This window comes from Actinomyces sp. oral taxon 181 (assembly GCF_018370895.1).
Classification (GTDB): Bacteria; Actinomycetota; Actinomycetes; order Actinomycetales; family Actinomycetaceae; genus Pauljensenia.
In genome coordinates, this window is sequence record NZ_JAGYZL010000007.1 from 1 (window position 1) to 57,451 (window position 57,451).

The 57,451-nt window shown below is 56.3% G+C and carries 50 protein-coding genes, 6 tRNA genes and 3 pseudogenes (1 of these 59 cut by a window edge); 9 read left to right on the plus strand and 50 right to left on the minus strand.

Annotation, left to right across the window (positions count from 1 at the left end; translation table 11 throughout):
- Positions 1-221: 221 nt before the first annotated feature.
- Positions 222-494, minus strand: a pseudogene (locus KHW85_RS04345) (ABC transporter permease); the annotation flags it as partial.
- Positions 495-550: 56 nt separating this feature from the next.
- On the minus strand, positions 551-1,993 hold the full coding sequence (locus KHW85_RS04350) for a glycoside-pentoside-hexuronide (GPH):cation symporter (protein ID WP_291458942.1): 1,443 nt from the start codon (positions 1,991-1,993) through the stop codon (positions 551-553).
- 188 nt (positions 1,994-2,181) lie between these two features.
- On the opposite strand from KHW85_RS04350, the gene KHW85_RS04355 reads away from it, so the two are divergent.
- Positions 2,182-5,217, plus strand: coding sequence for a glycoside hydrolase family 2 TIM barrel-domain containing protein (locus KHW85_RS04355; protein ID WP_291458943.1), 3,036 nt, complete (start codon positions 2,182-2,184; stop codon positions 5,215-5,217).
- Between the two features lie 10 nt (positions 5,218-5,227).
- Here the strand turns inward: KHW85_RS04355 and KHW85_RS04360 are convergent, their stop codons facing one another.
- From KHW85_RS04360 to KHW85_RS04390, 7 genes are all read right to left on the minus strand, one after another.
- Entirely contained in the window at positions 5,228-6,253 is a 1,026-nt protein-coding gene (locus tag KHW85_RS04360) for a LacI family DNA-binding transcriptional regulator (protein WP_291459013.1), read from the minus strand.
- A 289-nt stretch (positions 6,254-6,542) separates the two neighbouring features.
- Positions 6,543-6,899, minus strand: coding sequence for a chorismate mutase (locus KHW85_RS04365; RefSeq protein WP_291458944.1), 357 nt, complete (start codon positions 6,897-6,899; stop codon positions 6,543-6,545).
- A gap of 48 nt (positions 6,900-6,947) precedes the next feature.
- Entirely contained in the window at positions 6,948-8,204 is a 1,257-nt protein-coding gene (gene clpX / locus KHW85_RS04370; RefSeq protein WP_291458945.1) for an ATP-dependent Clp protease ATP-binding subunit ClpX, read from the minus strand.
- 195 nt (positions 8,205-8,399) lie between these two features.
- Positions 8,400-9,047 carry an ATP-dependent Clp protease proteolytic subunit gene (locus tag KHW85_RS04375; RefSeq protein ID WP_009409081.1) on the minus strand — a complete coding sequence of 216 codons (648 nt, stop codon included), beginning with the start codon at positions 9,045-9,047 and terminating at the stop codon, positions 8,400-8,402.
- On the minus strand, positions 9,047-9,655 hold the full coding sequence (locus tag KHW85_RS04380; protein WP_156335274.1) for an ATP-dependent Clp protease proteolytic subunit: 609 nt from the start codon (positions 9,653-9,655) through the stop codon (positions 9,047-9,049). The genes KHW85_RS04375 and KHW85_RS04380 overlap by 1 nt, the downstream gene beginning before the upstream one ends.
- 232 nt (positions 9,656-9,887) lie before the next feature.
- Positions 9,888-11,234 carry a trigger factor gene (tig, locus tag KHW85_RS04385; protein ID WP_291458946.1) on the minus strand — a complete coding sequence of 449 codons (1,347 nt, stop codon included), beginning with the start codon at positions 11,232-11,234 and terminating at the stop codon, positions 9,888-9,890.
- Between the two features lie 198 nt (positions 11,235-11,432).
- Positions 11,433-11,506: transfer RNA gene (locus tag KHW85_RS04390), tRNA-Pro, on the minus strand.
- A gap of 87 nt (positions 11,507-11,593) precedes the next feature.
- Between KHW85_RS04390 and KHW85_RS04395 the strand changes: the two genes are divergently transcribed.
- Positions 11,594-11,664, plus strand: a tRNA-Gly gene (locus KHW85_RS04395).
- A 227-nt stretch (positions 11,665-11,891) separates the two neighbouring features.
- Here the strand turns inward: KHW85_RS04395 and KHW85_RS04400 are convergent.
- From KHW85_RS04400 to KHW85_RS04420, 5 genes and pseudogenes are all read right to left on the minus strand, one after another.
- Positions 11,892-12,005 (minus strand): annotated as a pseudogene (locus KHW85_RS04400) (terminase); the annotation flags it as partial.
- A 621-nt stretch (positions 12,006-12,626) separates the two neighbouring features.
- Positions 12,627-13,670: an NAD(P)-dependent alcohol dehydrogenase gene (locus KHW85_RS04405; RefSeq protein ID WP_291458947.1), complete on the minus strand. Its 1,044-nt coding sequence runs from the start codon at positions 13,668-13,670 to the stop codon at positions 12,627-12,629.
- Positions 13,671-13,818: 148 nt separating this feature from the next.
- Positions 13,819-13,891 (minus strand) — tRNA-His (locus KHW85_RS04410).
- 152 nt (positions 13,892-14,043) lie between these two features.
- Complete coding sequence (locus tag KHW85_RS04415) at positions 14,044-14,961, minus strand: glutathione synthetase (RefSeq protein ID WP_178704784.1); 918 nt, start codon at positions 14,959-14,961, stop codon at positions 14,044-14,046.
- A 9-nt stretch (positions 14,962-14,970) separates the two neighbouring features.
- Entirely contained in the window at positions 14,971-16,107 is a 1,137-nt protein-coding gene (locus tag KHW85_RS04420; protein WP_291458948.1) for a D-alanine--D-alanine ligase family protein, read from the minus strand.
- Between the two features lie 189 nt (positions 16,108-16,296).
- Between KHW85_RS04420 and KHW85_RS04425 the strand changes: the two genes are divergently transcribed.
- Positions 16,297-16,917 carry a hypothetical protein gene (locus tag KHW85_RS04425; protein ID WP_291458949.1) on the plus strand — a complete coding sequence of 207 codons (621 nt, stop codon included), beginning with the start codon at positions 16,297-16,299 and terminating at the stop codon, positions 16,915-16,917.
- A gap of 12 nt (positions 16,918-16,929) precedes the next feature.
- Here KHW85_RS04425 and KHW85_RS04430 read toward each other — a convergent pair whose 3' ends face one another.
- The 5 genes from KHW85_RS04430 to leuC form a co-directional block, all read right to left on the minus strand.
- Positions 16,930-17,652: a lysophospholipid acyltransferase family protein gene (locus KHW85_RS04430; protein ID WP_291458950.1), complete on the minus strand. Its 723-nt coding sequence runs from the start codon at positions 17,650-17,652 to the stop codon at positions 16,930-16,932.
- A gap of 88 nt (positions 17,653-17,740) precedes the next feature.
- Complete coding sequence (locus tag KHW85_RS04435; protein WP_291458951.1) at positions 17,741-18,745, minus strand: diacylglycerol kinase family protein; 1,005 nt, start codon at positions 18,743-18,745, stop codon at positions 17,741-17,743.
- Between the two features lie 23 nt (positions 18,746-18,768).
- On the minus strand, positions 18,769-20,091 hold the full coding sequence (gene murA / locus KHW85_RS04440) for a UDP-N-acetylglucosamine 1-carboxyvinyltransferase (RefSeq protein ID WP_291458952.1): 1,323 nt from the start codon (positions 20,089-20,091) through the stop codon (positions 18,769-18,771).
- 93 nt (positions 20,092-20,184) lie between these two features.
- A complete protein-coding gene (gene leuD / locus KHW85_RS04445; RefSeq protein WP_291458953.1) occupies positions 20,185-20,829 on the minus strand; it encodes a 3-isopropylmalate dehydratase small subunit in 645 nt (214 codons plus the stop codon).
- 32 nt (positions 20,830-20,861) lie between these two features.
- Entirely contained in the window at positions 20,862-22,268 is a 1,407-nt protein-coding gene (gene leuC / locus KHW85_RS04450; protein WP_291458954.1) for a 3-isopropylmalate dehydratase large subunit, read from the minus strand.
- Between the two features lie 95 nt (positions 22,269-22,363).
- Between leuC and KHW85_RS04455 the strand changes: the two genes are divergently transcribed.
- Positions 22,364-23,104, plus strand: a complete 741-nt coding sequence (locus KHW85_RS04455; RefSeq protein ID WP_009409067.1) for an IclR family transcriptional regulator — start codon at positions 22,364-22,366, stop codon at positions 23,102-23,104.
- Here KHW85_RS04455 and KHW85_RS04460 read toward each other — a convergent pair.
- The 5 genes from KHW85_RS04460 to gltX form a co-directional block, all read right to left on the minus strand.
- Entirely contained in the window at positions 23,101-24,240 is a 1,140-nt protein-coding gene (locus KHW85_RS04460) for a glycosyltransferase family 4 protein (protein WP_291458955.1), read from the minus strand. The two genes, KHW85_RS04455 and KHW85_RS04460, sit on opposite strands and share 4 nt — an antisense overlap.
- 75 nt (positions 24,241-24,315) lie before the next feature.
- Positions 24,316-24,388, minus strand: a tRNA-Glu gene (locus KHW85_RS04465).
- A gap of 53 nt (positions 24,389-24,441) precedes the next feature.
- A tRNA-Glu gene (locus KHW85_RS04470) sits at positions 24,442-24,514 on the minus strand.
- 26 nt (positions 24,515-24,540) lie between these two features.
- Positions 24,541-24,615, minus strand: a tRNA-Gln gene (locus tag KHW85_RS04475).
- A gap of 142 nt (positions 24,616-24,757) precedes the next feature.
- A complete protein-coding gene (gene gltX / locus KHW85_RS04480; RefSeq protein WP_291458956.1) occupies positions 24,758-26,266 on the minus strand; it encodes a glutamate--tRNA ligase in 1,509 nt (502 codons plus the stop codon).
- 212 nt (positions 26,267-26,478) lie between these two features.
- On the opposite strand from gltX, the gene KHW85_RS04485 reads away from it, so the two are divergent.
- A complete protein-coding gene (locus KHW85_RS04485) occupies positions 26,479-27,642 on the plus strand; it encodes an aminotransferase class I/II-fold pyridoxal phosphate-dependent enzyme (protein WP_291458957.1) in 1,164 nt (387 codons plus the stop codon).
- A 27-nt stretch (positions 27,643-27,669) separates the two neighbouring features.
- On the opposite strand, the gene KHW85_RS04490 is transcribed toward KHW85_RS04485, so the two are convergent.
- The 14 genes from KHW85_RS04490 to KHW85_RS04555 form a co-directional block, all read right to left on the minus strand.
- Positions 27,670-28,473: a purine-nucleoside phosphorylase gene (locus KHW85_RS04490; protein WP_291458958.1), complete on the minus strand. Its 804-nt coding sequence runs from the start codon at positions 28,471-28,473 to the stop codon at positions 27,670-27,672.
- A gap of 19 nt (positions 28,474-28,492) precedes the next feature.
- Positions 28,493-29,956: a cytosine permease gene (locus KHW85_RS04495; protein ID WP_291458959.1), complete on the minus strand. Its 1,464-nt coding sequence runs from the start codon at positions 29,954-29,956 to the stop codon at positions 28,493-28,495.
- Positions 29,957-30,182: 226 nt separating this feature from the next.
- The gene (locus KHW85_RS04500) at positions 30,183-30,728 is read right to left on the minus strand and encodes a hypothetical protein (protein ID WP_291458960.1); all 546 of its coding nucleotides are present in this window, start codon (positions 30,726-30,728) and stop codon (positions 30,183-30,185) included.
- 1,225 nt (positions 30,729-31,953) lie between these two features.
- On the minus strand, positions 31,954-32,499 hold the full coding sequence (locus tag KHW85_RS04505; RefSeq protein ID WP_291458961.1) for a hypothetical protein: 546 nt from the start codon (positions 32,497-32,499) through the stop codon (positions 31,954-31,956).
- Positions 32,489-34,057, minus strand: coding sequence for a TNT domain-containing protein (locus tag KHW85_RS04510; RefSeq protein WP_291458962.1), 1,569 nt, complete (start codon positions 34,055-34,057; stop codon positions 32,489-32,491). Before KHW85_RS04510 ends, KHW85_RS04505 begins: the two co-directional genes overlap by 11 nt.
- A gap of 17 nt (positions 34,058-34,074) precedes the next feature.
- On the minus strand, positions 34,075-34,536 hold the full coding sequence (locus KHW85_RS04515) for a YbaB/EbfC family nucleoid-associated protein (RefSeq protein WP_291458963.1): 462 nt from the start codon (positions 34,534-34,536) through the stop codon (positions 34,075-34,077).
- 132 nt (positions 34,537-34,668) lie between these two features.
- Positions 34,669-35,193, minus strand: coding sequence for a hypothetical protein (locus tag KHW85_RS04520; protein ID WP_291458964.1), 525 nt, complete (start codon positions 35,191-35,193; stop codon positions 34,669-34,671).
- On the minus strand, positions 35,190-35,618 hold the full coding sequence (locus KHW85_RS04525; RefSeq protein ID WP_291458965.1) for a glycohydrolase toxin TNT-related protein: 429 nt from the start codon (positions 35,616-35,618) through the stop codon (positions 35,190-35,192). The genes KHW85_RS04520 and KHW85_RS04525 overlap by 4 nt, the downstream gene beginning before the upstream one ends.
- A gap of 61 nt (positions 35,619-35,679) precedes the next feature.
- Positions 35,680-36,123 (minus strand): hypothetical protein, encoded by a 444-nt coding sequence (locus KHW85_RS04530; protein ID WP_291458966.1) that lies wholly within the window; start codon positions 36,121-36,123, stop codon positions 35,680-35,682.
- A 73-nt stretch (positions 36,124-36,196) separates the two neighbouring features.
- Positions 36,197-36,415: a hypothetical protein gene (locus KHW85_RS04535; RefSeq protein WP_291458967.1), complete on the minus strand. Its 219-nt coding sequence runs from the start codon at positions 36,413-36,415 to the stop codon at positions 36,197-36,199.
- On the minus strand, positions 36,415-36,744 hold the full coding sequence (locus KHW85_RS04540; RefSeq protein ID WP_291458968.1) for a hypothetical protein: 330 nt from the start codon (positions 36,742-36,744) through the stop codon (positions 36,415-36,417). The genes KHW85_RS04535 and KHW85_RS04540 overlap by 1 nt, the downstream gene beginning before the upstream one ends.
- A 20-nt stretch (positions 36,745-36,764) precedes the next feature.
- A complete protein-coding gene (locus KHW85_RS04545; protein WP_291458969.1) occupies positions 36,765-37,247 on the minus strand; it encodes a hypothetical protein in 483 nt (160 codons plus the stop codon).
- 78 nt (positions 37,248-37,325) lie between these two features.
- Positions 37,326-38,093: a fumarylacetoacetate hydrolase family protein gene (locus KHW85_RS04550; protein ID WP_156335256.1), complete on the minus strand. Its 768-nt coding sequence runs from the start codon at positions 38,091-38,093 to the stop codon at positions 37,326-37,328.
- A 27-nt stretch (positions 38,094-38,120) separates the two neighbouring features.
- The gene (locus KHW85_RS04555) at positions 38,121-39,599 is read right to left on the minus strand and encodes an alanine/glycine:cation symporter family protein (RefSeq protein WP_291457305.1); all 1,479 of its coding nucleotides are present in this window, start codon (positions 39,597-39,599) and stop codon (positions 38,121-38,123) included.
- Between the two features lie 130 nt (positions 39,600-39,729).
- On the opposite strand from KHW85_RS04555, the gene KHW85_RS04560 reads away from it, so the two are divergent.
- A complete protein-coding gene (locus KHW85_RS04560; protein WP_291458970.1) occupies positions 39,730-42,492 on the plus strand; it encodes a DUF3516 domain-containing protein in 2,763 nt (920 codons plus the stop codon).
- 76 nt (positions 42,493-42,568) lie between these two features.
- Here the strand turns inward: KHW85_RS04560 and KHW85_RS04565 are convergent, their stop codons facing one another.
- From KHW85_RS04565 to KHW85_RS04580, 4 genes are all read right to left on the minus strand, one after another.
- Positions 42,569-43,000, minus strand: a complete 432-nt coding sequence (locus KHW85_RS04565) for a VOC family protein (protein WP_291458971.1) — start codon at positions 42,998-43,000, stop codon at positions 42,569-42,571.
- Positions 43,001-43,028: 28 nt separating this feature from the next.
- A complete protein-coding gene (locus KHW85_RS04570) occupies positions 43,029-43,307 on the minus strand; it encodes a type II toxin-antitoxin system RelB/DinJ family antitoxin (RefSeq protein WP_291458972.1) in 279 nt (92 codons plus the stop codon).
- 176 nt (positions 43,308-43,483) lie between these two features.
- Positions 43,484-43,996, minus strand: coding sequence for a Cys-tRNA(Pro) deacylase (gene ybaK, locus KHW85_RS04575; protein WP_009409047.1), 513 nt, complete (start codon positions 43,994-43,996; stop codon positions 43,484-43,486).
- Between the two features lie 23 nt (positions 43,997-44,019).
- A complete protein-coding gene (locus tag KHW85_RS04580; protein ID WP_291458973.1) occupies positions 44,020-44,406 on the minus strand; it encodes a YccF domain-containing protein in 387 nt (128 codons plus the stop codon).
- 130 nt (positions 44,407-44,536) lie between these two features.
- Here KHW85_RS04580 and KHW85_RS04585 point away from each other — a divergent pair, with 130 nt between their 5' ends.
- Complete coding sequence (locus KHW85_RS04585) at positions 44,537-45,247, plus strand: YggS family pyridoxal phosphate-dependent enzyme (RefSeq protein WP_291458974.1); 711 nt, start codon at positions 44,537-44,539, stop codon at positions 45,245-45,247.
- Here KHW85_RS04585 and KHW85_RS04590 read toward each other — a convergent pair.
- The 5 genes from KHW85_RS04590 to cydC all read right to left on the minus strand — a co-directional run bounded on the left by KHW85_RS04590 (position 45,230) and on the right by cydC (position 51,706).
- On the minus strand, positions 45,230-45,919 hold the full coding sequence (locus KHW85_RS04590; protein WP_291458975.1) for a Pr6Pr family membrane protein: 690 nt from the start codon (positions 45,917-45,919) through the stop codon (positions 45,230-45,232). The two genes, KHW85_RS04585 and KHW85_RS04590, sit on opposite strands and share 18 nt — an antisense overlap.
- A 19-nt stretch (positions 45,920-45,938) precedes the next feature.
- Positions 45,939-47,786: a dihydroxy-acid dehydratase gene (ilvD, locus tag KHW85_RS04595; protein ID WP_291458976.1), complete on the minus strand. Its 1,848-nt coding sequence runs from the start codon at positions 47,784-47,786 to the stop codon at positions 45,939-45,941.
- Positions 47,787-47,858: 72 nt separating this feature from the next.
- A complete protein-coding gene (locus KHW85_RS04600; protein WP_291458977.1) occupies positions 47,859-48,539 on the minus strand; it encodes a DedA family protein in 681 nt (226 codons plus the stop codon).
- Between the two features lie 68 nt (positions 48,540-48,607).
- On the minus strand, positions 48,608-49,798 hold the full coding sequence (gene manA, locus KHW85_RS04605; protein WP_291458978.1) for a mannose-6-phosphate isomerase, class I: 1,191 nt from the start codon (positions 49,796-49,798) through the stop codon (positions 48,608-48,610).
- Positions 49,799-49,900: 102 nt separating this feature from the next.
- Entirely contained in the window at positions 49,901-51,706 is a 1,806-nt protein-coding gene (gene cydC / locus KHW85_RS04610; protein WP_291458979.1) for a thiol reductant ABC exporter subunit CydC, read from the minus strand.
- 38 nt (positions 51,707-51,744) lie between these two features.
- Between cydC and KHW85_RS08270 the strand changes: the two genes are divergently transcribed.
- The gene (locus tag KHW85_RS08270; RefSeq protein WP_366494741.1) at positions 51,745-51,933 is read left to right on the plus strand and encodes a hypothetical protein; all 189 of its coding nucleotides are present in this window, start codon (positions 51,745-51,747) and stop codon (positions 51,931-51,933) included.
- On the opposite strand, the pseudogene KHW85_RS04615 reads toward KHW85_RS08270, so the two are convergent.
- The 3 genes and pseudogenes from KHW85_RS04615 to KHW85_RS04625 form a co-directional block, all read right to left on the minus strand.
- Positions 51,862-53,370 (minus strand): annotated as a pseudogene (locus KHW85_RS04615) (ABC transporter ATP-binding protein); the annotation flags it as partial. The gene KHW85_RS08270 and the pseudogene KHW85_RS04615 sit on opposite strands and share 72 nt — an antisense overlap.
- 234 nt (positions 53,371-53,604) lie before the next feature.
- Positions 53,605-54,756, minus strand: coding sequence for a branched-chain amino acid aminotransferase (locus KHW85_RS04620; protein WP_291458981.1), 1,152 nt, complete (start codon positions 54,754-54,756; stop codon positions 53,605-53,607).
- Positions 54,757-54,892: 136 nt separating this feature from the next.
- Positions 54,893-55,951 carry a 3-isopropylmalate dehydrogenase gene (locus KHW85_RS04625; protein ID WP_048714375.1) on the minus strand — a complete coding sequence of 353 codons (1,059 nt, stop codon included), beginning with the start codon at positions 55,949-55,951 and terminating at the stop codon, positions 54,893-54,895.
- 487 nt (positions 55,952-56,438) lie between these two features.
- Between KHW85_RS04625 and KHW85_RS04630 the strand changes: the two genes are divergently transcribed.
- A protein-coding gene (locus KHW85_RS04630; protein ID WP_291458982.1) for a hypothetical protein crosses the window boundary here: on the plus strand, positions 56,439-57,451 show its 5' portion. Its footprint extends 79 nt past the window's final position; the window shows 1,013 of its 1,092 coding nt (coding positions 1-1,013); its start codon is at positions 56,439-56,441; its stop codon lies off the right edge, out of view.

Below are 57,451 nucleotides of genomic sequence, written 5' to 3' on the forward strand. Positions count from 1 at the left end.
TGCAGAATCGATTCGAAAGATCCACGTCCTCACAAGCGATTTCACCGAGGCGAATGGACTCCTCACCCCTTCACTCAAGGTCAAGCGAAAGGCTGTGCTTGAACGCTACGCCAACGTTATTGACGACATCTACGGAGGTCCCGTTCAAAACGGCTAAGCAAGACTAGCCGCAAAGAAAAACCCGGTACATCGCTCACCACGACGATGCACCGGGTTTTCTTTTATTGCGAGGCCAATGCAGCAGTTGGCGGTGTATGTGCCGCCCGTAGGGCCGGGTAGAGACCTGCAATTGCTCCAATGACCAATGGAGCCCCGAGGCCAGCGGCGATGACGTACCACGCGATAGTGACGGGCCATCCGTATGCGAGACACATTCCCCATGTGACCGCCGTGCCAATCACACATCCCACGCATCCGCCAAGGAAGAAGAGGAGCAGAGCCTCGGCAAGAAATTGCATGCAGATATGTCCCCGTTTGGCTCCCAGAGAACGCCTGCACGTTTCCCGGGCCCGTCCCTCCCCGTCACTCACCCCCGGCGGGGCAAGAAAACTCAGCTTTCCTTGGCGTCAGAGCGGACTATGCTCTCCTCCAGGAGAGAAACGATCTCACCATGCTTCTCCTCAGTCAGGGTAACCTTGCGGGCGAATACGATGAAGGACAGGACAATCACCGTGAGGGGTACGTAGAACGCGGCGGTCTTGAAAGTCTCAATGTTGGCGCTCGTCAACAGGTCAGGGTCGACGTCGTTGGTCATAGCAGCGGCGATGGCGACGAAACCGACAATGGAGTTGGACAGAGCACCCGCAATCTTGTCGAGCATGGGTCGCACCGAGAGGGTAACAGCCTCGTTGCGCTTGCCAGTCTTCCACTGGCCATACTCGACGGAGTCCGTGATCGTGACGATCGCGGTCATCTGAATACAGGTGGCGGGCAGGTAGAACAGGACCAAAGCGATAAAGACGATCGTGAGGTTCGTCGAGAAGAGGATGAAGAGGATGTACGCAGCGATCATAAGCACCATACCTCCGAGATAGAGGTAGCGGCGCGGTACGCGGCGGTTGATCATCGGGTACAGGGGCGTGACGGCCAAGCCGACAACAAAGGCGATAATACCGACTATTGAGTATTTATCAGGTAGGCGCAACACAAACTTGAAGAGGTAGAACATAAAGCCTGTGGTCGCAACGTTGGCAATGGAATACAAGACATAGGACAGGGACACCCACAGGAGCTGGTCATTGCGCCAAATGGCGCGGAAAGCCTGCAGGGGGTTCGATTTCTCACCCGAATTACGCAGGACACTCTCTTCCTCGCGGGCGCCGAAGGCGACAGCCAGACAGGTGACAATGCTGAGGCCAGCGATGACTGCGCCAAAACCGGTCCAGCCGGCCTGACTCTCCGAACCCGCTCCAGCTATGGCGCTAAAGAAGCCAACCACGGGGACGACAATCGCGGTGACGCCATTGTAGCCAATGGAGCCCGTGAAGGTGCCGAGGGCAGTGTAGACACTGCGCTCCTGCGAAGAGGAAGACAGAGCAGGGATCATGCCCCAGTAGGAGATGTCGCGCAGTGAGTAGAGGACGTCGAGCACCACGAAGACGACGATGAAGACGACGATGAAGACACCCTTGTTGACATTGACGAGGCCAAAGAGGCCCGTGAAGATCGCGAAGAGCAGGATGGACGATCCAACACCACCGATGACCTGCCACGGCTTGAAGCGCCCCCAGCGCGAGGTGGTGTTATCCACCAGGTTTCCCAGGAGCGGGTCGATGAAAATCTCAACGATTCGGATGATGAAGACGAGGGCCGCAATGATGGCGATCATTGCCTTAGCTTCGGAGCGCTCGTAGTCGCGGAACAGGGTCTGCGCCACGTAGTAGGTGACAAAGAATGTCGAGAGCGCATTGTAGTACGCAGCCTGTCCCAGATTTCCGATCGCGTAGCAGATTCGCGATACCCAGCTCTTGTGTACACCCCGTTCGTGCGACATGGTCCCTCTCCTTCGAAGCAACTCCTGCCTTGACACACCTAAGTTAACGTATTTACCCGACCAATGCAATGGAGTTCTCAATTACACGCCCCCGTACGGTTACCTTATTGCACACAGAAGAGAAAGGGGGTTACCCTAGCGTCAGAGCAAGTTCGCTCCGCCGCAATGCCGCACGTTCAGAGGTCACCATGTCCCACACCGCTCTCACCCACGCTCCCGATCATGCCTGGCTCCACAATTCGCAGGCATTCGCTTTCAATCGACTAAGTGCCCGCTCTACACACCGCTCCACCGCGCCCAGTCAGAGCCTAGACGGCACCTGGGAGGTGGCTCTCACCTCGGGGATGACCCTCTCCCTCAACTCCCCGACCGACGCATTTGATCAGGGCGATATTCATTCCATCCTCGTTCCCTCCACGCTCGAGACTCAGGGGCTCTGGCCGCCGGCCTACGTCAACATCCAGATGCCATGGGATGGACACGAGGACCCTCAGGCCCCGGCTGCACCCCGCGACTGCCGCGTCGCCGTCTACCGCCGTTCCTTCGCTCTTGACGAGGCCGTAGCACAGACACTGAAGGCGCACGGAAGCTTGCGAGTGCGCTTCAATGGCTTCGCAACCGCCATCTACATCTGGGTGGACGGTACCTTCGTCGGCTACTGCGAGGATGGCTACACAGCCAGCGAATTCGACATCACCGAGGCGTTGGATAACCATAAGGAGAAACATGACATCGTCGTCGTGTGCTACGAGCACTCCAGTGCCTCATGGCTCGAGGGCCAAGACTCCTGGCGCTTTCACGGCCTTTTCCGCTCCATCACCCTCGTAGCGCTGCCCGCAGCCCACGTGGAAAACCTTGAGACGGACGCAGACTACGATGCGGCAACCGGAGAGGGCATACTCACCGTCACCGTGCACATCGAGGGTGCACTCGAAGCCACGATGATCACCGCAGAGCTGAGTGCCCCGGACGGGCAGGTTGTCTGGCGACACGATGCTCTCGCGAGCGCCGAGCGCCTTGACCTGGATGCGAGGCTGGCGAACGTGCGCCCATGGAGCGCGGAGTCTCCATCCCTCTACACGCTGACGCTGACACTCGCGGATGAACAAGGCACCGTGGAGCAAGTGAATCAGCGTGTGGGCTTCCGACGTTTCGAGATTGCCGACTCTGTTTTCTTGCTCAACGGAAAGCGACTGATCTTCCGAGGCGTAAACCGCCACGAGTTCGATGCTCGCACGGGCAGGACGATGACGCTGGATACCATGATTACGGACGTTAAGCTGTGCAAGCAGCTCAATATCAACGCGATCCGTACCAGCCACTACCCCAACGACACGCGTTTCTTGGATCTGTGCGACGAGTACGGTCTTTACGTCATCGATGAGACGAACCTAGAGACGCACGGCTCGTGGTGCACGCCCGGCGATATCCCAACCCCCGCTACGACAATCCCGGGTTCAAAGATGGAGTGGGAGGGAGCCTGCGTGGATCGCTTGGAGTCGATGGTGCGCCAGGACTTTAACCATCCGTCCGTGCTGATCTGGTCACTGGGCAACGAGTCCTTCGGCGGCGAGGTCTTCCGTTCTATGTACCGCCGGGCACACGAGCTCAATCCTGCGCGCCCGGTCCACTACGAGGGCGTGACCTGGGATCGCGAGTTCGACGATGTCTCGGACATTGAGTCTCGCATGTACGCGCTGCCCGACGCGATCGAGGACTATCTGCGGGATAACCCAACGAAGCCCTACCTTTCGTGCGAGTACATGCACTCGATGGGTAACTCGGTGGGTGGCCTGCAGCTGTACACAGCTCTGGAGCGCTACCCCGCCTACGGCGGTGGCTTCATCTGGGACCTGGTCGATCAGGCACTCTACCACGAGGATACAGCCAGCTCGGGAGGCGAATTCCTGGCCTACGGCGGCGACTTTGAGGATCGCCCCTGCGACTGGGAGTTCTCCTGCGACGGCATTCTCTTCGCGGACCGAGCCCCAAAGCCCCAGACGCAGGCTGTCAAGGCGCTCTACGCTCCGGTGACGCTGGTCCCGACCGATACGGGCGTGGAGGTCGCCGTGGTAAACCTGCCCGCTCCCGTGGCGGATCTGAGCATCCGCGCCCGCGTGCTCGCAGACGGCGAAGTCGCATGGGAGACAACATTCCCGACCGCGACTACTTATGACGAGTGCGCTGAGGTCCCAGTTAACTGGCCGCGTGAGCTACTGGCCGACACGCAGCGCGAGATCGTCCTTGAGGGGGCACTCCTCGTCTCCACCGATACCCCCTGGTGCGATGCCGGGCACATCGTCTCCGTCGGACAGACCGTCTACTCGCGCCCCAAACTAACGGACAGTAAGCCCAAGGGCGGAGCCTCCTTCACGGTGGGGCGTTGGAACATCGGCATGCGTGAGGGGCACAACGAGGCATTGCTGTCTCGAACGGCGGGCGGTATCGTCCAGTGGAAGCACGGGGAGACTGCCACGGTGCTACACCCGCCGCGCCTAACCACCTTCCGTCCGCTTACGGACAACGACCGGGGGTGCGGTCACGGATTCGATCGCGCGTGCTGGACAACGGCGGGCGCCTACGCGCGCTGCGTGGCCACCAACGTCGAAGAAGGTCAGGGCAATGTTGTCGTGACCTACGAGTACAAGCTCGCGGGAGTGAATGAGGTGATCGTTCCGGTCCGCTACGAGCTGCGCGCCGACGGCACGATCCGCTTGACCGCAACCTACCCGGGTACGCAGGGCCTCCCAACGATGCCCTGCTTCGGCATAGAGTGGGCTCTCCCGGCGGCGATCGATCAGCTGCGCTTCTACGGCCGCGGCCCCATCGAGGCCTACGCAGACCGCTTGGATGGGGCGACGCTGGGCGTGTGGGAGACCAGCGCTGCGAAGGGCATCGCACCCTATGCAGTGCCCCAGGAGTGTGGCTACCACCCGGGAGTTCGCTGGTGTGAGGCAAGCGACACCAATGGCCACGGCCTGCGCGTCGAGGCATGCGGCGACCTTGGAGTATCGCTCCTGCCCTATTCTTCAGCCCAGATCGAGCAGGCTGCCCACTGGTGGGAGCTGCCCGCACCCGACTCTCGCGCAGCGACCTACCTGCGCCTACTCAGCGCGCAGATGGGCGTGGGCGGCGATAATTCCTGGGGCTCCCCGGTCCACGATGAGTTCCACGTCGACGCCAGCGGCAAGCAGGTGCTCGACGTGAGACTGTCCCTCATCTGAGGTAGACGGGTCAGAAATCAGACCCCTCCTGCGCGGGCACAAAGCTCTGGCGCGCGACCAGGCGTGTCGACAGCAGGATGTGGTGCTTATGCCGAAAACGACCCACGATTGAGTCGGACAGGAGCATGAGAGCTGTCTCGGCCAGCTCGGAGCTCTCGATCGCATACGAGCTCAGCGGCGGAGCAGTGTACTCACATATTTCTAGGTTGTCGATGGACAGGACGGCCACTTGGTCGGGCACGCGGACCTTGCGAGCGAACAGGGTCTGAAGGACTCCAACCGCGAGGCTATCGGCAGCAACGAGGATCGCGTCGGGCAGCTCGTCGCCGGCGGCGTCGAGGAGTTCCTCGGCCTGCCGGCGGCCGTTCTCCACGGTGAAAGCTCCGCTTGCGTAAACGAGCCCATCGACGTCCATATGCAGCAGCCGCGTCCACTCATCGAAAGCCACGGTGCGGGGATCCTGGGCGAACACGTGCAAACCCATCATGTGTCCGTCGCCGCCGATAAAGGCGATGCGCTTGCGGCCCTGCTCGCGTAGCGCGTAGATCGCGTCAATGACAGTCTGTTGCAGGTCGGGTCGCAGGGAGTGAAAGAGCGCGGGCGCAGGGTTGATATCGATGAAGACACCGTGAGGCAGCACCTCATGCAGCGCGGCAAGATCGGCGCGCTGCATCGGCGCGGGACCCAAAGAAACGAAACCGGAGAACTCCTCGCCTGCCTCGATCAGCGCGCGTACGTCGGGAAAGAATGTCAGGCTCATCATGTTCTCTGCGGCGCGCTCTCGCAGAGCCTCACGCACGTCAGAGAAATAAGCGTCCCGCGGCCCATGCGAAGCATCGAAGTTCTCTAGCACGGCGACAGTCATGGGAATTCCGGCGCGGGAGGTGCGCAGCGCATAGCCGAGCTCGTTGGCGACCTGGATGATTCGGTGGCGTGTCGATTCCTTCGCGGCGAAGCTCAGATCGCCCGACAGGACACGAGACACGGTGGCCTTGGAGTATCCCGTTGCTTTTGCGATATCGCCTAAATTAACCATCACATCCCGTCCCGAAACGCCTCACGGTCGCTCATGACAGTCTAGCCGACGCAAGTGGCACCGAGCTGCTAAAACGCCGCACACCCTGCCCACCGCGCTCGCACGAATCCGGGCGGCCATCGTTCATTCCTGCGCAGCGGCCACAGTCGGAACTCATACACATTCTCGTATGTGATCCCCCAAAGCCGCTCACAAGCATGAATCGTCAAGACCGCGGAATATGGACAAGCTAATGTCGAAAGCTGAAAGAGTCACAAGAGAATCGTGCGCAAAATTGAGATAGCACAGCTCAGAGGCGCGAACCTTCGTCGTATTCGGCTTTGATATCCTCGTGGTGTCGGATGACCTCACGAACCATGAAGCCCAGGAACTTCTCCGCGAAATCGGGATCAAGGCCAGAGGAAGCGGCCAGGGCACGTAGGCGCTCAACCTGGCGAGCCTCGCGATCCGGGTCAGCGGGAGGCAGATCCAGACGTGCTTTGATGTAGCCAACGCGCTGCGTACAGCGGAAACGCTCGGCGAGAATGTGAACGAGAGCAGCATCGATGTTATCGATCGTTGCGCGAGCCTCCGCCAGCTCGGCGGGCACACCGCTTACCGCGCGGTCGGCTGATGCAGCCACCTGGGCCTCGTCACGATCCTGCATGCAATCCTCCTGGTGTGTATGGACTGATCAGAAGTCTAGCGGGAAGGCTCAGGCGCTACGCTTTCCTTCCGAGGAGCATTCGGGATGCAGCTCGGCCTCACCCAAGCCCTCCACCAGGTCGCGCGTGACGACCACGCGGGCAATGTCATCACGCGAGGGAAGGTCAAACATCAAATCCGACAAAGTTGCTTCCATAACGGAAGAAAGGCCTCGCGCCCCTGTCTTACGCTTGTTCGCCAGCTCCGCAATGGCAAGCAAGGCCTCGTGAGTGAACTCCAAGGTAATTCCATCAAGTTCAAAGAGGTGCTGGTATTGCGAGACCAAGCAATTCGTCGGCTCGGTCAACACTCGAACCAGATCTTCCTCAGAAAGTTCTTTAGTCGAGGTCAGCACGGGAAGACGACCAATAAATTCCGGAATCATACCGAATTTGTGAAGGTCTTCTGCGGTGACAGATTCATAGAGGTCACCCATCTCGGCAGCAGACTTTAGCTCGGATCCAAAACCGGTCGAACGCTGTCCCAAACGAGCCTTCACGATGTCTTCAATCCCCGCGAATGCTCCCGCAGCAATGAAGAGGATTCCAGAGGTATCGATCTCCAAGAACTGCTGGTGCGGGTGCTTACGTCCGCCCTGCGGGGGAACCGAAGCAACAGTACCTTCGATGATCTTCAGAAGAGCCTGCTGCACACCTTCACCAGAAACGTCACGCGTGATGGAGGCGTTTTCACCCTTACGTCCGATCTTGTCAATCTCGTCGACGTAGATAATGCCTCGTTCGGCCTTCTTAATATCTCCGCCGGCTTCTTGAATCAGGCGAAGCAAAATATTTTCAACATCTTCACCGACGTAACCGGCCTCGGTCAGAGCTGTCGCATCAACAATTGCGAAAGGCACATCAAGCAGACGCGCCAAGCAACGAGCCAAGTGAGTCTTACCAGTACCCGTGGGACCGAGAAGCAAGATATTTGACTTCGTGCCATACATATCTTCTTCATTGCCAGCTTCACGCGAGCGGACGCGCTTGTAGTGGTTGTACACGGCCACCGAAAGCGCACGCTTCGCGCGGTCCTGGCCGATTACCCAAGAATCGAGGAATTCAAAGATTTCACGAGGCTTGGGGAGCGGGAGAGAAGAAGGCTGGCTTGTCGGCTCGGAGTCCTCGGCGATGATTTCATTGCACAGGTCGACGCACTCGTTGCAGATGTAGACACCGGATCCACCAATGAGCTTGCGGACCTGTTTCTGGCTCTTTCCACAGAACGAGCACTTCAGGGCCTCTGCTCCGTCGGCTAAACGACTCACCTGCGCCTCCTGAAAACTATCCCAAAAAGTGGGCTTTTACTGGAATCTAGCCTAATTCACACGGTCCCTTACAGCGAATTGACGCGCGGAATCCGTAGTGTAAGACCGGTCATTTAATAGGAACGGGAGAGAGCACCAAAACGCCCTCTCCCGCTTACTATAAACAGCAACTGTTTACAGTCGCACAGCTGTCAACTAATTCTGCGCTTTACGAGAAGCCAAAACTTGGTCGATCAAACCGTATTCCTCGGCCTGAGCGGCAGTCAGGATCTTATCGCGCTCAATATCGCGGCGAACTTCCTCGACTGGCTTACCCGAGTGAGCAGAGAGTGTCTCTTCGAGCCACAGACGCATGCGGTCAATTTCATCCGCAATAATCTGGATATCCGAGGCCTGTCCCTGCATTCCTTCCATCGCGGGCTGGTGGATGAGCACGCGAGCGTTGGGAAGAGCAAGGCGCTTACCGGGAGAGCCGGCGGCCAAGAGGACTGCAGCGGCAGATGCTGCTTGGCCCAAGCAGACGGTCTGGACCTGCGGCTTGATGTACTGCATCGTGTCGTAGATCGCGGTCATTGCGGTGAATGAGCCGCCGGGGGAATTGATGTACATCGTGATCAGCGAATCGGGATCTTGAGATTCAAGAACCAACAGCTGAGCCATGATGTCATCCGCACTGGCGTCATCAACCTGCACGCCCAAGAAGACAATGCGGTCTTCAAAAAGCTTCGCGTAAGGGTCCTGGCGCTTGAAGCCATAGGCAGTGCGCTCTTCAAAGTTGGGAAGAACGTATCGCGCCTGAGGCATTTGGCGGGCAACTGCGTCGAAATAGGGCTGAGTGCTCATCAGTTTTCTCCTCCACGGTTGCCAATTTCCTGCGGGCTGTCGATAACCTGGTCGACAAAGCCGTATTCCAGTGCTTCTTGAGCGGTGAACCAGTGGTCACGATCGCCATCTGCCTCAACCTGCTCGACAGACTTACCGGTACGCGAGGCGGTGATCTGAGCCAGTTCCTTCTTCATACCCAAGATCAGATCCGCATTAATGCGAATATCCGTTGCGCTACCGCCCGCGCCTCCCAAAGGCTGGTGGAGCAAAACACGAGCGTGCGGGGTGATGTAGCGCTTTCCAGGAGCGCCTGCAGTCAGCAGGAACTGCGCCATCGATGCTGCAAGGCCCATACCAACAGTGACAACATCAGGCTTCACATACTGCATGGTGTCGTAAATAGCCATACCGGCGGTCACGGAACCACCAGGAGAGTTAATGTACAAGTAGATATCGCGTTCGGGATCTTCTGCAGCCAGCAAAAGGAGCTGCGCACAGATCGCGTTTGCGTTGTCGTCTCGCACTTCGCCACCGAGCCAGATGATGCGCTCTTTCAGCAGGCGCTGGTAGACCGAATCTCCCAGTCCCATGGGCGTTTCATTTCCGCCCGAGGCTTGAATAGCCATTCACGCTCTCCTTACACATTGAGGGTCCGGTTCCACTCATGAAACCTCACTGGGTCCAAACTTATCGGTTCATCGAAGACTTGGCGCTCTAAAAGCAGCCTTTTCGCTCAGGGCGCATGGAAAAGGTCAGAACCAAGGCTCATATGTAGTGTGGGCCGAAACCAAAAGGTTTCGGCCCACACCTCAGTCATGAATTCCGCGAGGCGGAAATCTCAGCGACGCTCGAGCTCGCTCACTTCTCGTCGGCGAGCTCTTCGCCGGCCTTCTCGACCTCTGCAACGGTCTCGGCTGCGGCCTCGGCAGCTGCTTCCTCGTCGCCCTTACCGAGGAACTCGGAGAGGTCGACGTCGTTGCCTGCGGTGTCCTTAACGGTAACCTCGCTGAGGACCTCGATCAGGGCCTTTGCACGACCAAGATCGGCGACAACAGCGGAGATCTGCTGGGGATCAGAGAACAGGCGGTTGATGTCCATGCCGTAGTTCTGAGACATCTGGATCGCGTAATCGAAGAGCTCCTGCTGTCCGACCTGAACCTCGTTCTTCTTGGCGAGTTCTTCAGCCAGGATCTCGGTGCGGTATTCCTTCTCGATAGCCTCGCGGGCTTCCTTCTTTGCCTTTGCGGAAGCATCTTCTGCAACGCGGTGGCTGAGCTCGTGCTCAATGACCGACTCGGGAAGAAGAATTTCGGTGCGGGACAGAAGGTTCTCAACCAGACGATCGCGTGCCTGCAGTGCCTGCTGGGACTGCTTGGTCTGTGCGGCCTGCTTCTTGAGGTCTTCCTTCAGCTCGTCGATGGTGTCGAACTCGGAAACCATCTGAGCGAAATCATCGTCGGCCTCGGGAAGCTCGCGCTCCTTGACGGACTTGACGGTGATGGTCACCTCGGCCTCTTCACCTTCATGCTCGCCACCCTTGAGGGTCGAGGTGAAGGTCACGACATCGCCTGCGTGGGTCTTACGCAGGGCGGTGTCCTGACCATCGAGCATGGTGCCCGAGCCAATTTCGTAGGAAACGTCAGAAACGGAGTCAACCTCTTCACCATTGATGGTGGCAACCAGATCGATGGTCGCGAAGTCGCCGGTCTTAGCCTGACGCTTGATGGTCTTCAGGGATGCAAAACGTCCACGCAGTGCGTCAAGCTCTTCCTGAACGTCTTCGTCGGTAACCTCAACGGGATCAACCTCGATGACGGTGTCCTTGCCGTATTCGGGGATATCGAATGCGGGAACGACGTCAACCTGAGCGGTGAAAACCAGCTGGCCGGTCAGTTCACCGGTGGTCGAGGGGATCTCGGTGACCTCAACCTCGGGCTGGGACATGGGACGCAGTTCGTTCTCGGAAACAGCAGCGGAGTACTGACCGGGAAGAACCTCATTCACAACCTGCTCGATGACGGCTGCACGGCCGAAACGCTGGTCGATGATGCGAGCGGGAACGTGACCCTTACGGAAGCCGGGAATGGACACCTGATTGGCGATGCTCTTGTACGCCTTGTCCATCTCTGACTTCAGTTCCTCAACGGGGATTTCAACAGTCAGACGAACCTTTGTGGGCTCGAGGGTCTCAACAGTGCTCTTCACGTGGATTCTCCAGGTCTTTTCTTGGGCGCAAAATGCGCGTATTTCAACTGAACTAGCCTACAACAGCTCACGCCAAAGCTGCTAGCTGGCTGTGCGCTTTCACATTTTCCGCCGGCTCCCGTCGCCAGCGCGGTGTACTTTCACTTACCGCTCAAATGGCTTCATCTACGAGGCCACAAGGGCGTTGGCAATAAAAAGTCGGGGTGACAGGATTTGAACCTGCGACCCTCTGCTCCCAAAGCAGATGCGCTACCAAGCTGCGCTACACCCCGTGAGACGAATGTCTGCGCGTCCAATAATACGGGACTTCACCCTAAATTTCGCAATCGCAGAAATAATCAGGTAATATCGATCCGCACGCGGGTGTAGTTCAATGGTAGAACCTCAGCCTTCCAAGCTGATGGTGCGGGTTCGATTCCCGTCACCCGCTCAGAGTAAAGGAGCCCCGGTTTTCCGGGGCTCCTTTTGTTTTGCCTTGCATTCTTGCCCAGAGGATCGCTAGGCCAGAATGCGTGTTAGAACGTCGATGTATCAATCACGAAGCGGTAACGCACTTTTGAGGCCACAACTTTGTCATAGGCCTCGGTAATGGAATCACCGTCAAGCAGCGCGCTCGCCAATGTCCGTGGCTGGCAGGTCGGGGCCTTCGAAAACCTCGGGGTCGGCCAGTCGGGTTGCAGGCTTACTGGCGGTGAGCTTCTCACGCAACGGTTCCGGCTTCGCGCCCGCACGCACCCGGTGTCCGCCACGATTCGTGCCATCTTTTGCCACCGTTTCCTCCTTCACGTGAGCAAACTTGCGTTCCCCTACAGCAGTAGGTGACGGCTAGACGCAGTGTGCTGGCACCCCTTCTAACGCTTCCTCTGATTGAGACCAACTCGCGACTTTCCGGCATACCTACCGGTACAGTCAAACTATGAAGCATTTGATTACTTCAATCGGCGATATACAGGGGTCAATCAAGAGAGTTTTCTGGTGGGCAGGGCTTGTACTGTTGCTACCGGTGTCGTACGGCTGGTTTAGTGATCTCCCAATCAGGATTTTTCAACGGTATCCTTACCCGGTCGAGTTTGTGTCAGAGGTCTGGGTAGACCGAATGTTGTTCGTAACAAGCCTCGGTTTACTGTGTTGGCTAGTTGTCGCTTTCATGAATGCGTGTAGGGTGTTGACTTTAGCCGAGGTTTCACGACCCTCTGCCGAAACTGTGGTAAGAAAATTCGTCGTGGTGGCAGTGACCGTTATCGTTCTCATTCTGAGCCTTGTAGCGGCATACATCTTGTCTATTGATGTCAGCAACATCCCTGAGTGAGAGTGCAATACTTTCTGCACTCCTACTCAGGGATGAGGCGTCAACTCATGCCTTCACTGATGAGGATTGTCTAAGAATGCGTGTTAGAACGTCGATGTATCAATCACGAAGCGGTAACGCACTTTTGAGGCCACGACTTTGTCATAGGCCTCGGTAATGGAATCACCGTCGATGATCTCAATCACGGGACGCACGCCATGCTCGGCGCAGAACTCCAGCATTTCCTGAGTTTCAGCAATGCCACCGATCTGCGACCCTGCAACGACCTTGTTTCCATTGACCACAGCTCGCATGGGGATCACCATCGGATTCTCGGGCAAACCAACGTCAACGAAGACGCCGAAAGGCTTAAGCGCACGGATCAGTCCTGGGTAATCCAGATCATCCGCGCTCACCGTGCAAATAATGAGGTCAAAGGACGAGGCCAGTGATTCGATGGTGCCTTCTTCTGCAGTTGCATAGAAAGCGGTGGCACCAAACTGACGCGCATCGGCTTCCTTTGAACGACCATGTGAGATCACGGAAACTTCTGCACCCATTGCGGCGGCAAGCTGAACGCCCATGTGTCCCAAACCGCCCATACCGACAATGGCAACTTTCTTTCCCGGGCCCGCACCCCAACGCCGCAGCGGTGAATACATGGTGATCCCGGCGCACATCAGTGGTGCAGCATGTTCCAAGGCCACAGCATCCGGTACGTGACAAGCGAAGTCTTCGCGCACCGTCATTGCCTGGGCATAGCCACCAAAAGTCGGCTTCCCATCTGGGCCCGCCCGGAACGTCCAATAGGCATGGGGATTGTCACAGAACTGCTCGTGACCATCGGTGCAGTACTCGCATTCCTTGCACGCCCCCTGCAAACAACCGACACCGATGCGGTCCCCTACCTTGAATTTAGTTACGCCTTCGCCAACTTTGGTCACAACGCCAGCAATCTCATGTCCGCCGACGAAGGGATAGGGAATCGGTCCCCATTCACTGCGTGCAGTGTGGATATCAGAGTGGCAGATTCCCGCATATTTAATGACGAAAAGTACTTCACCCGATCCGGGTTCACGAATATCAATCATCATGGGGTGATACTGCGATCGCGCATCATCACAGGCATAGGCACGGACTTGAGGCATCCTAGACTCCTTTGTTTGTCCCCCCAGCGCTGGGCCCCTGCCACACGGAACGTGTGGGAAGCTCTTTTGCGCACGCACATTGCTCACATGCTAACACTCAAAACATATGAAAAACCCTCAGAACCTTAGGGTTCTGAGGGTTATACCGGGTGGCTGACGGGACTCGAACCCGCGACGTCCTGGACCACAACCAGGTGCTCTACCAACTGAACTACAGCCACCATTGAGCGCTGCGAAAAACGCAACGGAAAAACTCTAACATCTGGGCACGCCAAGTGAGAAATCGAAAAGCGAAGCGTGGTGATTGCCACGAATAGACGTCCTCCCGCGTTTCGCAAGGAAACGAGGGAGGACCACGGACAAGATCTACATCTCACCAGAAGGCACGGGTAGAGATCGCGTCAGCGAAGTTACCCAGCGCATCGGGTGTCGCCTCCAGGTAGAGGTCCGCGTCCACCAAGGACACCTCCATCACTCGGAAGGAGCCTTCACCATCGGGAACCAGGTCAACACGGTTGTAGAGAAGTAGCTCATCGCGTCCCAAACGCGAACGCATGTACTCATGCAGAACCTGACGAATCTGCTCACCCCACTGCCATGTGGCGGTGTCTGCGGGACGAGCGGTTACCACGGCCTCGTGCATGGATGGGTCTGTGACCGAAGAAGGGTGCAAAACCGCGCGCTTCTCAACTGCGTGGGATAGCAGACCATTGAAGAAGACCAGAGAAACCTCACCGTGGACGTCGATATCTTCTAGGTAGCGCTGAAGCATCACGGAACGGCCTTCATCAAGCAGTTCCATGGTTTGAGCCAAAGCTGCTTGACGCTGTGAGGTATCGATAGCGGTGTAACGACCAATATCGCGCACACCCGAAGAAACCGCAGGCTTCACAACGAAGTCGCCCAAAGCCGGGAAGCGCGAGTGAACTTGATGCTTCGAAAAACCATGCGAGGGCTCAAGCCAGGTCGTAGGAATAACAGGAAGCCCCAGGGCCTCCAAATCCTTCATGTAGTGCTTGTCAGTGTTCCAGTCCATGACATCCGCGTGGTTGAGCAGACGCGGCACTGAATTTGCCCAGTTAATAAATTCCTGGCGCTGCGTTGCGTAATCCGAAACGGACCGGATCACGCAGACTCCCGCTGCGTCCCAATCGACCGTGGGATCATTCCAAATAGCAATCTGGGGGTCCATTCCACGCTCTGCAAGAGCGTCAGGAAGTCCACTTTCATCGGAGAAAAGTTCGGGCATATTCTCCGAGGTGACAAGGGTAACCTTGGGTTTTTTCGTCATAAAAATATCTTACCTTAGTCCCAAGGGGCGGCTCATGGCTTCCTCCAACAGAGAAGTCACCAATTCGGTGTAGCTCAATCCAGCTTCGCCCCACACACGCGGATACAGCGACAAACGAGTAAAGCCGGGCATGGTGTTCACTTCATTCACGATAATCTCGTGGGTTTCATCGTTATAGAAGAAATCGACACGAGCCAAGCCCTCACACTCCAAGGCCTCAAAAGCCTTGAGCGCTGTTTCTTGAATACGGGCCGCATCTTCTTGTGGCACATCCGCCGGGCACATCAAGGAAATGGCATCGGTATCGACGTACTTCAGGGCGTAGTCGTAGAACTCGCCTTCAGGAACACCGATTTCACCCAAAGGTGCAGCCATCGAATCGCCGCCCGCAGGAACGCGCACACCGCACTCGACCTCACGACCATAGGCCATCGCCTCGACGATGATTCGCGGGTCGTTTGCGGCTGCTTCCTTGATGGCAAGGTCCAACTGATCAGGGGAATCCACTCGCGAAATCCCAACCGACGAACCACCTCGAGTGGGTTTAACAAAGACTGGGAAGCCCAAAGCTTCAATCCGCGAGCGCACCTCCTGGGGATCGCGGGACCACTCCTTCTCAGTCACCAGCTCCCACCGGCCGACTGCAATCCCCGCCTCGGCAAGGACAGTCTTCGTTAAGTGCTTATCCATTGAAACCGCGCTGGACGTCACACCACAGCCGACGTAACGGACATTCGCCATCTCGAAGAGACCCTGGATCGTTCCGTCTTCGCCATAAGGACCGTGCAGAAGCGGAAGCACAACATCGATAACACCCAGATCTTCAACACTAACAATCCGAGCATCATCGTCTTCGGGAGTGCGGTCGTAGGTAGTTTCAACCAAACGAGCAAGGCCAGGAAGCAGGCTCACGCGACTGAGTCCCGGCTCAATAGTCGTATTCGAGGCCGTGCGCAGGTCGACAAGCTCAGGATTGCTATCGACGTGCACCCATTGGCCGTCCCGGGTGATTCCAACCGCAAGCACATCGAAGCGCTCGCGATCAATCGCATGAAGAACACCGGCAGCGGTCGCACAGGACACCAGGTGCTCACTGGAGCGTCCGCCGAAAACGACAAGGACGCGAGGACGTTTGACTTCACTCATGGCTTTAACACTACCGCGTGGCCAGCCAATACCGTCACTCTTCTCATGCCCGCGTCATTCGATGTTGAACACACTCAGGGTTTCAATCCGGTATCGACTTTGCCAAAGGTCAAGGTTCCACTCCCCGACGCAGTCCGCCCCCATTAGGATGAGGGAAGTCAAACTCGTAGATCGCTCAAGGAGGAGATCGTGAAGGCGCACCATTTTTCATCTCTATGCGCACTAGTCCTTCTAGCCACGCTCAGCGGATGCTCCCCGACTCCCGCGCCCTCGGCAAACAGCTCAGCTACGGCCTCGGCAAGCGAAAGCGCGTCTTCCTCCCCTACTCCCGAGGCCACGCCCTCTTCCACCCCTACTCTTGAGAATCGGGAAGAAATTCCCTCGCGGAAGGCATCCCTCACACATGGCAAAGAGGACGCTAATCACGCACCGGTCTTTCACGACCTGCGCGTCGGTGAGCACGATACTTTCTACAGGGTCGTCGTTGAGTTCACGGGAAGCGACGATGTGGGGTGGCAAGGCGGGTGGACGACTTCCCCAGCAACCCAGGGTAAAGGCGATCCAATTGATCTAGGGACGCCAATTTACCTTGAGTTGTCCTTGGAAGGCGGAGCCATGCCCGTCAGCGAAGAACTCCAAAAAGACTACTACAAGGGCGAAAGAACCAAAGAAGTTGGGCCGATTCGCGTACGCGAAGATGGAAGCTTTGAGGCGAATACGCATATCGTGATCGGAATGGATCACAAGCGCGAGGTGACTTTGAGCGCGCTCAGCAACCCCTCGCGCGTGGTGATTGATATTGCGAAGTAAGAAGTAAGGGGTTTAGATCTCCACCCGCTTCTTCAGTTTGCGATCCCACACGCCCTGCGGGGCATCTTCTCCGCGAAGAGCAGCAACCTGATCAATCATCGTGCGCTGAATACGTACGGTTGCTTCATCAACAGCGTGATGATCAGCAGAACCGGTGTCATGGCGAAGGTCATCCAGGTCGATTGGCTGGCCAATGCGGACGCTCACTTTGCGTTGGGGACGAAAATCGATCAGCGCCGATCCCGAACGCATAATTTTTTGCTCTCCCCAGTGGATGAAGGGAATAACATCAACCCCCGTGTCCAGAGCAAGACGCGCCGCACCGGTCTTAATGCGCATCGGCCACTCATCAGGGTCAGTGCTCAAGGTGCCTTCGGGGTAAATTGCCACGCATTCGCCATCGCGAAGCGCCTTCGCCGCCGAGGCCAAAATCGCCCCCGGTTCCTTCGACTTTCGATCGACCGGAAGCAGTTGCATCCGACGCATGGCCCCACCTAAAAGCGGGACCTTGAATAGCTCTGACTTGGCCATAATGCGCACGGGAACGTCCGCTTTCATCATGACCCACAGTAAACAGACCGCGTCAATATTTGACAGGTGATTACATACCAGCAGGTATCCGCGGTCCTTAGGAAGATTTTCAAGACCTTGGACGTCAATCTTCATCCACGGGACCATAAAGCTGCGGAAAACGCCTCGCGCGAAACGGTAGAAACCTGTGAGTCGGTGAGTCATGTGTGTAGTTTATCCAAGCAAGGTGCTGGGGCCAAAGATCAACAAGACAGCTGGAACAAGCAACAAGTTCGCGCTAACTCCCACGGCTTTAAACAAAGACGCGGAAAACCTCAGGGCTGACCGAGATTTCAAGTGGGCCTTCTCCCACTTGGTCGCCATCTCCCATGGCAACTAAACCGGCGCTATCCCAGATCTTGACGCTGGTGACCTGTTCGACGTGAAGGATCGGATCATCGACTTTTCGCATTGCAAGGACCCGTGCAAGAACACGGATCGCGTAGCGCTTCGGCACCGGGTCCACGGTAAGAAGCTCCAGACGGCCGTCACTGGGATTGGAACTGGGAACAATATTGATCCCACCTCCAAACCATCCGGAATTAGAGACTGAAACAAGCCACCCCCGGATTCGCCTTCGCGTCCCGTCTACTTCTATTTCCATGGTTTTGGGCTGGAACTGCTGAAGGGCACGCAAGGCACCCCAAGCGTAAGCGAAAGTACCTGAGGCAATAGATGTGCCATTTGCGATCTGGTTCGCCAAAGCATCCAAGCCGAAAGAAACAATTCCCAGCACCTGAGCCGGTTTTTCTTCGAGGTCCTTGCCTTCAAGGTCCTTGCCAGGCGAGGGTGGCCGCTGCCCGGCGGCATCTTGCCCGTCATTTACCCTATTGAGCGCGCGCACCTGCATAGCGTCGACGCCTCTGATCCGAGGATGCTCCCCCGCGTCCTCAGCACAGATTTCCGAGGCCGTTGGCAGGCTCCGCACATGCGCGACCGCGTCCGTCCCAATTCCAAGGCAACGGCACAGATCATTTCCTCTTCCTCCGGGAAGAGCAATCACCACTCCACCGCGCGCCCCAACCTGAGTAGCAATGCGAGCGATGTAGCCATCACCACCTAATACTGCAACCCAGTGATTGGTGCATGCTGCCGCCAAAGCTGCCGGATCATCCGAGCGGTGAGTGACTCGAACGTCGACGTTCCACCCTTGGGAGCGTAAAAGTGCCGCTACTTTGGGAGCTCGACGTAGCGCGCGGCCTTTCCCGGAAAGGGCGGAGACAAATAGCTTCAGTTTGGGTTCGGACGGCTGATCCACGACTGCGGCCTTCGACAGGTGCGTCAGTCTTCGTATTCCACGCGAGCATTGAGCTCACGAAGCTTGCGAATGAAGTGCTCGTAACCGCGGGAAATGACATCAATTCCTGACACAGTCGATGTACCGGTCGCGGTCAATGCTGCAATCAGGTGTGAGAATCCGCCGCGCAGATCCGGAACGACAATATCAGCGGCGTGCAGTGGAGTCGGTCCCGAAATAACTGCTGAGTGGTAGTAGTTCTTCTGGCCAAAACGGCAGGGCGTTCCGCCCAAGCACTCGCGATACACCTGGATATTTGCGCCCATCTGACGCAGTGCTGAGGTAAAACCAAAACGGTTTTCGTACACCGTCTCGTGGACGATCGATAGTCCTTCTGCCTGAGTGAGAGCGACAACCAGCGGTTGCTGCCAGTCGGTCATGAAGCCGGGGTGAACCGCGGTTTCCAACGCGATGGAGTGGAGTTCGCCGCCGGGGTGGTAGAAACGAATACCTTCTGAATCGATATCAAACGCGCCACCGACCTTTCGGAAAGTATTGAGGAAGGTCGTCATATCTGGCTGATGTGCGCCGCGTACGTAAATATCACCGCGGGTCGCAAGAGCTGCAGCGCCCCAAGAGGCGGCCTCGATACGATCAGGCAGAGCGGTGTGGCGGTATCCGCTCAGGGACTCCACACCCTCGATACGGATGGTGCGGTCAGTGTCGACAGAAATAATGGCGCCCATCTTCTGCAAAACATTGATGAGGTCCATGATTTCCGGCTCGATGGCAGCGCCCTTCAGCGTGGTAATTCCATCGTTACGAACCGCAGTCAGCAGAGTCTGCTCGGTTGCGCCAACGGAAGGGAAGGGCAGCTCAATAATCGCACCGTGGAGACCGGAAGTAGGACGCTTGATATGGACCCCTTCGGGTTGCTTATCAACGATTGCACCGAACTTACGCAGAGTTTCCAGGTGGAAGTCGATGGGACGGCCGCCAATTGCGCAGCCACCCAGTTCAGGAATGAAGGCTTCACCCAGCTGGTGAAGAAGCGGGCCACAGAACAAGATCGGGATGCGCGAGGCCCCGGCAAGAGTGTCGATATCAGAGCGCGACGCAACACGTACCTGCGAAGGATCCATCCGCAGCGAACCGCGCTCTTGATCGTAATCAACCTTGACGCCGTGAAGGGCAAGGAGGTCCGATACGACGTCGACGTCACGAATCAAGGGAACGTTGTACAGCTCGGAGGGAGTATCTGCGAGCAGCGACGCAACCATTGCTTTGGGGACAAAGTTCTTCGCCCCGCGGACGGTAATGGTCCCCTCAAGGGGGTGGCCACCTTCAACTCGAAGTTTTGAGGACATAGTGATGCTCTCCTAGCTGTCGACTTCTGTGACCACTTTAGAGCAGCATGCCCTCATCTGCGTGCGCTTAACGCATCTTCAGCGCGTGGCGAATTACTCACCTTCGGCGGGACGCGCGGAAACAACCGGCTTCGAAGGCAAGGTCTTGGCCGGCAGAGTCTTCGGTTTAAAGGAGGGACGACGCTCTTCGAAAGCGGTGATCTCGGCCTCGTGACGAAGGGTCAGGGCAATATCATCCAGACCTTCCATGAGCGTCCAACGCACATAGTCATCAATATCGAAAGTGCAGGTGAAGTCACCAACGGTCGCGGTCTTATCCTCAAGCGAAACAGTGATTTCTGCACCGGGATTCGCATCGAGCAGATCCCAGAGCTTTTCACAGTCTGCTTCGCTGATAATTCCTGTCACCAAACCCTGTTTGCCTGCATTTCCTCGGAAAATATCAGCAAACTTCGGTGCGAGAACGACCTTGAAGCCATAGTCACGCAGTGCCCAGACCGCGTGTTCACGCGAGGAACCAGTGCCAAAATCAGGTCCAGCAATCAGAACGCTGCCCCGGTTGTAGGGTTCACGGTTCAAGATGAACTCCGGGTCACGACGCCATGCATAGAACAGAGCGTCATCAAATCCAGTCTTGGTCACGCGCTTCAAGAAAACCGCGGGGATGATCTGGTCGGTGTCAACATTTGAACGGCGTAGCGGAACGCCAATACCCGTGTGCGAAATGAACTTTTCCATGAGTTTTCCTTCGAATGTGTATCAGCGAATTCTTAGTCGTCCAGGTCTGCCGGAGAGGACAGGGTGCCACGAATAGCGGTGGCTGCCGCGACCAGCGGAGAGACCAGGTGGGTCTGCGAAAGCTTTCCTTGTCGGCCCTCAAAGTTTCGGTTTGATGTCGAGGCCGAACGCTCCTGAGGAGCAAGTTGGTCGGGGTTCATTCCCAGACACATCGAGCAGCCAGCATTACGCCATTCCGCCCCGAACTCGGTGAAAATCTTGTCCAGGCCTTCAGCTTCGGCCTGCAGGCGCACCCGTGCAGAGCCGGGGACAACCAGCATCCTGAGCCCCGGAGCCTTGGTGTGCCCCTCAATAACCTTTGCAGCGGCGCGCAGGTCTTCAATGCGCCCATTGGTGCACGATCCCAAGAAAACTGTGTCGATCTTGATATCGCGCATGGGAGTACCGGCTTCAAGCCCCATGTAATCCAAAGCCTTCTGCGCTGCGGCTCGCTTGATTTCGTCCTCAAAGTCATCCGGGTTGGGAACGCTACCCGAGAGAGGGACACCCTGACCGGGGTTTGTCCCCCAGGTAACAAAGGGCTCCAAGTCCTCAGCATTCAGGACCACCTCAGCGTCAAAGACCGCATCTTCATCTGAGTGCAAGGTCTTCCAGTACTCCAGGGCACGACCCCATTCTTCGCCTTCGGGTGCGTGCGGACGTCCCTTCAGGTATTCGAAGGTTGTTTCATCGGGGGCAACCATTCCCGCTCGTGCGCCCGCTTCGATGGACATATTGCAGATCGTCATGCGACCTTCCATCGAGAGTTCGCGGATTGCCTGGCCACGGTACTCAAGGACATATCCCTGTCCCCCACCGGTTCCAATCTTCGCGATCACGGCAAGGATGATGTCCTTCGCAGTAGCACCCTTTGGCAGTGAGCCATTGACGGTGATCGCCATGGTCTTAAAAGGAGCCATCGGCAGTGTTTGAGTCGCCAGAACATGTTCGACCTGGCTGGTGCCAATCCCCATTGCCAGCGCACCGAATGCTCCGTGGGTTGATGTATGCGAGTCACCGCAAACAATGGTCATACCGGGTTGGGTGAGCCCCAATTGGGGACCGACAACGTGAACGATTCCTTGGTCGGCATCACCCAGTGAATGCAGGCGAATACCGAATTCCTTGGCATTCTTTCGCAGGGTGTCGATCTGCGTGCGACTGGTGATATCAGCGATCGGCAGGTCAATATTGACCGTAGGAGTGTTGTGGTCCTCGGTTGCAATCGTGAGGTCAGGGCGACGGACCTGGCGTCCGGCCATGCGCAGACCATCGAATGCCTGCGGACTGGTCACCTCGTGGACCAAGTGCAAGTCGATGTACAGAAGATCGGGCGCACCGTTTTCACCGTGCACTACGACGTGATCAGCCCAAACCTTCTCGGCCAGCGTTCCGCTCATTTCCCGCTCCTTCATCGACTTCTTTCTTCCCATGATTGACACTTCCTAGAGAGTTGGACTTGATATCTCATTTAATGAGATGTGAAAATGTCTTCATGGAGGACTCAGAAGCCTTTGGAAGTGGTGTCGGCGTTCTGGATAAAGCCGCATTGGTTTTGAGCGCACTTGAAGCAGGTCCGGCCCCCCTGGCTCAATTGGTTGCAACAACAGGTTTGGCGCGCCCCACTGCGCATCGCCTTGCAGTTGCACTGGAATATCACCGTTTCGTTGCGCGTGACATGCAGGGACGTTTCGTCTTAGGACCGCGTCTTCAAGAACTTGCTTCCTCTGCGGGTGAAGATCGCCTTCTCGCAGCTGCAATGCCAGTCCTCGTTGCGCTTCGCAACCACACGAAGGAATCCACTCAGCTTTTCCGCCGCCAAGGCGATTTTAGAGTGTGCGTTGCAGCTTCCGAACGCGAGATGGGTCTTCGCGACTCCATCCCCGTTGGCGCGACATTGACCATGAAGGCAGGTTCTGCTGCCCAAGTCCTTCTTGCATGGGAAGAACCCGATCGTCTTCACCGAGGCCTATACGGCGCCTCTTTCAATGCGACGATGCTTGCTCAAGTTCGTCGTCGAGGCTGGGCGCAGTCGGTTGCAGAACGTGAGCCCGGCGTTGCTTCAGTTTCCGCCCCCGTTCGTGGCCCTTCGGGTCGCGTGCTGGCCGCAGTGACCATTTCGGGTCCTGTTGAGCGCATGGGACGTCAGCCTGGCCGTCAGCATGGACCTTCTGCCGTTGCTGCAGCTAACAGACTCTCCGATTTCTTGCGTTCGGCAGAAGGAATGGAAGACTAAGCCCCCACCGAGGCCAGTTCCTGAGCTTGGCGGTAGTAGTTTTCTGTCGCCTCGATGACTTTCTCCCATGTGAAGGGAAAGTCTTCACTGCGATTATGCTCGTGAATACGTTCAAGCTGTGCAGGAGCCTCAAGCACAGATACGAGCGCTTCGATCATCTCGTCATCATTGTCTAGACACCACCCGTTGAGGCCATTTTCAATAACTTCCGCAAGTCCAGACTGTGAACGTGTCATTACTGCAAGCCCCGAGGCCAAGGCCTCGCGTCCAGCGATAGAGGCAGATTCCTTCACCGAAGGCGCAAGGAAAATATCCGAACGCGCATACAGGTCCTGGAGCTGCATCGCACTCAGACGTCCCGGTAGAAGCAACCAATCCCCCAGCCCGCTACGCTCAACGCGGCGCTGAACACCGTCAAAAAGCGGACCTTCGCCAGCAACTACTGCGCGCAGGGGGAAATCACCGCGGTGGCCTCGGGAATAAGAATCCCAGCGGCGCCGGGTTTCAGAAAGGATGTCGATCAGGGCATCCACGCGCTTACGCGGAGCAAAACGCGTAGCGGTCACCGCAACGATACCTTGGTGGGCAATAGGCGGGCGCTGCCAGGGCGCGACATCTACGCCGTTATGCAAGGTTGAAACACAGATATCTGACCCTAAGACCTGGCGGATTTGCTCATTGACCAGCTCAGAGACACCTGTCCACATAATCGGTGCCTTCGACAAGCCTGCACGTCGTGCGATGGCACGGAAGGCCGGGATTGTCACGCGGGGGTCCCACAGAGAATGCACGGTGACGACCTGCGGAATCCTCGAATCCTTTAAGTTCAGAAGGACCGACTGAACAACCGGAGTCAGCTCACCCATGTGGTAGTGGACAACATCGGGATTAAAACGCCGAATGAAGTCGGTAAAGCGACGGGGGGCTTTGGGATCAATCGGCGCATTGAAAGGATTGTGCCACGAGGAACGCAGCACCGGATAAGGGGACGTGGACAGCGCCTCACCCTCGGGAGTGCAGGTCAGAACGACGATACCGTGGCCTCGGGCATGAAGATTATCGGCAAGTGCACCGACCTGAGTTTCAATTCCTCCCATAGTCGGGCGGAAGGTGTCAGAGACCAAAACAATGCGCATGCTTTTATTCTTGCAGATGCCAAGGGCGGCAGCGCAGCTAACAAAAAAGCAGGGCCGAAGCCCTGCTGATATCTGTACCCCCAACCGGATTTGAACCGGTGTTAACGCCGTGAGAGGGCGTCGTCCTAGGCCGCTAGACGATGGGGGCGGCGCGCCACTACGTGCGCTATTCCCGTTCTGCCGAGGCATGAACAGGATTTGTACCCCCAACCGGATTTGAACCGGTGTTAACGCCGTGAGAGGGCGTCGTCCTAGGCCGCTAGACGATGGGGGCCTTTCTTCTCGCAAAAAACTTTGCGATGGCTGGGGTACCAGGACTCGAACCTAGACTAAATGAACCAGAATCACTCGTGCTGCCAATTACACCATACCCCATGGCGCAATCCGCTCAGGCTAAAACCCAAGGCGGCGACAAGAGAAAAGAATACTCAAATGCGCTTCAGATGCCAAATCGCAGGCACGTGGCACTGATCATATTTGATCACCACGCACCTGCGATCAGGTATCAGTCAGATGCTCAGCCCAGTCGGTTACGCAAGGCATGCAGACGGTTCAACACGCTCTCGCGACCCAAAATCTCCATGGACTCAAACAGCGGCGGGGAAACCTGGCGACCGGTGACGGCCACGCGAATCGGACCGAAGGCCACGCGAGGCTTGATATCCATACCTTCAACAATCAGCTCACGGAGGGCATGCTCGAGAGCCTCGGTTGTGAAGGGGCCGTCATAGTTCTCGATGTAATGGATCGTTGCATCCAGAACCTCAGGAGCATTCTCCTTGAGCTTCGATACGGACTTTTCATCCAGCTCAAGCGCATCGTCTTCAGTGAAGAGGAAGCCCAGCATTCCAGGAGCCTCACCCAGCAACTGGATGCGGGTCTGGATGAGCGGAGAGGCGTGCTGCATAATCTTCTGCTCATCCGAGGTCAGCTCCTCATAGGAGTCAGCCGACACCAATCCCTCACGGTGAAGGAAGGGAACGATACGGCCTCGGAAATCATCCGGAGCAAGCAAACGAATATGCTCGGCGTTAATCGCGATGCACTTCTTGTGGTCAAAGCGTGCCGGGTTCGGGTTCACATCGGCGATATCAAAGGCCGCGGCCATCTCTTCCATGGAGAAGACATCATTATCAGGGCTGATCGACCAACCCAGCAGGGCCAGGTAGTTGTTCAAGCCCTCGGGAATCATTCCGGCTTCGCGGTGCAGGAGCAGGTTCGATTCGGGGTCACGCTTGGACAGCTTCTTATTTCCTTCACCCATCACGTAGGGCAGGTGACCAAAGCGAGGCATGAACTTAGCGATGCCCAGTTCTTCCAGTGCTCGGTAGAGGACGATCTGACGAGGCGTCGAAGAGAGCAGGTCTTCACCACGCAGAACGTGCGTGATTTCCATGAGCGCGTCATCAACGGGGTTGACCAGCGTGTACAGCGGGTGACCATTGGCACGGACAATGACGTAGTCCGGAACCGAACCGGGCTTGAAGGTGATCTCTCCGCGAATCAGGTCGGTGAAGGTAATGTCTTCATCGGGCATACGCATGCGCAGGACCGGCTTGCGTCCCTCGGCACGGTAGGCGGCAATCTGTTCTTCGGTCAGATCACGATCAAAGCCGTCGTAACCGAGCTTGGGATCCTCACCCTTTGCAATGTGGCGAGCTTCGACCTCTTCGGGAGTCGAGTAAGACTCGTAGGCGTAGCCTGCTTCGAGGAGCTTCGCGGCGACATCGCGGTAGATGTCCATGCGCTCGCTCTGACGGTACGGCGGGTGCGGGCCTCCCTTACCGATGCCTTCATCCCAATCCAGGCCCAGCCAACGCAGCGAATCAAGAATCTGATCGAAAGATTCCTGGGAATCGCGAGCAGCATCGGTGTCTTCAATACGGAAGACGAAGGTGCCTCCGGTATGGCGCGCGTATGCCCAGTTAAAGAGGCAGGTGCGGACCATTCCCACGTGAGGAGTTCCAGTTGGCGAAGGGCAGAATCGGACGCGAACATCGGCGCCACTTGCGGTAGTCACACTCATAATCCCCTAGTTTAGCCCCCTTCTTATTAGCCCTGCGTCAATTCAATGGATGTGCGAGGACTGAGCGGGGCTTCTCCCCCGCCAAGGGATGCGCGCACTGTTACCTTCGCTCACACCATGACGGCGAATTCCGAATTATCATCACTCCCCTTACACTGGGAGGTAGCTCACACGCTTTGCCTTTGAGGGCACGTTTGGAAAGAAGTTTTCGCATGGATTTTTGCAGCGCTGAGGAACTCCGTCGCGTTGGTTCACTGAAGTGGACGGGAGTTAAGCCCGCAGACGGCAGCGACGTCTTGGGCGCCTGGGTTGCAGAGATGGATTTCGGTACCGCGCCTTGTGTCGAGGAGCGAATGACCCGCGCGATTCGCGAAGGTTTGCTGGGCTACAACCCCCGTTGGCTTGCGCCACAGGTTGCCCAAGCTACTGCGCAATTCCAGAAGAAGCGCTTCGGCTGGGATCTTGACGTTGATTCAATTCGCATGGCACCCGCTGTCCTTCCGGCATTGGAAGTGATGATCCAGTACATGGTGCGTCCCGGATCACCGGTTATCGTGCCGACTCCCGCGTACATGCCATTCTTGACAATTCCTCCCGCGCTGGGGCATCCGGTCATCGACGTGCCCTCGTTGCACGATGACGCATACCCGGGCGGCTGGACCCTTGACCTTGAGGGAATTAAGGCAGGTCTCGAGGCCGGGGCTAGCCTGGTGATTCTCTGCAATCCGTGGAACCCCGTGGGGCGCGTGTTAACAGAATCCGAGATGCGGGCTTTGCAGATGGTGGTGTCTGAGTACGACGCTTTGGTTTTTGCGGATGAAATCCACTCCCCCCTGGTTTTGGGTGGCCGAGGCTTTACCTCCTATGCGCGGCTGGGCGCAGAATTTGCAGCTCATACGATCACCGCAACTGCGGCAACAAAGGGCTGGAATATTGCGGGGCTGCCTAATGCCCAGGTAATCGTGCCCGATCAAGAATTACGAGCGCGTTGGGATCGCGTGTGCCAGGAAAAGCTCCCCCATTCGACCTCAACAATCGGCGCACTTGGGACAATCGAGGCCTACACAAACGGTGCTGACTGGCAGCACGAGGTCCTGTCCGTGATCGAGGGCAATATCCGCACCGTTACCGAGGCGCTGACACCCACCGAGATCGACTTCCGCCCCCCGCAGGCGACCTACCTGACCTGGTGGGGTTTCGAGGCCTACCCCGAATTGGGCCCGAACCCTTCAAAGACACTGCTTCAACGCGCGCACATCGCGACAAATGAAGGGGTCACCTTGGGCGAGCGTTACTCGAAGTGGGTGCGTGTAAACTTGGCGTGTTCACCGCAGGTTACTGAAGAATTGGTTTCTCGGGTTCTGGCCGTTCTTTAGCCCTTTCCCCACAGCCTGCGCCAGTCCTCACTCCGCGGCCAGCGCGGCCTCGATACCGGCAACGACCGTTGTGGATGCCTTTCGCGCGGCCTCCACAACGTCTTGCGGGTCAGTTTCTGCCTGGGCGAAAGACAGGTCTGAGACAACAGACATACCGGCAACACGCACTCCGAGTGCGTGAGCGGTTATTGCCTCAAGAACGGTCGACATCCCAACGCAATCAACGCCCAATTGCGCTAAGGCTCGGCTTTCTGCACCTGTTTGATACTCGGGCCCACGAAGGAAGGCATAGGTTCCCTCTCGACCACAGTGCTCACGCATCCTCTTGCTCATCTCAGTGTCCCAAACCTGTGAGATGTCGACAAACAGGGGGCCGTCAAATGGCGAGGAACCGCTGAGGTTCATGTGATCCGTAATGACCATGACATCACCCAGAGACCAGTCACGCAGGCATCCGTTCGCATTGGTCACAATTGCGCGTTGGATGCCCGCGCACGCAGCTGCACGGATCAGTGCGGTGACAGCAAGAGGCCCGTGTCCCTCGTACAGGTGAGTTCGTCCGCTCGCAACCAGAACGGGGCCACATTCGCGCATGTAGACACGAAGTTCATTGAGGTGTCCATCCGCAACCGGGACGCGCACACCAGGAAGTGACCCCAAAGGCTGCGAGGCCGATGGCGCTCCCCACTGCTCATTAAGAGCATTCGCTAAGCCCGATCCCAAGACGACCAACGCGAAGGGCACTCCCCCGCAAAGGGAACGGATTTGCTCCGCGGCGACAGTGGCCTCGGGATCAAAAAGAACAGAAGAAAAACGGGGATCAGCTGTCAAAGCACACCTTCCTCAACATTTAGCCGAGCGTGTGGGAAGGGGTGGCTTCCTGCGCACGAACGCGACGCGCACTGGTCAGCCAATATCCGCAGAAGCCTACGAGAAGGGCAAGAAGGATTCCGATGTTGGAACCGGCCCAATCTCCCTCTCGACCTCCGAGCGGACCAAGGAGATAGCCCTGCCATGCAAGCCACGAGGCATTCGCATTGACAACAAAGCCCCAGCCAACGAAGGAACCGACAGCCAGTGTGACGATAGCTCCCCAGTTAACGGAACCGTAGCGTCCCGTTGATGTGAAGAGTGAGGGCTCGTCGTAGTCCTGATGACGGAGCGCGATGTCAGCAAGCATGACGCCGCCCCAGGTGGCAATGACCACGCCAAGGGTTGTGAGGAAGGCAGTGAAAGGAGTGAGGAAGGAATCAGCGAAGAAGACAACGACGATCGTTCCGATGGTCATGATGGTGCCGTCGATTGCGGTGGCAACGGGGCGGGTCACCGGGACGCCAGTTGCCAACAAGGAAAGTCCAGAAGAATAGATATCCATAACGATTCCACCGACAAGGCCAAGGATTGCAACGATCGCAAAGGGGATCAGGAACCAGGTCGGAAGAATTGTTGTCAACGCGCCGATTGGGTCGTTGCCGATGGCTTCAGAGAGAGTGTCGTAGTTGGAACCAACCAGCAGCACACCGAAGATCACCAAGATAATGACGGGCAGCGCAGCACCTGCGGTCGTCCAACCAACGACCCCGGCGGTTGAGGCCTTGCGAGGAAGGTAGCGTGAATAGTCCGCTGCTGCGTTAATCCATCCAAAACCAAAACCAACCATAAGCATGCACATCGCACCCAGGAGCATTGCGAAGGGAGCCGCGGGACGTGCAGAAAGGACCGCGAAGTTGATTGTCGAGGCCGAGAGCAGAAGGTAGACGATCGTGAGGATTGCCGTCGCCCAGGTGATCCACGTTTGGACCTTCATGATCGCTTCAAATCCGAGGATGCCCGCTCCCGCTGCAAGGACAACAACGACGATCAAGGCGATGATCTGTGCAAGCAGGTGGTTGCTGAAACCAAGCGCTCCCATGACGGTCGCGGTTGCCTGAACCGCCATGATGGCAAGGAAGGTCTCCCACCCAACAGTAAGGATCCAGGAGATTGCTGCGGAGATACGGTTTCCGTTATATCCGAATGCCGCGCGAGAGAGCACTAGGGTTGGTGCAGATCCTCGCTTGCCGGCGATAGCGATCAGTCCACACAGAAGGAATGAGAGTGCAACGCCAACAACGCTCACAAGGATCGCCTGCGTGAGTGAAAGGCCAAAGCCCAGCACCCACGAACCCCAGGAAATACCGAGGACAGAGATATTAGCGGCAAACCAAGGCATGAATAAGGACGATGGTGTGCCTTTTCTTTCGGATTCGGGGATCACATCTAGGCCGGCCATCTCGATGTTTAGACCAGACGCAACCTGGGTGGTCTCACTCATGAACAATGCTCCTCTGCATTCGTGTTACCGCAGTTCATGTGGCGTTCAATCCACACTATGAACTATAGGGAAAGCAAGCAGGCGAAGGGCAGATGCTCACGAAACGGATTCGAGGGATTGCCCACACCTTTTCAGGAAAAGATGCTGCGTTGGCGTGAGAGAACCGCTCGCTAAAGTTCAACAGGAACCTCCACGCTGCGAAAACTGTCCCCTCAATAAAGAAGGCCTATTCCTCCTCCTCAGGCGTCCACTCAAGATCAACCCACTGACTCAGGAGCGGACCAGCATCCGGACGCAAATAACACTCCAACACATCCAAAGGCGAATACTCAATAACATACGACAGCGCCGAAAGAAGATAATCTTTCCGCGTCTTACATGAGAAAAATACACCTTCACTATTTCGTATACCCAAAAACCCATGCCAAGGCTTTGAATCCACAGCAATAAACGACCATCCCGGACGCATAGACAAATTACGAACAAGACGAAGAGGCTGAAACCCTAACCTTTTACGAAGAGGATTCCCATAGCACAGAGTTAAACAATGCTCCATCACACGCAAACTACTCGACTGAAAAACAGGAGCACCTCGCTGATTACGCTCATACATATAAAACGAATAGATTCCGTCGCGAAGATCAACAGCTTCAGGTTGGCCAGTAGGTCCAGGAGGACTAAATTCAAGGAAACCCTCTTTTTCCAGGTTACCGGTCGCCTTAAAACCCCAAGTAGCATAAATCACCTGACCAAGACGCTCGCTAAAATCCAACAGGCACCTCCACACGTAGAAAACTATCCCCTCAACAAGAAGCCCTATTCATCCTCCTCAGGTATCCACTCACGATCAACCCACTGACTCAGGAGCGGACCAGCATCAGGATGCAAATAACACTCCAACACATCCAAAGGCGAAAACTCAACAACATAAGAAAGAGAAGAAAGAAGATCATCATCCGTCGTCCTACACGGGACGAAAACACCAGTATTCCTTCGAATGCCAAAAAACCCATGCCATGGCTTTGAATCCACTGGAACCAACGACCATTCAACATGCATTCGAATAGTGCGGTAGAGCTGAAGAGGAGGAAACCCTCGTTTTATTCGAAATGAATTTGCATATTTGAGTGTTAGACAATGCTCCATTACATTCAGACGACTCGACTGAATCAGAGGATTCCCACGCTCACCACGCTCATATACATAGAACGAGTAGATGCCACCCTCGAAACACACGCTCGTTTCCTCCGAAACGGATCCTCCCAAATAAAAAACAAGAGAGCCTTCCCTGTCTAAATTACCGTCGGTGTTATATCCCCACGTCTGTTGTAGAACCTGAGAGAAACGCTCGCTAAAGTCCAACAGGCACCTCCACGCTTAGAAAACTAGAGCCCAACAATCAAAAGGTCCTACTCCTCCTCAGGCTTCGACTCACAATCGACCCACTGAGTCAGGAGCGGTCCCGCATCCGGACGCAAATAACACTCCAACACGTCTAGAGGCGAATACTCGACAACATAAGACAGGCATGAGAGCAACCAACTCCCATACGTTTTACACGAATAGAAAACTCCACTCTCAGAACGAATACCTAAATAACCAGTTTGCCTCCCATCTCCAACCGGCACAAGGGACCAACCAACGCGAGGCACTGAGCATTCGTCCAGCGTAAGTAGCTTATAGTTTGACCAGATCCGGAAGCGCTTCCCGAAATGCAAGGTCAAACAGTGCTCCATCACATGCAAACTACTCGATTTAAAAGAAGCTCCGCCACGTGACGCACGCTCATATTGGTAAAACGAATACACACCGTCCCGATACTCAAGCTCCTCAGTACCAAACGTCACCGTTGAAGGGGAAAAACGCACAAGCCCAGGTTCGCCGAGCTGCCCATGCATTTCCATTCCTAACGTCGCTTGAAGCGCATGAGAGAAACGCTCGCTAAAGTCCAACAGGCACCTCCACGCTGAGAAAACTAACCCCTCAATAAAGAAGCCCTATTCATCCTCCTCAGGCGTCCACTCAAGATCGATCCACTGACTTAGGAGCGGACCAGCATCCGGCCGCAAATAACACTCCAGCACGTCTAGAGGCGAAAACTCAACAACATACGACAACGCCGAAAGAAGATAATCTTCCCATGTCTTACATGAGAAAAATACACCTTCACTATTTCGTATACCCACAAACCCATGCCAAGGCTTTGAATCCAGCGGAACCAACGACCATCCCGGACGCATAGACAAATTACGAACAAGACGAAGAGGCTGAAACCCCAGGCTTTTACGAAGAGGATTCCCATAGCACAGAGTTAAACAATGCTCCATCACACGCAAACTACTCGACTGAAAAACCGGTGCCCCGATATTGCCGCGCTCATACTCGTAATAGGCAAACAAACCCTCCTTACGATGCACTACCTTCGGTTCAGAGACCATGTCCCTGGGAAAGAACTCCAAATAACCATCCTTCCCCAGATCACCCACCACGTCACATCCCCAGACCTCATGCATTACCTGACCAAGACGCTCACTAAAATCCAACAGGCACCTCCACGCCTTTTAAAACGCCCATTTCAATTAATTTCGTGATTTTTACCGGACTTCCAAGCTCATCGAGAATTCTCAACTGACGTACCCCACCGCACTCGCTTTCCCATGGTGCAGCAATCCCGTGCTCAATATTCCACCCCTCGGGCATATGGCCGGTAAAAACATACTGATAGTAAGGTTGATGCACTGAGGCAGGGGGAAGCCCACGTTCTTCAAATGAAGCAACACGCCCGCCTTCTACAGCACCCAAGAATTCTCCATTGGGTCCTCCAACGCGGTCCACGATCACACCGTGCTCGGACGAATACTCTGCAAACGAAGAGAGTTTCGGTTCGCCTGCATACCCGTCATTAGGTGGCCAATCGTGCCCGATCTTCGTCTGTCCCTGCGAATTAACATACGTCGTTTTATGCTCGTCGAGCCACTCTGAATAGGTCCTGGGCTTACCGCCGTTCCCGAAACCACAGACGTTGTCTGAATTATGAACAAGATCAACACCCTTAATGCCCTTAATCCGTCCAATATTCACAATCGACTTATCTAGGTCTGCATTCATGGGCTCGTAAGGCACATCGTCAAGTAGATCCTGACGCGAACGCACGGAATTGGGGTCTTCCTTAATGCGCGACTGCGGTTGCCTACGCTTGGGGCCTTTCGCAGAGTGTCGGGGTTCATGCGGCGCGGGAGCATGCCCTTTACCAAAGCCTACTTTCAGCCCAGTCTTAATCTTCTTCACCATTGAAGCGATCAGATCGCCACCGCTCTTGAACAAGGTAACAAGCTTGCCGGCCGAGGACAGCAAACTATCGATATGCCCCCACAGCTTGGATACCCAAGCAGAAACCTTCACGCTGATCTCAGGTATTAATTTTGCCAAGGCCAAACCAGCCGTCAGCAGCGCCTGAATAACAGCGCTAATAAACGTACCTACAATCTGAGAGATCGCATCGCGCACAATCGAATACACGACCTCGACCACACCCGCAAGAATCTCCAAGCCCTGCGACAGCACGCGAGCTCCCTGTGCAGCCCCCACAATCAGCGCGTTTACGCCGCCAGCAGACTCAGCAAAAGAATTGGCAGCTTGTCCCCTGGAATACTGCGTAAATGACGCAACATTAGCATCCATCCGCTTAGCGTTTTCTTCCAAGGCACACGCAACATTGCGCCATGTATTAGCCTTGGCCGATACGTCGTCCTGATTTCCTGCAAGCTTGTGCAACCAGCTGCGCAGAGGGTCACAGTGATCCATGATCATCGCTACGCCCCACGACAGTGCTGTACCTAAGGGATCGAAAAACATTGACGCAGTATCGGCAACCAACGACAAGCCCGACAAACCACCGTCAAGCCAGCTCTTCGACTCAACCGCGCCTGCGATACCTGCGATATCTTCCAAGGCTCCACCGCCCGTGTACCACGGATGTTCAGACGAATACCCGCTTTCCTGATTCGCAGTAGTCGGACTATCCGGAACGACCGTAAGCTTCGGATCTGGATGTTTCCCCGTCGATAATCCGGGAGCTTCAACTTCTTCCGCAACGCTCACCGCACACCCCTCCTAGATCAATCACCGGATCGGCCTGCAGCCGCTCGACGCACACCTTCAGGACGCAAACAGCCAAAACGGTCAAACCCACCGCGAACAGCTAACTCAAGTCCCGCGCTAATTTCACGCCTACTGCCAAAAGCTTGCAAAAACTCGCGCGATTCCACAGACGATGCCCCATAGGAGTCCATCGCTCGGTCAGCAATGCCTGCGCCCAAATCCTGCACAGCCCGCCTAAACGCCTCGATAAATGCATCACCAAGCTTTGGAAAACCGTCGACAACGACGCTAATGGGCATTCCCGAAGAGTCGACAGTCACGCGAACTACACCGCCTTTCGACGCTCCCTCGCCCCGAACGTCCTCAAGCAGTTCAAGAAATGACTGCGCCCTACTGCCTCGCTGAAGCGCAGCCTCAACTTCCTCGCGCAGCTCAGCCCGAGCCGCCTCAACGCGGTCCAAACCAAAGCTTTTATCCATGCTCTTACGCTACAACCACGCCCCCACAATCTCAAAATTCAAAAGAAGGTCCAGAGAGACTTCACAAGACGAGAAGCAGCCGGATGAACTCAACACGTCCACCCGGCTGCCTCGGCCTCGAAAATCGAGAAACTAACTATGACGAACCCAATTCCGCAAGGCACCACCATCTTCAGACATATACGCATCAAGGAGCGTCTGCGAATCAAGGGTCGCAATATGCGCAAACTCAGTGAGTTCTCGGTGGGTGGGGAACATTGTGCGGACGGTCAAAGGCAGGACTTTTCCGTCCAACTCAAGCCCTCCAACCCAAGGAAAGAACTGCGAATACACGTAAGGATGAGCAACGGGATCAGAATCAACCTGCGGAATGACGATCGGATCCCAACCCAGATAGCTTCGGGCGAACTCGCCCACGTGGATAATCGCGCCCTTTGCCGTCCAATCCTCGAAGGGAGAAGCAACGAAAGTCGAGCGATCCTCCCAACGTTCACTGGGACCATACTTGTACAGCAAAGTGCCCCGATCATCGTGTTCGGTCCACAAGTTATGCCAGTAAATACCACTATCCCACGTCAGTGCGATACCAGTGCCGCGATTCATCCAGAAAGCGCCAGAAGATTTAGCGAATTCAATCAGTTGACTGGTAGTACTCATGACAGAGACCGTCCCTTCAAGATACCCAGTTCAACGCACTCGGCGACCGTCAAAAGTTCGCCACCGTAGATGAAACGTACTTCCCGCGCGCCACCTTCCATTCCGAAGTTCGGTGCAGTAATTCCGGTTGAAATCAACGCATATACGGGAAGCTTCGCAATCGTGTACGCGTAATAGGGCGAGTGAACATCGGTAATTGCCAGGCAGCGCTGCTCAAAAGAATAGGGCTTGCCATTGGGATCAACCTGCCACACGCGCGAAAGATAGGGGTAGCCGATCATGTCGACCATATCGCCAAACTTAGAGGTGTAGGCCTCCAGGCTGGTGAACTGCTCAATGCTGGAACGCACCAGTGAAGAACTGACTTCTTCACTGTCCATCAACCAACGCCAAGGCCCCTGCGGTTCCTTAGACTCTGGAGTCATCACTGAATCCATGTATTTCACCTTTCCGTGAGCTGCTTCCCATCATATGCCACGAAACTTGTCATCCTGCGGACTTCGAAAGCCACTGCGTTAAAAGCGGCGCTGCATCCTCACACAAGTAGCACTCCAACACGTCAAGCGGCGAATACTCAACCACGTGAGAGAGCCCCGCGAGCAGCCAACGGTTTGCCCCCGCGCAGGGATAGAAAACACCACGATCTGAACGAATCGCGGTGAACCCCGGATTACTTGCTGATGCCGATGGAACCATTGTCCATCCAGAACGGATTGGAGCAGTGTTGTACAACGCTAGCTTCTCGAACTCCTGCGCAACTCGAAGCGCATTGCCCACACTCAGAGTCAGACAGTGTTCGACCACTCTGACATCGTCAGATTGAAACTCGGGACCAACACGCGAACCGCGCTCGTATGTGTAAAAGGAGTACGTATTGTCGTCGAAATACACGCCAAATGGTTCTGCTGCAGCAGAAGAGGGGTAAACCACCAGGGAATCTCCTGGTTCTAGACTTCCCCTCACTTGATCCCCCCAAGCGGCATTCACCGCTTGAGCGAAACGCTCAACGAAGTCCAACAGGAACCTCCACACCCTCCAAAATCTCCAAATTTAGAAGATCCGCAACGCTCTTAGGGTTGCCTTCTGCATCGAGGATACGAAGCTGACGCGCACCGCCTCCCGTGTACCAGGGATCTTCTCCTCCCTGCGCCGAGGCCGACGCCCCAGCTTGCCCACCTGCGGTCCCTGTTGCGGTAGCCCCTGGAGTGTGAGGAGCAGCCATCAACGAGCATCCCCGTTAGCCATCTCTCCACTAGTTTGAACAGCGGAGATATTGCCGGACTCCATCTCCTGGAAGTCCGCATTGACCTTCTTCAATGCGGACGACAGATCAGAGCAGCTTGCCCCGGCTTCGGAGATCGCAGTTCCCATGACATCCAAGAAAAGTTCAGCGATCGGGGTCACTAAGGGGGAAATCATCAGGCCAAAAGAATTAGAGCCGACACTTGCACCGCGGGCTTCACTGACCAAAGAGTTCACTTCCCCCGCTTGAGATGCGATGCGTCCTGCAAGAAGTGCAGCGTCACCCGGCTGCCAAGCTACTTCATTCATCTTTTCTCCTTAAATGACCTTCACTTGTCTCCAGCATGGCGAAGTGCTCGTGCATCTAGACGACCAAAATGATCGAATGCGGCATGCGCTCCAGCGTTCTCATCGGCGTGCTCTTGATGCGAACCATAGGTTTTTACGAGCACTTGAGCTTCAATAGAGGAATCTCCATAAGCATCGACAGCAGCATCTGCTACGCGAGCACCGGCATCTTGACGAGCATGTTTGAACGCCTCAAGGAAGGCGTGGCCAAGAGCTGGATGATCAGGAACCTGAACCTCAACGGGAGTTCCAGAGGAATCAACGACGACACGAACCGCGTGATCTTTTGATTCACCTTCGCCGCGGATATCCCTCATGCGCTCAACAAATTCGAAGGCGCCTGCTGCAGCTTTATTAGACTCCTCGACTTGTGCGTCAATTGCTGCTAGCAGTTCATCAACACCGCCAAAGGCACTACTGCTGTGGTGTTTACCAAATCCACCTAAACCTGACATATCCGCCATGTATTTACGCTACATCCACCGTCCCTAGAGGCACAAAATTCATGGAGAAAAGGGTCACTATGCGATCAGAAATAAGGTTCACATCGCCAGGTTTGTTAGCGTCCCAATTCCTGCGACCTCAACCTCGACGCGTTCACCGTGCTTGAGCGGTCCGCCGGCCGGAGTGCCGGTCAAGATGACATCTCCGGGCAGAAGCGTGCAGATCCCCGACACATAGGAAACAATCCGCGCAACGGAATATCCCATTTGAGAGGTGCTTCCACTCCCGCGTTCTTCCCCATTGATGCGAACCGAAATTTCAGCATTGTCGGGATCAAAATCCCCGCCAACAGTGATCCACGGACCCAGCGGGCACGCGGTATCCCAACTCTTCGCGCGACCAAGTGCTCCCCCGTCATCGCGAGCTGCATCCGCAGCGGTCAAGTCATTCGCGCAGGTGTAACCCAAGATCACGGAAGAGGCGTCCTCTACGCTGACGTCCTTGGCCAGCGTCTTGATGACCACGGCAAGCTCGGCCTCGTAAAAGATTTCCTGTCCCCAGGAAGGAAAGACAATCGGATCATCCGGGCCAATGACGGCAGTATTCGGCTTGAAGAAGACGGAGGGACGCGCCGGATCCTCACTGCGCTGCTCGCCAGGTGCCGGGTAGTTTCCGCCCAGACCAATGACTTTCGACCGGGGGATCACCGGAGAAAGCAAGCGAACCTCATCCAGTTCAAAGATCTGGCCAGAGGGCTCGACCGGCGAAAACAAAGGATCGCCCTTCAAACCAACAATCCGGGTCGATTCATCTTCCAAAGCCCCGTAGTGAATAGAGCTTCCTTGCGAGAAACGAGCAATGCGCATCGCGACCTCCTAAGTCTTGCCTGTAGCCTAACGCGAAGCGGGTTCTGCAGCCCAAATATCACCGGGAAGGTCGCCCGGAAGAAGGTCATTACCCTGCGCAACGAAGACAGGATCTGCAATGCCGCGACGACGCTGAGCCTCGTAGTCACGAAGAGCACCCAGACCCCACGGAGCTAGGACAATCAAGGCAACCAAGTTCGTCAAAGTCATGATGGCCATCGCGATATCGACGGAGTTCCATACAAGATCCAGAGTGGTCAGCGAACCGATCACGACCGAGGCAACGGAGATCACTCGAACAGTCCAAGTCGCAGCCTTCGACTTCACGACAAAGGACAGGTTGATTTCGGAATAGACGTAGGCCGCAATGATCGATGAGTAGGCAAGCACGAAGATCAGAATCGACATCGGCATGATGGTCCACTGCCCCAGTTGGTCGGCCACAGCAAGTGTCGTGAGGTTCGCGGGGTTTGCCTCGGGGTTCGACCAGACCTTTTCGCCAGCAATCAGGATGACGAAAGCGGTTGCGGTACACACGATGATCGTGTCAACGAAAACGCCCAGCGACTGGATGAGGCCCTGACGAACGGGGTGAGCGACGGTGGCGGTTGCAGCCGCATTGGGAGCAGTACCCTGACCGGCCTCGTTGGAGAAGAGGCCACGCTTCGTACCGTTGATGACCGCAGCGATAATCCCACCGCCGAGGCCTGCAAGCGTTGGTTGCGGGGCAAACGCACTTGCGAAGATTTGTCCCAGAACAGAACCGAACTTGGGCAGGTTCATCACGCAGATGACAGCGACCATCACGACATAAACAGTCGCCATAATCGGTGCCATCCATTCGGTCACGCGAGCCACGGTCTTAATTCCACCGAAAATCACCATGGCCGAGAAGACAAAGAGCAGTGCTGCGATGACCAGGTGCGCACTGGAAAGGCCGCCCAGTCCCGGCAGAGGTTCGCGGCTCGAGGGGCTGAGCGCGCCCAGAAGAGTCGTTGCGATCGCGTTGGACTGCACGGATGTGATAACAAATGCACAGGTCACAACCGTGATGACAGCAAAAATGCTTGCCAAAACCTTATTCTTCATGCCTCGTGCAATGTAGTAGGCAGGGCCTCCGCGGAAGGTTCCATCAGCCGAACGAACCTTGAAGATCTGCGCAAGTGTGGCCTCGAAAAAGGCGGTCGACATACCGACCAAGGCAACGACCCACATCCAGAAGATCGCGCCAGGGCCACCCATGAGCAGCGCAACGGCCACGCCAAAGACGTTACCGACGCCCACGCGTGCGGCTAGGGAGATCGTGAATGCCTGGAAGGAGGAAATTCCACCCTGTGCACCACCGCGAGAACCCGAAATTGAGCGGATCATTTCAGGGAATTGACGGATCTGCATGAATCGCGATCGCACTGTGAGGTAAAGCCCCGTGCCAATCAGGATCCACACGGTCAGGTGCAAGGTGATCCAGTCAGCAATATTTTGGATGGACTGTGCCAGATCCGCCATTCGTTCCTCCGCTATCTACTTTCAATAAGGTTGTGGGTCAGCGCCTCGAAGTCTATCGCGATGGGGCGATCTTCTTCGCTTTTAGCCGCAAACTGGACGCAAATGCGGGGAGGTCTGGGAAGATAGAAGCATGAGCGCTCCGTTAAATGAACTCCTCGATGATCTGGAAGATCGCGGTGTATTGACCGACGATGATGCCCTGTATGAGGCATTTTCATCGTGGGCATCATCAACGGGGCGTCCGCTCTACCGGCACCAAGATGAATCTTTAATTGAGATTTTGTCGGGAAACCACGTCATTGCAGCAACGCCCACTGGCTCCGGTAAGTCAATGATTGCTTTGGCTGCGCATTTTGTGTCGATGGCTCATGGGGGGCGCTCGTACTACACGGCGCCACTGAAAGCGCTGGTCTCAGAAAAGTTTTTCGACTTGGTGTCGCTGTTTGGCGCCGACAATGTCGGGATGGTGACAGGCGATGTCTCGTTGAACGCTGATGCTCCTATCATTTGCTGCACTGCAGAAATCCTGGCAAATCAGTCCCTGCGTGAAGGACCGACGCTCGACGCCGACATGATCGTCATGGACGAGTTCCATTTCTATGCCGATCCACAACGAGGCTGGGCCTGGCAGGTTCCTCTTCTTGAACTCACGCGCCCACAGTTCATTGCAATGAGCGCGACGCTTGGAGATACGACTGTTTTCCGCAAGCAATGGACGGATCGTACGGGACGGCCGACGGTAGAAATTACCGATGCACAGCGCCCGGTTCCTTTGGAATACGACTATGTTGTCGACACTCTTCAAGACACGGTCGAGCGCCTACTTTCAGAGGGACACCATCCGATCTACATCGTTCATTTCTCGCAAAAAGATGCGGTTGATACGGCCTCGTCATTGATGGACCGCAAGCTTGTTTCCCCCGAGGTCCGTAGCCAAATCGCGCGTGAGCTCTCGTCAGTGAGTTTTACAAAGGGTTTTGGGCAGACTTTGCGCGGACTTCTCTCCCATGGCATTGGCGTTCACCACGCGGGAATGCTGCCCAGGTATCGCCGACTTGTTGAGCGCCTGACACAGCAGGGGCTGCTTCCCGTCATCTGCGGAACCGACACCCTTGGAGTCGGTATCAATGTCCCCATTCGCACGGTTTTGCTGACCTCCCTGGTGAAGTTCGACGGAAGCAAAATGCGTCACCTGCGTTCGCGTGAATTCCACCAGATTGCCGGGCGCGCGGGACGTGCAGGTTTTGACACCGTTGGTTTTGTTCGCGTTCTGGCCCCCGAGCACGAAGTGGAAACAGCCCGCGAGCGCGCCCGTTTAACGGCTGCGCAGGAGGCTGCTCGTGACGAGCGCGAGGCGAAAAGAGCCAAGAAGAAGGCCTCTAAGAAGCGCAGCGGGCCAAAGGAAGGGCAGATCACTTGGTCTCGCTCGACCTTTGAGCGCCTGCGTGATGCTGCTCCCGAAGCCTTGCAGTCTCACTTTGAGATGACTCACTCCACTGTTCTGAACGTGTTGGGTGGAGCAGCAGATGCTGGGCGAGATCCTGCAGAGCACCTCGTTGACTTGGCATTGCACAATGATGACCAACCGCTTCCTGCAAATCCGCATATCCGTCATCTTGCAGATATTTATACTTCTCTTCTCCAAGCCGGGGTTGTTGAGCATCTCTCCAGTGCCCGGGCTCAGGAATTGGGTGTCTCTAGGTTGCAGTTGGTTGCAGACCTGCCGGATGATTTTGCGCTCAATCAGCCGCTTTCTCCCTTTGCACTGGCTGCGTTCGAGCTTCTTGATCCGGATTCGCCGACCTTTGCCCTTGACGTGATTTCCATTGTCGAGGCCGTGCTTGAGGACCCCCGACCCCTGCTGTATGCGCAAGAAAACCAGGCGAAAGCTGCGGCCGTTGCCTCGATGAAGGCACAGGGGATGGAGTATGACGAGCGCATGGCCGCCTTGGAAGAGATCTCGTGGCCTAAGCCTTTAGAGGAACTCCTCTCCCCAGCGTTTAGTGTCTATGCGCGCTCAAACCCGTGGGTGGGAGATCTCGAGCTCTCACCCAAGTCGGTCATTCGCGAGATGATCGAAAACGCTATGACCTTCACCGAACTCATTTCACGTTACGACGTTGGGCGTTCAGAAGGCGTTATCTTGCGCTATCTCAGTGATGCCTACCGGATGATGCGCCAAGTGATCCCAGAAGAAATCATGACCGAGGAACTTGAGTCCATGATTTCGTGGTTGGCCGATCTGATCCGCAGCGTTGATTCCTCGCTTCTGGATGAGTGGGAAGCAATGATGAACGGGGAAGAATTAGCCGAGGCCGAAGGGGAAGCTTCTGCCGTTGGGCTTGAGCGCGCGTTTGGTGCGGATGAGTCCGGCGTTGTTGCTTTCACGGCAAATCTCCATGCTTTCCGTAATTCCGTACGTCGGACACTGTTTCATTTTGTTGAGTTGATGAGTCGCGATGACGTCGATGGACTTGAACGAGCAACTGCGCAGGCCGCAGATAGCGACGGGCTCTTTGCTCAGGTCGCGCCGTGGAATGGTGATGATTGGGATCACGCCTTGGAACGCTACTGGGCTGAACATGATTGGATCGATATCAATCAAGGTGCCCGTTCCCAGGCACTGTGCGCATTGGAAGAAAAGATTAGTGGCGAGGACATCTTGGCCGTGATGCCCTTCTCCGCTCGGGATAACGCCAATCAGCGCAGTCGTTTCGAGGCCCTTGCACGGGCTGTCGATGAAGCTCCCGCTGGTTCGGTCTGGCTGGCGACTCAGACCATCACGGATCCGGAAGGCAATATGGATTGGCGCATTGCCGGCCTCGTTGACTTGACCGCCTCCGACAAGGAAAAGCGGGTGGTTCTGACGGTGCTCACGGTCGATGCGCGGTAAAGGCCTACTTTGAGGTTTGCAGGATCTTGCGTGGGAATAGCTTTTAATCAACAGCCTTGACAGCTTCGACGGTCGGCTACGAACTCTCCCCCGCAGGTCTCTCACCTATCTCCTGCTGAAGGCGCAGAAGGTAGCCGTCAGGGTCCTGAACCAAGAACTGACGAACGCCGATCTCAATATCGCCCGCTCGATACCACTTCTCTTCGGGCTCAACGAAGATTGGCCATCCTGCGCTCATGATGTGCTGCAACGCAGGATCTAGATTCTCGACCTGGACCTCGAAGTTGATCCCACGGCCAAGCGGTCGTTCAAGAGAGCCGGTCTCCCACGTCCTCCCGAGGTTGATCTGGTCGAGCATCAGGTGGGCATTGCCTAAAGCGAGGTATCCGAATCCCTCTTCCGCTCTTTCGTACCGCAGGGAAAACCCGATGAGGTCGCACCAGAATCGTTTGGAGGCCTGGTAGTCCGTGACGGAAAGTTCGGGGACAAGCCCGGGTGCGCTAGTCATCACAAGGCAACGTCGCCCGTGTTGAGATTCATTCATCATCGACATTCGCGAACGCCTGCGATGCCGACGCATAGCGACTAGCCGCGACACGTCCGGCAGCAATTTCGCGAGCTTCACGCATCGCAGCTTCAGTTTCAGTATTGAAACGAGGCTGGCGCAATTCGAAGGGCAAACCACCTTCCATGATCGATTTGTGCAGAAACACGTTTACTGCGTCGGTGAGGTTCATCCCAAACTGGGCATACACCCGTTCAGCCTCTTCTTTCACGCTTGGATCCACACGCATGTTGAGTGTTGCAGTCTTCATGACTCAGCCCTTCGACAAACAGATGTGCAACAGAAATCTTACAACGTCAACACAACGTACGTCATATGACATATATCTGCCCTCATTCAAGAGTAAGCGTGTCATACACTTTCCCGAGTTCGATCGCATCAGTCAGAGAGCGCAATGAAAATGCACAAGTGCGCCACTCCGGACGATTAGGCCTGGGCGGCAAGGTCGACGACCTCGGCACCAACAATTTCTGCTAGGTCAAGCGGGCTCAGCTCTACGCTCACTCCCCTTCGACCACCCGACACCAGCATCGTTTCATGATCCAAACATGAAGAATCAATAAAGATTCGATGTTTTGTCGTTTGTCCCAAAGGGCTAATCCCGCCAACGACATAGCCGGTCCGGCGCTGTGCAACGGCAGGATCAGCCATCGCTGCGTTCTTCGCTCCTGCAGCCTTGGCGATCAACTTCATTGACAGGTGCGCAAGCGCGGGAACACACCCCACCACGAACTCCCCCGTCGGCTCAAGCTTAACCATCAAGGTCTTAAAAGCAATCGCGGGATCAATCCCCAATTTCTCAACGGTTTCTTCACCGTAGGCACGCGCGGAAGGATCATGCTCGTACTCGTGAACTACGAAAGGGACCCCGGCCTCGTTCAATTCCTCAATCGCATGAGTAGGTCCTGAAGCGTGATCTTTAGAGTGTTTGCGAGCCATACTTCCAGTGTAGAGACCTGAGATCAGATCACAGCACTGGGATCATCGATCACCATCTTACCGAAGGGGAAGCAGGTGATCGGGATGAGCTTGAGATTGGCGATCGCCAGGGGAATACCGATGATCGTGATTGCCTGGAAGAAAGCCGTGATGACGTGTCCGATTGCCAGCCAGACCCCTGCAATGATGAACCACACGAAATTCATCAACGCCGAGCCAGCACCAGCTCCGGGCATCGGAACAACTCGCTTCCCAAACGGCCACAGCACGTAGCTTGCAATTCGGAAACATGCGACGCCCGCAGGAATAGTGACGATGAAAAGACATGCGACGATGCCGGCGAAAATGTATCCCAAGAAGAGCCAGAATCCACCAAAAACCAACCAAATGACATTCAGCAAGAAGCGCATGCGCGTCCTTTCGCTAATCCACTTCACTATCGCGTTACATCAAGTCTGCCATGCGAGTGCGGGATTCAGCTGCGCTTTTTGCCCTGATTTTCTCTGAATCGTCCCTGAGCGGGCCGTCTACACTTGAACTATGAGTATTCCGTCTGCAATTGCCCAGGCCCTTGACCGAATTGAGCGCGCACGCCAAGCCGCCGGTCGAACCGATCGCGTGGCTTTGGAACTCGCAGTCAAGACTCGCACTCCCGAGGAGTGCCGCGAGGCCGCCCAGGCCTTAAGCGATCTGGGGCAGCCGATCCTCTTGGGACACAATCGAGTGCAAGAAGCGAAAGCAACCGTGGATGCAATCCGTGAGGTCCCGGGAGCTCAGATTCACCTGATCGGGCCACTCCAATCCAATAAGATCAATCAGGCACTCTCCTGTGTCGACGCGATTGAATCGATTGATTCCGTTGCCTTGGTAGAGAAAATCAATTTACGAGCAGCCGCAGAGCTCCCGGTTTTCATCGAAGTCAATGTCTCAGACGAAGACACCAAACACGGCTGCTCTCCTGCTGATTTTTCTTCGATTGCCGAGGCCGTCGCAGCCTCTGGGCACCTCAGGTTCGCAGGCCTGATGACCGTTGGCCTGAACTCCCCCGCTGAAGCAGATGTTCGCCGCGGCTACGCACTCTTGCGAGAGCTCCGCGACAGCGCAGCGCAACAACTTGCAATCCCGGCAGACCACCTGGAACTGTCCATGGGAATGAGCCACGATCTGGAATGGGCGATCGCAGAAGGAGCGACAATCGTACGTGTAGGGACCGCAGTATTTGGTCCACGTCGCTCAGTTGCGCGCGGGTAGAGCCTTCCCCACGACCCAGTCAATTCCGGCGATGAGGGCAAGAAATACCAGAGCACCGCACAAAATCGCAACGATGTTGATCAGGACCTGCTGGTAGCCAAGCACGCTCACGTTCACAAAATCGTACGGGTACTGATGAACAAAAGCCCCGCGAATCAAGGTGTAGACCACCCAAATCACTGGGATCGCCAGGGCTTTCAGTACAACCGAAGCACCTAGCCCACCCCTTGGCCCACAAACCAGAGCCGCCAGAATCATGAGCGCAGGAACAACCACGTGTTGGAGCGGGTTCGTGAACAGCGACCAGCCGCTGAGCACTTCAGTGGGACGAATCAAGAAGTGGTAGACGATCGCCGTCACGGTAATCATCATGAGCGCACACAATTGAAGTGCACGTCCCCACGAACCGATATCGGGACCCTTCCACACGATCAGAGTCGCGACAATAGCGACCAGAATATTTGACCACTCAGTGAAATAGGACAGGCATTCAATCATCCGCTGGCCGAAGCCGGCCCAGCCGAAGGGAGCTCCACCGAACATCCCAGGCCGGGCCACGGCCTCGCGAGAATATCCATCCATACCGGTAATAACCAGGGTGAAAACGACACCCACCCACGCGGCGATCGCAACAAGCAGATAGGCCCAACGGCCAAAGGTCGCTAAGGTCATCGCTTTATCCCTCACGTGCTCAGGCCCAATCGGGCAGAATACGCACGCCGCCCTTATCGGCAGATGCTGCAAGCATTCCGTAGACCTTCAAGGCGTCGGAAACGTGACGCGAACGAGGCTTGGAAGGCTTCCACGGGGTGGCACCCATCTCCGCACGGCGACGCTCAAGTTCCTCATCGCTTACATTCACGCGAAGCACCCGCTTGTTGACATCGATCTCGATCTCATCACCGGTGCGAACCAAACCGATTGCACCGCCGGCAGCGGCCTCGGGAGAGATGTGACCGATAGAAATACCGGAGGTACCACCAGAGAAACGGCCATCGGTGATCAGTGCGCACTTCTTACCCAGCCCTAGGCCTTTAAGGTACGAGGTCGGGTAGAGCATTTCCTGCATGCCCGGCCCACCCTTGGGGCCTTCGTAGGTAATGACGACAACGTCGCCTTCCTGAACCTTCTTGCTCAGAATCGATTCAACGGCCTCTTCTTGAGACTCCACAACGAAAGCACGACCAACGAAGTGGAAGAGCGACTCATCGATACCCGCGCTCTTAATAACCGCGCCGTTCTGGGCGATGTTGCCGTAAAGAACCGCAAGCCCGCCGTCCTTCGTGTATGCGTGCTCAACATCGCGAATGCAGCCGTTCTCGGAATCCGTTTCCAAAGACTCAAAAAGGTTTGCGGTCGAGAACGCATGGGTCGTGCGCACGCCACCGGGCGCCGCAAGATAACGATGCTTGGCCTCGTCGCTCGCGCTACCACTGCGGATATCCCACTGAGCGAGCCACTCTTCCAAGGAAGGAGCATGGACGGAGTGCACATCGCGCTGCAGCAAACCAGCGCGGTTGAGCTCACCAAGGAGAGCGGGAATACCGCCTGCGCGGTGCACATGCTCAATGTGGTACTTCGTCGAGTTCGGGGCCACCTTGCACAGGCAAGGAACGCGACGCGAAATCGCGTCGATATCATCCAGGGTGAAGTCAACCCCGGCCTCGTGAGCGATCGCAAGAATGTGAAGAACGGTGTTGGTGGAGCCGCCCATGGCAACGTCCAAGCTCATCGCGTTCTCGAAAGCGTGCTTGGTAGCAATCGAGCGCGGCAGAACCGAATCATCATCGTTGTCGTAGTACGCGCGGCACATATCAACAATGCGGTGTCCTGCCTCCAAGAAGAGCTTCTTGCGCTCAACCTGCGTAGCCAAGGTGGTGCCGTTGCCCGGGAGTGCCAGGCCGATAGCCTCGTTGAGGCAGTTCATGGAGTTCGCGGTGAACATTCCAGCGCAGGAGCCACAAGTGGGGCACGCATTGGCCTCAACCTGGGCAAGCTGGGCGTCAGAAACTGAATCATCCACGGCCATGACCATCGCGTCGATCAGGTCAAGGCGGTGCTCGACAACGCCTTCAATGGAAGCACCGGACTCCATAGGACCACCCGAAACGAAGATCGTCGGGATGTTCAAACGCATAGCAGCGATGAGCATACCGGGGGTGATCTTGTCGCAGTTCGAGATACACACCAGCGCATCGGCGCGGTGAGCATTGACCATGTACTCCACCGAGTCGGCAATCACCTCGCGCGAAGGCAGCGAATAGAGCATGCCATCGTGACCCATTGCGATGCCGTCGTCAACAGCGATGGTGTTAAATTCCTTCGCAACGCCGCCTGCTTCGCGAATCGCTCCAGCGACCAAGTCGCCCATGTCCTTGAGGTGGACGTGGCCGGGAACGAATTGGGTGTAGGAGTTGGCGATTGCGATAATCGGCTTGCCGAAATCCCCATCCGTCATTCCGGTCGCACGCCAGAGCGCACGTGCTCCGGCCATATTGCGTCCTTGAGTCGATGTTGCTGAGCGCAAAGGCTTACTCATGGATTTCTCCCCTATGACGAATTTGTAACGCCTTCAACCCTAGTTCGACCTCGGGGCGACGGCTCGCTAGGTTCACGAGATGGACGAGGCTTTGCGCACGTTTTCGCTTAAATCGCCTGCTTTTACAGCACTTTTACGGGGCCTGCGAACTGTCCACTTCCTGACCACCCACACGACCAGAGCAATGCCAGCCAGCCCAAAAACGATAAGTTGGTATCGCGAAATCCATTCTTCGACGATCTCCCAGTTCGCCCCCAACGCATATCCGGCGCCGATAAGAACGGAATTCCACAGGGCCGAACCAATTGCCGTGTACAGAGTAAAGGGCAGAAGTTTCATTCGTTCAATACCAGCCGGAATGGAAATCAAGGAACGAACAACGGGAACGACGCGTCCCAGAAGAACTGCCAGCGGGCCTCGACGCGCAAACCACGCTTCGGCACGCTTGATATCGGCTTCCTTAACAAAGGGAATCTTCGAGGCCAGAGAATAGAAGCGCGCACGCCCGAACCACGCGCCCAAGGCATACAGTGCCAGCGCGCCGGCAACCGAGCCGATCGTAGCCCACACAATTGCACTTAACAATCCCATGCTTCCCGAGGCAGCAGCGAAGCCCGCGGAAGGCAGGATCACTTCGCTGGGGATGGGTGGGAAGAGGTTTTCTGCCGCGACGGCAATTCCAACTCCTGGGGCGCCGAGTGCACCCACAAGCGAAACAACGGCTTGGACAATAGGTTCAAGAAGATTACTCATACCTGTAGCATCGCGGCGTACGGCATGGAAGAGTTTTGCTCACCCTTTGCGTGAGCTGTGAAAGCCAATCACGGCGCGGAACACTGAACCAGTTCGCCCTCACCTGCAATACGCAGCTGATGTTCGGATGCGGAGATGAAAACTGCCTCTCCGCGGCCCAGGGTGCACTCCCCGGCCTCGGTCGACAAACTCAATCGTCCACGCGTCACCATGGCAATTCGAGGCCCCTCACCCGGAACGCGAAGATTGCTGAGGTCATGGGTGCAGGTCGTCACGGTGAGTTCAAATTCCTGAGCGGGCGCCAAGAAACGATCCGAATGCGGGCTGGGATGCTCGGGAGCCAGACGAATCGGAGGAAGCGCAGAGAACTCGGCAATTTCAACGAGTTGTGCACTGTCAACATGCTTGTGGGTCAGTCCCGCTCGGATGACGTTATCCGAGGCCGCCATAACCTCGATTCCCAGACCGCGCTGGTAGGCGTGGATCTGTCGCGGCGGAATATACGCAGCCTCACCTGCACGAAGCGAAACGGGATTCATGAGGAATGCCAAGATAATTCCAGAATCACCACCGTGTGCTGCTTCCAACTCGCACACCAATTGATCGGCGCGAAGCGAGGGGGAATTACCCGATTCCAGACGCCTGCGGCAGGCATCAACAAATTCCTCGACCAGGGCTGGGGTGACGGGTGAATCAATATCGAAAACCCACGAGGCCAAGGAACGCAGGCCCCCGCGCACAGTTGAGAGCTTGAGTCGTCGGCGAAGAAGCTCAGCCAGCTCACTGTCGAGGCCTTCCAGAAGCCGGCGCGCTTTTCGAGGGACCCGGAAACCAATGAGGGCCTCGAAATCGGTCAGAGCATAGAGCATTTCGGGCTTGTGGTTCATGTCCCGATAGGAACGGTTGGGAGCGGTGCGCTCGATTCCCAGCACTTCTTCGCGTAGGTAGCCTTCTCGAGCGATTTCCTTTGTGGGATGAACCTGAAGAGAGAGGGTCTCATCGGGTGCGATGACCTTCATGAGGAAGGGAAGATTTGTTCCAAAGGCGTAGAGGATTCCCGATCCCAGGGCCTTCTTCGGATCTTGTGCGATGAGCTCGCCCAGAGTTGAACCGTCGCGGAGGAACGTTGGACCATCTGGGTGATTACCGAGCCAAAGTTCAGAAACAGGACGAGGCCCTGGAGTTTCTCCCAAGAATTCGGCGATTGCAGTCTGCGAGCCCCAATCGTCAAACTTGCGCCAGCCCTGAAGCTGCTGCATCCCGGTCTCCTCAACTTCTCTGTAACTGCGGCGTATCCGCGCGTTGTCACAGATGAACTATGGCGTTATCTCTTCACAAAACGCGTGATATCTGTGAAAAGTTTAGCGTGTACCTTCTTCACGGTCCGCTAAAGCGCGCAGGGCACCGCCGGATTCATAAAGTTGATCCCAAGTTCCAACTTCTACAATGCGCCCCGAATCCATAACGATGATTTGATCAGCATCACGGATGGTATCCAAGCGGTGCGCAACAACAATCAAGGTCTTATCGCTTGTGCAACGGCGAATCCCCGCCAGAACTCGAGCTTCGGTTTCGCGGTCAACTTGGGAGGTGGCCTCGTCCAGGATCATGATCGGGGTATCGCGCAGGAGCGCGCGGGCAAGGGCCAGGCGCTGGCGTTGTCCGCCGGAGATGCGCTCACCCATTTCACCGACCTTGGTGTCGATTCCTTTGCTTTCCGCGGCGATCCACTTACTGAGGTCGACCGCCTCCAAGGCATCGTTCAGTTCAGCATCGCTTGCGTCAGGGCGCGCAAGCAGAAGGTTTGCACGAATCGAGTCGTTAAAGACGTGCGCGCGCTGCGGAGCCAAGGTGATGACAGAGCGAATGTGATCTTGAGTGTCCTCACGCAGGTCCACTCCCCCGATGCTGATCGAACCGGAGTTCGGGTCCCACACGCGGGCAAGCAGCGCGGCAAGGGTCGACTTGCCCGAACCCGAGGCGCCAACGATTGCGGTTGTCGAGCCGGCAGGAATAGTGACGGTCACGTCGTGGAGCACTTGGGGACGATGCTTCTCGTGTTCTTCCGCATCATCGTGAAGACCTGAAGCTAGAGCAACCTGCGGGTAGGTAAAGTCCACGCCCGTAATCTGAAGATCACCTCCGCCAGCGATGGGACGGGGATTTTCCGGATCGGGAACCAGCGCTTCACGGTCTGTCACGGCGAAGATCCGCGCTGCCGATGCGTAGGCCTGATCCAAATCCGCCGTCAGATCTTCGACAGCCAATACCGGTGCGAAAGAAGCAAGAGCAACACCCACAGACATGGTGACCTGAGCGATGCTCAAGGCACCCGAACGAAGCGAAAAGACGGCAACGAGAAGCTGGGCAACAACTGCGAGGGGAAGCAGCGCTTGATTCAGTCCTCGGCGAATAGCAATCCAGAAAGACGTCTTGTACTGAGCGTGGAAAATGTATTCTTCCAGCTCATCAGCCATTTCGGTGATTCGGCGTTCTTGCGCTCCAAAAGCAATGACCTCACGCACGCCCTGAACCGAGTCGGTGACGTGGTGTGAGAGCTTACCGCGAGTCGCGCGAAGCACTTGCGCAGCTTCGCCTGTGGTCTTACCGCCGAAGGTCGGAACCCAAAGCCCTGCAAGGATCAGGAAAGGTGCGAGAACAAGAGCATTAAGCGGCGAGATTGCCACGCCCATCCACACAACAGTTCCAATCGGGACAATCACAGCCGTTGCCAGAGGAACCAGAGTGTGAGCAAAGAACACCTCAACGCGATCGACGTCTTTCGTGACTCGCGACAGCAGGTCACCGGTATCGGCGCCTTCCGTCATCGCCGGAGCTTGAGGCTCAAGAGAGTCAAAGAAATAGTTACGCAGGAGGGCCAAAGAACGGAAGGCCACATAGTGCCCCGCGTATTGCTCGAGATAGCGGAACAAGGCCTTGAGCAGGGACATAATCACCAGCGCCCAGACCACCCATGACAGGGTGAGCGAAGCAGGATCTGAGGCATAGGAGCCTAACGCCCATGTTCCCACCGCAAAGAGTGCAATCCCCAAAACCAAAGCAACAATGCGCGCAAGCAGAGAGAAAACAAGCGGGAAAAGAACAGGACGAGCGACGCGAATGAGACGGCGCGAGAGGTCCATGCGAGTGAAGTTCTGGGGGTTCATCGAAGTTCCCCTTCCTTCAGTTCAACTTGGCGGTCTGCATGGGCGATCGTTGCTCCTCGGTGAGAAATCGTGATGGTCGTACGCCCGCGAGCGATGGTATCGATGGCGTTGAGAATCTGTCTTTCACTTTCCAGATCAACATGCGCAGTGGGTTCATCGAGCAAAAGGATTGGGGCGTCTTTGACAAACGCCCTAGCAAGTGCGACGCGCTGCGCTTCACCTCCTGAGAGGGCCAGTCCTTTATCACCGACGCGAGTATCCAAGCCCTCGGGAAGCCTCGCCAAAAGATCGTCGAGGCCGACGATGCGCAGTGCCGTGAGGATCTCTTCGTCACTGGCTGCGGCGTTGGCGAGCAGGATGTTCGCGCGCAAAGTGTCAGAGAAAAGGTAGGTGGTCTGTTCGACGACAGCGATTTGCGAGCGAACCCATTGCAGAGGTACCTGGGAGATGTCAACGCCATGAATGCAGATGGATCCTGCGCTGGGACGGTGGTGCGCCTGGATCAGGCTTGAGAGCGTTGACTTTCCAGCGCCCGAGGTACCCGTGATCGCAATGTGCTCGCCGGGGGCGACGCGAAGTGTAGCTCCGCGCAGGATCGGGGTGTCGGCCTCGTAAGCGAAAGAAACGCCGTCAATGCTCACTTCCCCGGGTGCGGGAAGGACTGCGGGCGCACAAGCACCGTCTTCTGCCGGGTCGATAACCTCAGGAATTTCACTGGTGAAGCGTTTAATTTCGCGGGTCGCAGCGATACCACCCATACCGATGTAGAAGAACTGGCCGATTCGATCCAGAGGGTCGAGCATGATCGAGGAGAGCAGAACAAGTGTGACGGCTTGGCCGACGCTGAACCAACCGTCACTCAGGCGCCAGTAGGCAAGAGCAGTCGCACCGGTGATCATTCCCAGTGAGAAGACACCATCGACAACCAGCAGGACCATCTGGTTTCCGGCAAGGTAGCGCATGACTCTGCGGCGAACATTCTCCGCAGCCTGTGCAAGGGTACGACCCACGCGCTTTCCAGCACCGATGTAGGACAGCGTTGAAAGTCCCTGGATCGCATCAAGTTCTTGGGCGGCAAGAGCGCGCGAGGCCCTGCGATAGCGGGTGGACACCGAACGGAATGCCTTTTGGAAAGCTCCAACGGTAAGGGGTACAACGGGGATGGAAATTGCCAGGACCGCTGCAGAAACCCAGTCGAAAGCACATACGACTGCAACAACCATGATTGGCGTGATCAGCGAGGCCAGCATGGGCGCGATGAAAGTACCACGATAATTCGAGCTGCGCTCAACACCATCGGTTGCGGTATTGACGATGCGACCCGAGCGTTCCTTTGTGCGCTCACTGACGCCGAGGCGGAAAACTTGGGCAATCATGGCGTGGCGAATACGAGGTTCTTCTGCGCGCAGGCGTGTACCACCCGAGAAGGAAGCGCTAAACGCCATCATTCCTGCTACTAAAGCAAAGAGTGAAAGGTATCCCAGTGACAGGAAAGTGACATTACCACTGATGAGGGAGTCAATAACCGAACCGAGCTCGATGTAGAAAATGATCAGGAACATCGCAGGCAGTAGATTCTTAATGATCTCGATGACGTTCGATATCCGCTGTTTGGGATAAGGCTGCGGTAGTGCGCTTGGCGAGGCGTTGAGCTCGGGTCCCATCGATTCGCTCTCCTCATTCGGCTATATGACGTCATTTCATTATGACGCTACTTAGGACTACCTTAGCTTCTTAATGACAGAAAGTCATATAGAAGGGAAAGCTTTACACCGAAGACGTGTGAGGGGCGTTCGGATCACTCCGAACGCCCCTCACACTAAAGTTTTACGATGTAAAACCGCGGACTCACCCAGGCTCAGCAGCGCGGGAAGGCGGCCACGGCCTCAGCAATCGGGTCAGGCCAGACGGTACATCCAGCCGAAGGGATCTTCTGCACGGCCCATCTGGATATCCGTGATGTCCTTCCAGATCTGGTGGGTGACGGGGCCGGCGGGAAGCTCGACGTCAAAATCATCCGAGCCGAGGCGTGCAATCGGTGTCACGACAGCGGCGGTACCACAGGCGAAGATCTCAGCGACCGAGCCATTCTTAATGCCCTCAACCAAGTCGGCTAGAGCGATGGATTCCTCGGTTACCGGCACGCCACGCGAACGCAGGAGGCGGCAAATCGCGCTACGGGTGCCACCTTCGAGGATCACGCCGGTGAGCTTGGGGGTACGCACGCTTCCATCGGCCATGACGACGAACATATTCATACCGCCGAGCTCTTCGAGGTACTTGTGCTCGTAAGTATCCAGGTAGCAGACTTGCTTAAAACCGCGTTCTGCAGCCAAGTTCTGCGGGAGCAGCGAAGCCGCGTAGTTACCGCCAGCCTTTGCCGAACCGGTTCCACCGGGGCCGGCACGGTGATAGTGCTTCTCAACCCAGATGGAGACGCCGGTCTGAGTGCCCGACTTGAAGTAGGGGCCGACCGGGGAGCCGATGACGTAGAAATCAAACTGGTGAGCCGAACGCACGCCGATGAAGGGCTCGGAAGCGAAAGTGAAGGGACGCAGGTAGAGAGAGGATCCTTCAGCACCCGGAACCCACTTTTCGTCCGCACGCACGTAGTTCACCAGCGCGCCCACAAAGTCCTCGCGGTCCATCTGCGGCATAGCCAGACGCCAATTCGAGTGGTTCATACGCGCGGCATTGAAGCCGGGACGGAAGGTCCAAATGCTGCCGTCGGAGTGACGGTAGGCCTTGATGCCTTCGAAAGCAGACTGGCCGTAGTGAAGGACAGCGGCCGCGGGAGACAGGTCAAGAGGACCGAAGGGAATGACCTCACGCTGGCCCCATCCGGTTTCGGGCGTCCAACGCATATGTGCCATGTGATCGGTGAAAACTGTTCCGAAGTTCAGTTCCTCCATGGCCTTTTCGTAATCCGCCTGCGGAGTCGGATTCGGGTTCTGGGTCAGCGGGAAACGACCAGCCAGTTCATCTGCCGAAGGTAGAGGCTCCTCCCCCAATCGCTCCAATTCGGTGGGAGTGTGCTGCGTATCTGTCATCGTGTCCTCCTCAAAAGCTGAAGTACGTTCAGAATATCCCCCTTGCGGGGCTCAAGCATGGGGTGGTCCGCCATCTGACCCGTTGGGGTGGGGTGAGCGGCGCCTTTCGGTTCCCACTCCCCCGGCCGCGGCCTCGTCAGCGGCGAATCAGCGCGACCAAGTCGTTGCCGATCTGCTCGGTCGTACGGACCAAGGGATCGCCAGCCGCATTCGCGGCCGCACGATTGCGCATATCTTCTTCAATCGCATCCATGATCGCGCGCGACTGATCTGCATAGCCGAGGTGATTGAGCATGAGCGCAACAGAGGCAATGGTTGCGGTCGGATCCGCCTTGCCCTGGCCTGCAATGTCAGGCGCGGAGCCGTGGACGGGCTCGAACATTGAGGGATGTGCACCTTCAGGGTTGATATTTCCCGAGGCAGAAAGGCCAACACCGCCAGTGACGGCTCCCGCCTCATCGGTCAAGATATCGCCGAAGAGATTGTCAGTAACGATGACATCGAAGCGGCCTGGATCGGTCACCATGTAGATCGTTGCGGCGTCAATGTGGCAGTAGTCAACACGAACCTGCGGGTATTCGCGGCCCACTTCCTCGACAATGCGACTCCACAGCCCACCGGCGAAGACCAAAACATTGTGCTTGTGGACCAGCGTGAGGTGGTGAGCCGGACGAGCTGCTGCCTGTTCGAATGCGTAGCGCACCAGGCGCTCCACGCCAAAGGCCGTGTTGACGGAGATCTCCTGTGCGACCTCGTGAATCGTGCCCTTGCGCAGGGTTCCACCGTTTCCGGCGTAGAGACTTTCAGTGCCCTCGCGCACGACGATGAAATCAATGTCACCGGGATTGGCCAGCGGGGTCGGGACGCCCGGGTAGTAGTGCGAAGGACGCAGGTTGACATAGTGGTCGAGCGAGAATCGAAGCTTGAGGAGCAGACCGCGCTCAAGGACACCTGAGGGGACCGACGGATCACCAATCGCGCCCAAGAGGATGGCATCGTGCTGGTCGATAACTTCGAGGTCCGTGTCGGTCAGAATCTCGCCGGTGCGATGATAGCGCCGTGCGCCAAGATCGAATTCTGTGTACTGCAGCGTGACGTCAGAGGGAATGACAGCTTCCAGAGCTTTGATGCCTTCGGGGACGATTTCCTGCCCGATGCCGTCACCGGGAATTACTGCGAGTTTCAGATTTGTCATGCTGCCATTGTTGCGCGAGGGCGGCAGGTCGGCAGAAGGTGTCCATATTTCGGGGTGGCTGTGGACGGGGCCTCGTTCCTGAAGTCAGCTCCCCACGCCTCCCCTATCGACACCACTCGGCGGCATTGGCACCACTTGGCGGCATCGCGTACCCCAAAAACCGCGATTCCCGTCCTCCAAACGGTGCCAATCACGCCAACCGATGTCAATCTCGCCGAACAGTGTCAATCTGAGCCGAGCTAGCCGGATTTCACCATGAACACCCAGCACAAACCACTCCAAGCAGCGTCAATCCGCGTCGATGTCACCGGATTCCGCCGTAGACACCACACACGAAGCACGAAACAGCGCTAGACAGCCCTAACACCACCCGAAAGACCCGCTTCAGGCGCAACAAACTTATCCACAGCGCAGAATTCCAACGATTCATCCACAGTTTTTCAACAGGAAAACACACAACCTCCACCCTCGCGCCACACTGTCTACTATGAGCACGCAACTGCCGCACGTGATCCTGAGCTATCGCGGGAGCTCCTCCAGAAGCTCCCATCTCAAGGGGCAATTGCGCTTACACCGCGGCGCCTACGTCCGGTTGCCATTCGACCTCAGCCAAGCAAAGCCCTGGGACATCTGGGAATCAATTGCGATGGCACGCATTATTGCGTCAGTCCAGCAAGGAGATCCGACGCCGCTTGTCGTTGGCACCTCAGCGCTTCTACTCCACGGCGTGCAAGGCTGGATCGCGAACCCGAATGTCGAGTTATACCAGCCGCAGCGCCGGACAAGTCAGCTCATTCCTCCATTCAGATGTGCGGCAAAGTCCGTGCCCGCGGTTAGGCGAGTCTATCGTCGCGGCCCCCCGATCACCTCGGAACGCACGCGGGTTTCAGGAATAGTGACCGAGCACCCCTATGACGCGTTGATTCGCTGCGCAATGCACGATGACGCGCTGCACGCATTTGCACTGGGATGTAGCGCTCTGCGCAAATGGTGCGATTTTAGTAATTTCTCGCAAGACGTGTGCCGAGGCCGTGCGGAAGTCATACGTAAGGAGATCCTTTCGCGTTTAGAACGCGCGAAGGGACGCCGTGGCTTTGTCCGCGCACAACGAATCTTGAGCGCGATCGACCCCGGGTGTAGCAACCCTGCCGAGGACGCGCTGACCTGGGTGGTTCGCTCGCTGTGCCCCTATGAAGTCTCGACGCAATATGAGCTCTCAGCAGGTGGACGGCGCTTCTTTGCCGACATCGCAATTCCGCAGCGCAAACTCATCATCGAGTTCGATGGCATCGAGAAACTGGGGTCAACACAAGGAGAATTCGACCGCGCAAAACGCTCGTGGGTTCAACGCGAGCAGGCACTACATGACCAGGGCTGGCACTTCCTCCGCGTTAACTGGCTGGATTTCAACGATTGGAATGAGCTGCGCAGACGAATGAGCTCTGCGATCGGTGTAGCCTCTGAGCCAATCCCTGCTCGTTACGCACTGTTGTGGGAACC

Excerpts from the sequence above, each read along its gene's own strand:
- KHW85_RS04350 (WP_291458942.1), bottom strand. The coding sequence starts at position 1,993 with ATGTCGCACGAACGGGGTGTACACAAGAGCTGGGTATCGCGAATCTGC.
- KHW85_RS04355 (WP_291458943.1), top strand. The coding sequence starts at position 2,182 with ATGTCCCACACCGCTCTCACCCACGCTCCCGATCATGCCTGGCTCCAC.
- KHW85_RS04360 (WP_291459013.1), bottom strand. The coding sequence starts at position 6,253 with ATGGTTAATTTAGGCGATATCGCAAAAGCAACGGGATACTCCAAGGCC.
- KHW85_RS04365 (WP_291458944.1), bottom strand. The coding sequence starts at position 6,899 with ATGCAGGATCGTGACGAGGCCCAGGTGGCTGCATCAGCCGACCGCGCG.
- KHW85_RS04375 (WP_009409081.1), bottom strand. The coding sequence starts at position 9,047 with ATGAGCACTCAGCCCTATTTCGACGCAGTTGCCCGCCAAATGCCTCAG.
- KHW85_RS04380 (WP_156335274.1), bottom strand. The coding sequence starts at position 9,655 with ATGGCTATTCAAGCCTCGGGCGGAAATGAAACGCCCATGGGACTGGGA.
- KHW85_RS04405 (WP_291458947.1), bottom strand. The coding sequence starts at position 13,670 with ATGCCTCAAGTCCGTGCCTATGCCTGTGATGATGCGCGATCGCAGTAT.
- KHW85_RS04415 (WP_178704784.1), bottom strand. The coding sequence starts at position 14,961 with ATGACGAAAAAACCCAAGGTTACCCTTGTCACCTCGGAGAATATGCCC.
- KHW85_RS04420 (WP_291458948.1), bottom strand. The coding sequence starts at position 16,107 with ATGAGTGAAGTCAAACGTCCTCGCGTCCTTGTCGTTTTCGGCGGACGC.
- KHW85_RS04430 (WP_291458950.1), bottom strand. The coding sequence starts at position 17,652 with ATGACTCACCGACTCACAGGTTTCTACCGTTTCGCGCGAGGCGTTTTC.
- murA (WP_291458952.1), bottom strand. The coding sequence starts at position 20,091 with ATGTCCTCAAAACTTCGAGTTGAAGGTGGCCACCCCCTTGAGGGGACC.
- leuD (WP_291458953.1), bottom strand. The coding sequence starts at position 20,829 with ATGGAAAAGTTCATTTCGCACACGGGTATTGGCGTTCCGCTACGCCGT.
- leuC (WP_291458954.1), bottom strand. The coding sequence starts at position 22,268 with ATGAGCGGAACGCTGGCCGAGAAGGTTTGGGCTGATCACGTCGTAGTG.
- KHW85_RS04455 (WP_009409067.1), top strand. The coding sequence starts at position 22,364 with ATGGAGGACTCAGAAGCCTTTGGAAGTGGTGTCGGCGTTCTGGATAAA.
- KHW85_RS04460 (WP_291458955.1), bottom strand. The coding sequence starts at position 24,240 with ATGCGCATTGTTTTGGTCTCTGACACCTTCCGCCCGACTATGGGAGGA.
- gltX (WP_291458956.1), bottom strand. The coding sequence starts at position 26,266 with ATGAGTGTGACTACCGCAAGTGGCGCCGATGTTCGCGTCCGATTCTGC.
- KHW85_RS04485 (WP_291458957.1), top strand. The coding sequence starts at position 26,479 with ATGGATTTTTGCAGCGCTGAGGAACTCCGTCGCGTTGGTTCACTGAAG.
- KHW85_RS04495 (WP_291458959.1), bottom strand. The coding sequence starts at position 29,956 with ATGAGTGAGACCACCCAGGTTGCGTCTGGTCTAAACATCGAGATGGCC.
- KHW85_RS04515 (WP_291458963.1), bottom strand. The coding sequence starts at position 34,536 with ATGGATAAAAGCTTTGGTTTGGACCGCGTTGAGGCGGCTCGGGCTGAG.
- KHW85_RS04520 (WP_291458964.1), bottom strand. The coding sequence starts at position 35,193 with ATGAGTACTACCAGTCAACTGATTGAATTCGCTAAATCTTCTGGCGCT.
- KHW85_RS04525 (WP_291458965.1), bottom strand. The coding sequence starts at position 35,618 with ATGACTCCAGAGTCTAAGGAACCGCAGGGGCCTTGGCGTTGGTTGATG.
- KHW85_RS04535 (WP_291458967.1), bottom strand. The coding sequence starts at position 36,415 with ATGGCTGCTCCTCACACTCCAGGGGCTACCGCAACAGGGACCGCAGGT.
- KHW85_RS04540 (WP_291458968.1), bottom strand. The coding sequence starts at position 36,744 with ATGAATGAAGTAGCTTGGCAGCCGGGTGACGCTGCACTTCTTGCAGGA.
- KHW85_RS04545 (WP_291458969.1), bottom strand. The coding sequence starts at position 37,247 with ATGGCGGATATGTCAGGTTTAGGTGGATTTGGTAAACACCACAGCAGT.
- KHW85_RS04550 (WP_156335256.1), bottom strand. The coding sequence starts at position 38,093 with ATGCGCATTGCTCGTTTCTCGCAAGGAAGCTCTATTCACTACGGGGCT.
- KHW85_RS04555 (WP_291457305.1), bottom strand. The coding sequence starts at position 39,599 with ATGGCGGATCTGGCACAGTCCATCCAAAATATTGCTGACTGGATCACC.
- KHW85_RS04560 (WP_291458970.1), top strand. The coding sequence starts at position 39,730 with ATGAGCGCTCCGTTAAATGAACTCCTCGATGATCTGGAAGATCGCGGT.
- KHW85_RS04565 (WP_291458971.1), bottom strand. The coding sequence starts at position 43,000 with ATGACTAGCGCACCCGGGCTTGTCCCCGAACTTTCCGTCACGGACTAC.
- KHW85_RS04570 (WP_291458972.1), bottom strand. The coding sequence starts at position 43,307 with ATGAAGACTGCAACACTCAACATGCGTGTGGATCCAAGCGTGAAAGAA.
- ybaK (WP_009409047.1), bottom strand. The coding sequence starts at position 43,996 with ATGGCTCGCAAACACTCTAAAGATCACGCTTCAGGACCTACTCATGCG.
- KHW85_RS04580 (WP_291458973.1), bottom strand. The coding sequence starts at position 44,406 with ATGCGCTTCTTGCTGAATGTCATTTGGTTGGTTTTTGGTGGATTCTGG.
- KHW85_RS04585 (WP_291458974.1), top strand. The coding sequence starts at position 44,537 with ATGAGTATTCCGTCTGCAATTGCCCAGGCCCTTGACCGAATTGAGCGC.
- KHW85_RS04590 (WP_291458975.1), bottom strand. The coding sequence starts at position 45,919 with ATGACCTTAGCGACCTTTGGCCGTTGGGCCTATCTGCTTGTTGCGATC.
- ilvD (WP_291458976.1), bottom strand. The coding sequence starts at position 47,786 with ATGAGTAAGCCTTTGCGCTCAGCAACATCGACTCAAGGACGCAATATG.
- KHW85_RS04600 (WP_291458977.1), bottom strand. The coding sequence starts at position 48,539 with ATGAGTAATCTTCTTGAACCTATTGTCCAAGCCGTTGTTTCGCTTGTG.
- manA (WP_291458978.1), bottom strand. The coding sequence starts at position 49,798 with ATGCAGCAGCTTCAGGGCTGGCGCAAGTTTGACGATTGGGGCTCGCAG.
- cydC (WP_291458979.1), bottom strand. The coding sequence starts at position 51,706 with ATGAACCCCCAGAACTTCACTCGCATGGACCTCTCGCGCCGTCTCATT.
- KHW85_RS08270 (WP_366494741.1), top strand. The coding sequence starts at position 51,745 with ATGGGCGATCGTTGCTCCTCGGTGAGAAATCGTGATGGTCGTACGCCC.
- KHW85_RS04620 (WP_291458981.1), bottom strand. The coding sequence starts at position 54,756 with ATGACAGATACGCAGCACACTCCCACCGAATTGGAGCGATTGGGGGAG.
- KHW85_RS04625 (WP_048714375.1), bottom strand. The coding sequence starts at position 55,951 with ATGACAAATCTGAAACTCGCAGTAATTCCCGGTGACGGCATCGGGCAG.